The organism is Ureibacillus manganicus DSM 26584, from assembly GCF_000772945.1.
GTDB classification, from domain to species: domain Bacteria; phylum Bacillota; class Bacilli; order Bacillales_A; family Planococcaceae; genus Ureibacillus; species Ureibacillus manganicus.
In genome coordinates this window covers 115,343-163,859 of record NZ_JPVN01000009.1, presented here as the reverse complement: position 1 = coordinate 163,859, position 48,517 = coordinate 115,343, and the positions used below count along the sequence as shown (strand labels likewise).

Below are 48,517 nucleotides of genomic sequence, written 5' to 3'. Positions count from 1 at the left end.
GCAAACAATGCAGCGAAAAGTAACATAGAAGGCTTCTATGTGCCCAAAGTGAGCAAACGATGCAGAGAAAAGTAACATAGAAGGCTTCTATGTGCCCAAAGAGAGCAAACGATGCAGCGAAAAGTAACATAGAAGGTTTCTATGTGCTCAAAGAGTGCAAACAATGCAGCGAAAAGTAACATAGAAGGCTACTATGTGCCCATAGAGAGCAAAAGTAATAGCGAAAAGTAACATAGAAGGCCTCTATGTGCCCAAAGAGAGCAAACGATGCAGCGAAAAGTAACATAGAAGGCCTCTATGTGCCCAAAGAGAGCAAACGATGCAGCGAAAAGTAACATAGAAGGCCTCTATGTGCCCAAAGAGAGCGAACGATTCAGTTAAAAGTAACATAGACGACCTCTATGTGCCCAAAGAGAGCAAACGATGCAGCGAAAAGTAACATAGACGACCTCTATGTGCCCAGAGAGAGCAAACGATGCAGCGAAAAGTAACATAGAAGGCCTCTATGTGCCCAAAGAGAGCAAACGTTTCAGGGAAAGGTAACATAGAAAGCCTCTATGTGCCCAAAGAGAGCAAAATCTAAAGCAAAAAGTCACATAGAGATACTCTACGTGACCGGAAATGAATAATATAATCGTATTAACTTTAAGAAACGACTTCTTTTTCTTCAACATTCAACGTACTTTTCTTCGCAGGCTTAAACACAGTAAATACAATTCCCGCAAAAATTAAGATTATACCAAGCGATTGCAATAAAGTTGGTCTAAAATCTAGTAAAATTGTATCTAATAATATGGCAACTACAGGGTCAACGAAAACTAAAACAGATATAATAAGGGTAGGAAGACTTCGAATACTGTCAAAGAACAGATAGTAAACAAACCCGGTATGTATAATCCCTGTTCCTAAAATAAATAACCAGTTCGTAGTGGTTAAATCCATAAAGACTTCAAAATTACTAAACGGAAGTAACATTACGATACCTACGATTGTTTGTAAAAATGTCGTTGCATAAGGTGATAAACCATGAATTGTTTTACTAGTAAACATCGTTAAAGCATAACAAATTGCTGATAGTATTGCCCATAGAAATCCTGAATTTAATAACTGATCAACTGATTGGAAATTTTCTATCCCAACTATAAAAATACTTCCTATAAAACAAATGACTGTAGCTAATACACCTGAAACGGTCATTTTCTCTCTTAAAAATAAAGTCCCTAAAATTAGTACGAATATGGGTGCTAAATTATAGATGGAGATCGCAATTGAAATCGACATTTCTTCAAAGGCTTTAAATAGAAACACCCAATTGAGAACTAGAAAGATCCCACAGAGAAATGTCCTTAATATTTCGTTTTTGTTCCATTTTTCTATCTTGTGTCCCCCGGTAAGATACCACATTCCACTTAAAAAAAGAGTAGCACAAATGCATCTCACAAAAACAAGTTCTACAGCTGGCACACCAGTATTAATAGTGAAAAAGCCAATTGAGCCAAATATGGCCATTGAAATGGTTAATTTTATCATCGCAGAAATATTCATAGGCTCGTCCTTCCTTTAAATCAAAAACTTTAATCTATAAAGTTATTAACTATTCTAACAATATATTTACACTCAATTATTGAGCATTAATGGCAATTTAGCAATATGAACCTTCCATTGTGGAAAATTTTAAAATAAAAAAACAACAAAAGGTACTTGTTCTATTTGTGAGATTAATGTAATCTAATTTTGAGATAGATTTAAATACATGGAAGCGGTTACTTTACCGTTCCTCGAAAAAAGGTGACATATATGGTGACAATCAGTGAATTTCGTATTGAAAAGGATTTTTTAGGAGAAAAGGAAATTCCAGTAAATGCTTATTACGGAGTTCAAACAGTTCGTGCAACAGAAAATTTCCCGATTACTGGTTATAGAATCCATCCTGAGCTAATTAAAGCATTAGGAATTGTGAAAAAAGCTGCTGCGTTAGCGAATATGGAAGTAGATTTACTAGACCAAGAGATTGGTAAATATATCGTTAAAGCTTCTGAAGAAGTGATTTCAGGAAAATGGAACGATCAATTTATCGTCGACCCAATCCAAGGTGGAGCAGGTACCTCAGTTAACATGAATGCAAACGAAGTTATTGCAAACCGCGCATTGGAATTAATGGGCCAAGAAAAAGGGAATTACAGTATTATTAGCCCGAACACTCATGTGAACATGTCTCAATCGACAAATGACGCGTTTCCAACTGCTACACATATTGCCGTTCTAAATCTATTAAATCAATTAATTGATTCTACAAGATATATGCAAAATGTATTTGTCGAAAAATCAAAACAATTTGCGGGCATTATTAAAATGGGACGTACACATCTTCAAGATGCTGTTCCAATCCTACTCGGCCAAGAATTCGAAGCATATAGTCGAGTAATTGCACGTGATATCGAACGAATCTCATTCTCAAGACAACATATGTATGATATTAATATGGGAGCAACAGCTGTTGGTACTGGATTAAACGCAAAACCAGAATATATTGAAGCAGTTACTAGAATCCTAGCTGAACTAAGTGAATTACCACTTAAAGGTGCAGAACATTTAGTAGATGCTACACAAAATACAGATTGCTATACAGAAGTATCTTCAACATTAAAAGTTTGTATGTTGAATATGTCTAAAATTGCGAATGACCTTCGTTTAATGGCATCAGGACCTCGTACAGGTTTAGGTGAAATTGTACTTCCTGCAAGACAGCCTGGTTCATCAATTATGCCAGGTAAAGTGAACCCTGTTATGCCAGAAGTTATGAACCAAGTTGCGTTCCAAGTAATGGGTAATGATTTAACAGTTTCTGCTGCTTCTGAAGCTGGACAATTTGAGTTAAATGTAATGGAACCAGTATTATTCTTCAACCTAATTCAATCGATTTCAATAATGAGTAATGTGTTCAAAACATTCACTGATAATTGCTTAAAAGGAATTCAAGCAAACGAAGAACGTATGAAGAAATATGTAGAGAAAAGTGTTGGAATCATAACAGCAATTAATCCACACGTTGGTTATGAAACTGCATCGAAACTTGCTCGTGAAGCATATACATCAAATCTGTCAATTCGTGAACTTTGTATCAAATATGATGTCCTATCAGAAGAACAACTAGATAAAATCTTAGATCCATATGCAATGACTCGCCCAGGAATTGCAGGATTCTAAAAAATTATAAGACAATAAAACCTCGCATTCTTTATATTGAATGCGAGGTTTAAATTTTATGCTTAAAAAACAACTTCACTTAAAAATTCATCACGTTGTTCAGCTGATTGTTGTTCATCGTCTAAAAGTAATACATTGCGTTCATAACCTGTTTGATTATTTTCAACGACAAATTGTAAATTTACTTTTTTCAACTCATTATTTTGAGGGCATGACCCTTTAAATTCAACAACGTGTTGTTCTTTTTGCGTTTTGAAATAAATCCATTTCTCATCTTCACAATATTGAGCAAAAGCTTCACCATAAGATTTGCTTGATTCATAAAGTTTTTGTTCTTTGATAAAAGTTATGTATTCATTATCCGTGATTTCTTCTTTTGGACCATAAACGAACCAAAAAATCACTAAAATTAATATCGGTACGATCCAAAGAAACGTCCTTTTTGAAACATTTTGCATAGCCAATTCCCCCTAAAAACTACTAAAATTATTATATCAATAGATGTCGAAATTCGCTAGAAAAGATTGATAATATCTGTATATTTACATAAAAATATAATTGTCTATAAAATTCACACTACTGAAATAGTTATTTTAAATAGCAATAACAACTCAAAAATGATCTATCTTATTTTTACTTTTCCCTATAAAACAATTTATACTAGAGTATAGAAAGAGAGGATGACATGAAGAAAGCATTATTAATCGCTGAAAAGCCATCGCTCATGCGTGACATACAAAAAGTATATAAAACGATGCATTTACCTTATGAAATAGAATTCGCTTCATTCGTTGGCCATGTTGTTGAACTGAAAGAACCACATGAATATAAATCAGAATGGAAAAAATGGGATATTAGTCTACTACCTATGATTCCTGATCGGTATGAATTTCGAATAAAAAAATCAGCCTATAAAGTGTATAAAGATATCGAACAATTACTAAAATCCAATCATTATGATTTTCTTATTAATGCATGCGATGCTGGAATGGAAGGGGAGAACATTTTTTATTCTTTTTATAAAAAGATGGGCTGTAAGCTTCCGGTTAAACGCTTTTGGACCTCACAAACGACAGACGGAGCAATTCGTAAAGCTCTTACTGAATTAATTGATGAAAATGATGGGTTAATTAGAAATTTACGTAATGCAGCGATGTATAGATCTGTGTTTGATTGGTTAATTGGGCTAAATTTAACAAGAGCGGCAACAGTAAAAGGTGGACGTATTATTAAAATTGGACGTGTCATGACACCAACACTCGCTATAGTTGTAAAGAGGGAATTAGAAATTCAAAACTTTAAGCCAGAGCCTTATTTTCAAATAGAAATAGATTTTGGATCTTTTAAAGCGTTATGGTTTGATGCTAAATCTAATGATAATAAAATCAAATCAAAACAATTGGCAGAGGAAGTTCTATCCCAAGTAAATACTCATGCAACCGTTCGAGATATTAAAACAGAGAGAAAAACGATATTTGCACCACCTTTACATTCTTTATTAGAGTTGCAGAAAGAAGCAAATAAGTTTTATGGGTTTACATCTTCTGAAACGTTGAAAATAGCCCAAAGTTTATATGAGAAAAAGTTAATTACATATCCGAGAACAGAGTCAAAACATTTACCAACAAACTTTGCTAAAACTATTGATGAAAACATCCAACATCTAAAAAACTTAGAAGATTACAAAGATATAGTTCCAGCACTACTTCAAAATAAAAAGCAGTTTGAAGATGTTATTCGTTCCAAAAAATACGTTGATGACAAAAAATTAACCGACCATCATGCTATTACGTTAACGGAAGTTCCATTAGGAAAGAAAAACTTATCACCGAGTGAACTGAAAATTTATCATCTAATTGCAAAAAGACTAGTATCTATTTTTATGCCTCCATATGTAATTGACAAAACGATTGCAATCTTAGAATCGAATAATCACTTATTTAAAGCAAATGGGAATATGGTTGTCCAAAAAGGCTATACAGTATTGTATGAAAATTTTCGAAAGAAGCAGGAGCAGCCACTACCTACTCTTTCGTTAAATATGGATTTAGATATACAAAACAAAAAGATCCTATCAAAACAAACTGAACCACCTAGTCGTTATACCGATAGTACGCTTCTTGATGCAATGTTTCATGCTGGAAGATTTGTAGAAGATAAGGAGCTACAAAGAGTTTTAAAGGATGCAGAAGGAATTGGTACTTCTGCAACTAGAGCAGAGATTATTGAAAAGCTTATTACAATTGGGATGGTTGCAAGGGATGGGAAAACATTTCTAGCCACTCAATTTGGAATCGATGTCATTTCAAGTCTTGGTAATCACGATATTGTTTCACCTGTGTTAACAGCCATATGGAGTAAAAAATTAAAAGATATCGTCGATGGTCAATTGAATTCAAGCTTATTCTACAAAGAAATGCTGCAATATGTACGAGAGACGACATCTCGGTTTAACAATTTATCGATGGATGTGGAAGAAAAACAAGTAAAAGTAGTTGGTAAATGTGTAAATTGTCAAAGCTCTGTTATCGAAGGGTTTAAGACGTATCATTGTACAAATAAAGAATGTAAATTTTCCATTAGTAAAACAATTATGAAAGGTAGAATATCGATCGTTGATGCAAAGAAGTTATTAAGTGGAAAAGAAACACGTGAAATTCTTTTCACTTGGAAAAGTGGAAAAAAAGGTAAAGCAAAACTAAAGCTGCTACATGGCAAATTAGAGTTTATTTTTGCCACATCTAATTCAAAAAACTAACAATCACGTGTGTCTTTGTCTCTTTTTAGATAAGAATCTATGAATATATTGGATTAATCTTATTTGAAAGGAGGCAATATTAATGCTATTTGATCACGAAAAGGAATACAAAAAAGAACACAAAAAAGGACACAAAAAAGAACACAAACGTAAAAAGGAGCACAAAAAATTCCAACATCATGACAATAAGTGTGATAATTGTAGTGGGATGTTTAATCACGATTTTGTCAAGATTGTCAAAGTTGTAAAAAAAAGTGACTGTAAATGTCATCATATTCATCACCACTATGTGGAACACAAGTGTAAATGTCACAAGGAGCACCACCATGATGACTGCAAAAAAATGAAGCCCGACTGTAAATGTCAACATGATTGCAAATGCCACCATAAACATCACGGTGATGACATGCATGAAATGAAGCATGAATGTAAATGTCATCATAAGCATCATCATGACCATGATAAGCATGAACACCATGAATGTAAATGCCATCATAAACATCACGATGATGACATGCATGAAATGAAGCATGACTGTAAATGTCATCATAAGCATCATCATGACCATGATAAGCATGAACACCATGAATGTAAATGCCATCATAAACATCACGATGATGACATGTATGAAATGAAGCAAGACTGTAAATGTCATCATAAGCATGATCATGAAAAGCATGAACACCATGAATGTAAATGCCATCATAATCACCATGATGATGACAAGTGCCATCATAAACATCACGATGATTGGCATGACTTATATCGGAAATGTAGATGCTACGATCACAATTTCCACGATGATGACAATTACGACATGAACCATCATTGTAAATGTAAACATCAGTACCACAATGATGATAGTTGGGACCACTCGCATCATCATTGTAAGTGTCATGATGAACATCACCATGATGATTGTCACGATTACCATAATCATTGTAGATGCCAACAACATCACCATCAGGACGAAGATAGGTATGATATGATTCCTAAATGTAGATGTCATAAACAACCTCATCACGAAGATTGTCATTTCAAACACCATTGCTGCTGCCGATGTCGTTACAAGCACCATGATTGTAAATGTCATAAACAAACGCATCGCTATGAGTGTGATGACTGGTTTAATATAAATTTTAATGGCTTAAGAAACGATTTTAATACTAAACTATTAAATAACCGAAATGTACCGCTTGAAATGGTTACAACAGGTGGATCTCGAATTCCAGGTAAAACACATCAAATCGGGATTGATTATGTAGATGTTAAAAGTAGTAAGGACACTATTGTAACAGTACTAAGAGATAAAATTGACCACGTTCGTTGGTACAAATAATTAATAGATAATTGTTAAGACAGGCTATTATCCATCATCATCATGTCAAATTCTAATCTTTTGAATAGGATAGGACTAAAATGATGAAAGGATAATAGCCATAATTTTTTTAAAAAGAATATTATTTATATTTTTATTTACTCTCATATTTTTTGTTTTTGACATACAAACAGCTTGGAGTCATGCCTATGTTGTAGAACAAACTCCATTGCCAAATAGTCAACATGAAATTTCTCCAACACAGATTAAAATTACGTTCAACAGTGAAGTCGAGACTAATTTTTCAATAAAAGTTATCGATGAGGAGAATCAAGTTGTAGAAAGTGAATCCCCTAGCATAAGTGATGATCGTAAGGAAATTTCGATTCAACTCCCTACATTACTAGATGGGGTTTATAAAATAGAATACTATATTATCTCATCAAATGACGGGCACACAATCCAAGGTAGTTACAATATATTAGTAGGAAAAAACAATGAACCACTATTGAATCAAGGCAGCGGAAATTCACTGTCTAACGATACTTGGGGTAGCTCCAATGTATTAGAAATCATCATTTATGTCTTAAAGGCTCTTTATTATATTGGATTAGTTTTAGTCATTGGATGGGTTTTTTGGTGGCAAACGATTAAAAACTATTCTATTGATATTAGAAGGAAGTACCTGTTATGGGGAATCGTTCTTCAAATGGTTCATCTAGTTGGTTTAATCTCTATCATTTTAATTCAAGTTGATATTTTTACTAGCAAGGGCTTATTTTTCACACCTGGTTTCCCTTTTGATACAGGCTTTGGATTATTCTGGCTAATTTCTTTAGTACTTTCATTAATTGGATTTTTATGTTTATTTAAAAATCGTTGGATAGATTTGATATGGATTTCCATTCTGTTTATATGCAAAAGCATTAATGGTCATGCGAGTGCATTTTCATTCACTGAACTTTCGATAATATTAAATAGTATTCATTTAATTGCTGCAGCAATTTGGGCAGCTGGTTTATCATTTATTGTTATATTTTGGCGGAAGCACACACTTTATGTGAAAGAATTTTTACCCTCATTTTCGAGTAATGCACTTATTAGCTTTATCCTACTTGTGATTTCTGGAAGTATCCTGACAATTATTTACTCACCACGGTTTCCATTTATATTAGGTAGTTGGGGAATCATTTTGATTGCAAAGATATGTTTAGTGGCAATTGTTGTTCTAATAGCAAATGTGATACGGACAAGAATAAAAGGCTCCCATCTTACAATAGGTACATGGATCAGAATAGACTTTTTATTTATAATTGTTATTTTAGTAATTGTATCTGTTTTAACTTATTTGAGTCCAACACAATAACTATGAACGGACAGAAAAACACAATAATGCAAAAGATGCATAAACAAGAACTGTACAAAATGCAACAAGAGGAAGATCCGCGGCCATTCCAATCATGGGTCCCATAAGTCCGGACATTATTCCACTTGATATACCGGAAAGTAATGTTTGGTAATCTACTAAAGCACCAAACACTACACCTATAAATATTGCTACAATCGTTGAAACAATAGTGATTAGAGTATAATGACCAGGAAATCCATAGACCAAAATAGTTCCAACGGCTATCCCCATAATCCCACTACTCGTCATGGCCACATTCATTCCTAAATGGTAGCTAATCTGATACCTAATTTTTCTTAAGAACAAGTAAGAAACGGCACAAACTAAAAAGTAACTCAATAAGATAAGAATGATAAAAACACTCAAGAGAATTCACTCCTTCTAAAGTATTGTATGAATAGATTGCTAGCCTAAATCACCTTAGAAAAGGAGGTAATGTGAAATGAGTGAAATGTTTGAAAAGAATTATCCTGAATTACAGAAAGATGGAAGATTTACATCCCCTCCAAGTGGTCTACCAATGTATGAACTAAAAATGTTACAAGAATATATTCATAGCGCTAATTTACAAAATCTTGGAACTGTTCTTCCAAACTCGAAACAGCAAATGGTATTACTAAAGTTCTTTAAATCGAAAAAGAACCAATTAGTCGAAATTCATTCGTCAATTGGTGATGACATTATACACACCATTGGAAAAGTAGCAGCAATTGGTCGAAACTTTGTCATGTTAAAAACATTGTTTGTGCGATATTGGATTCCGTACCCAACAATTAAGTCAGCAAAATCACCTTTCGGAATTCCTGATGTTTCTGGTACACATCAACATGTTGCTTATGATCAAGAACTTAGAAATAAATTATTAACGAATTTTGGATCGATTGTTGCAGAAAAGGAAGTGCTGAGACAGCAATTTTATGAGGAGTTATTTGAGACGAATTTAAAAACTTGGAAAGGCACAAAAGTAACCATTTACACGAAAAAAAATACAATTGGAAAAATTATAGATGTACGTAACGGAAAAGTGCTATTAAATAATGGAAATGAAATTAGTATTTCAAAGATAAATTATATTAAACAATCTCGAATTAATTCTTTTTGGCAACGTCTTTTTTCAAAGTGGTTTACTAAAAAATCAAACAAACGCACTGCAAAATAGATACACAGTTTCGTTACCATTTTAGCTGCTTGTTTTAATAAATGTCTTTTTGTGTTATTTCCTAGTAAATTGTGCTTTCGCTTAACCCATATCTTTATTTTTTTATAGAATATGGTAAATCATTGGAAATGACGGAGGTGAATTTAAATGAAAGAGCCCATCCTTGAAGAAAATAAAGTTTTTGAGCTACTTGTAGGCGATACTATTTTATTAGTAACTGAAAGTAAACAATTAAGTATCTTAGGTCAAACGTTCCGTCCGATATTTGCAGGTGAAGTTGCCGAAGTTACAAATGGTTTCATTACTTTATTTCCTGTCATAATAAAAATGCATAATGCACCATTTTATAAATTTCCTACGCCATTAAGTTTTCCAATTGAAAAGATCGCTGTATTTACTCCTTTTGATCCGAACCGTAAAATTCCGCTAATCTAAAGTCAATTATTATTGAAAATCTATAAAAGAAAGGATGAAAAAAGTGAATAATGGACTAGAGAATATTGTAATTAATGGATTTGGAAGTCCAGATATTAATGCAGTCAGGGAGTTTGTAGTAACTCGTGAGTTTAGAGACCGTATCGATAGCAAAGCTTTACTACTTATTTCCCAGTTCCCATTTTTAATCATTGGAGAAATCCAAAATGTAATAGGGGATTATTTAATAATTAAAGCAGATGTAACTAACGTAAATGAACTCGATGATGAGATATTCCGTGTGCATGTAGATACGATTGAAGTATTTTATATTGAAACAGAAGGTAAACCACCAATTCCTGATATTCGCTACAGGAATGATCATCATGATTAGGAAATTTCATATTGTAGCTATTCCCATTCGCATCGTAGTAAACAGATTCGGTGACCATGATCCTGATGGTATGATGTATGTGTTAAAAGAGAACGAAAGTCTTGTAAAAAAACAAGTAGAGAAAAATCCTTATACACCTGTCGATTTAGTTGAACCTTTAGTCATTAGAGCGTGTGTAGGCGATGAAATTGAAGTATTGTTTGAAAACCAACTTCCTTTCAATACTGGAATGCATATTCAAAGAGCCGATTACGAAGTAATGACTGCAGATGGTGCTTTTGTTGGTTTAAATCGAGACACAACCGTTAGGAAAGGTGAAAAAATACTTTATAAATGGAAAGTATTTGAGGAAGGCATTGACTTCTTTTCCGATTTAGGAAATCCATTATCAAGTGAACTAGGTAGTAACGTTCATGGATTATTTGGGGCATTATTTGTAGAGCCAAGAGGTTCTTGGTGGACACATCCTGAAACAGGAAAACCAATCAATAGTGGTAATTTTGCTGATGTGCATAATCCACTTTTACCATCGTTTAGGGAGTTTGGGTGGTTCTTCCACGATGAGCAGGAAATTGATGACTTAACAGGTCAGGCTCCAATTAGCCCACATACATTACAACCTGAAGCAACTCATCTTATTAACTATCGTGCCGAGCCGATGCGAAATCGAGCGCGGCTTATTCAAGAAGGAGTCGTATGTCCAGATTGTGAAGGTGAGGAAGTACACCATGATTCATGGGTATTTGGAGACCCAGATACACCAATATTACGTGCATATGTTGGAGATCCTATTAAAATCAGACTTGTTCACGCTGGAGCACAGGAAACACACTCCTTCCACTATCATGTACACCAATGGTTATTTGAACACACTGATGTAGATTCTGAAATTGTAGACGTTCAGGCAGTTTCACCTCAAGCTCATTATACAGTAACTCCAATGTATGGTGCTGGAAGCTTACATGGTGCAATTGGAGATGCAATTATTCACTGTCACCTGTACCCGCATTTTGGTGAAGGAATGTGGGGGATGCAACGAAACTTTGATACGTTACAAGATGGAAGTATGTGCTACCCGAACGGTGTTCAAATTAAGGCTCTCCAGCCACTTCCAGACCGTCCGTATCCTCCAAAACCAACACCAGATAAGCCAGGATTCCCCAACTTTATCCCTGGAATACCTGGATTTAAAGCACCACGACCACCACTTGGTATTAAATATGGTAGACAGCCAACAAAAATTGAGGAAAATCACTTTGCCGAAAGACCGATTCCAGGAGCAGCTTTTGTGAATCCCGCACCACCAGATGCACCTACACGTCATTATGACATCGTTATTATGCAAGCACCTCTTGTTTATAATCGTGAAGGCTGGCATGATCCAGAAGGTAGATTTTATGTATTAAAAGAAGATTATGAAGACGTAAAGGCTGGGAGGAAGATACCTGAGCCATTGGTAATTAGAGCAAATGCGGGAGACCTTATTACATTTACCTATACGAATAAACTGCCAGAAACCATTGGGGGGAATGCATTCCAACTAGTGAATCGAACATATGAAGTAGGTATGCATGTCCACTTTGTAAAATTTGACGTTTTATGTTCTGATGGAGCGAATGTTGGATGGAACTATAACTCAGGTATAACACCAAACGAAACGATTCAATATGCTTGGTATGCGGATGTTGAATTGAAATGTGTATTCTTCCACGACCATTTATTTGCTAATGAACATCAACAACATGGTGTTTTTGCTGCAATAAATATTGAGCCAAGGGGTTCTAAATATTTCAGTCCATATTCGTATGAAATTATTAAGTCTGGAACACAGGCCAGAATTGAGCATCCAATAATTCCGGATTTCCGTGAAATTAACTTATTTGTTCACGATTTTTCATTATTATTCGACAAAGATGGAAATCCATTAAATCCTCCACCATTCCCAGGTTCACCCGATGATCCAGGAGTAATGGCGATAAATTATCGGTGTGAACCACTACAATTCCGGTTAAAAGAACCAGATTGTGATCCAGCATATGTCTTCAGTTCATGGGTACATGGAGACCCATGTACACCATTACTAGAATCGTATAACGGAGACACGGTTCGTGTCCGATTAATACAAGGTTCACATGAGGAATCTCATAGTTTTAATTTACATCGCCAACGTTGGAATATGGAACGGGGTGATTTAGATTCAAATCTTGTTCAGCAACAACACATCGCAATTGCTGATACCTTCACGTTGGAATTTAATATGGAAGGTGAAGGAGACTTCGATATGCTTTATCATTTTGGTTCTGTAGATGATATTTGGTTAGGAAATTGGGGAATATTCCGCACTTATGAAAAGAAAGTACCACATCTAATCCCATTAAGAGATAATTATTGGAATCCATTACGAGATAGAGAGAAGCCATTACCAAAACGAACAGGTAAAAAGCCTCCACGAGTTCGTGATGGTGAATATTCATATCCGAAAGATGCAATCGTTAGAAAATATGATGTCTATGCATTAAATGCGTGTATCGAATATCACAAGAATGGTGATCATGACCCGTTTGGTATCGTCTATGCTTTAAAAGAAGATGTAGATGAAATATTGTCTAGAAAGAAAAATCCTAAACCACTAATCATTCGAGGGAACGTTGGAGAATATGTAGAAGTTACACTAACCAATTTGTTAAGATGTAAAGATCATCATGAAGGACAACATGGTTATCCAGAAGTTCCTGTCGAAGCCTTTTTCCCAACATCTGATCGAATATCCATGCATGCTCAGCTAGTTGAATATGATGTTCGAAATTCTGATGGTGCTACAGTTGGATTCAACTATGACCAGACGATTGGACCAGGGGAATGTATCACCTATAGCTGGTATATCGACCAAGACATCGGTTCAGTCAATCTTACAGATATGGCTGATGTTCGAAATCATAGACACCACGGAGCGTTTGGCATGCTTATAGCGGAGCCTAGAGGATCTAAATTCTTAGATTCTAAAACGAGAGAGCACACTGATACAGGTGAGCAAGTAATCATTTCAAATCCTATGTTACCTGAATTTAGAGAATATGCATTAATAATGCACGATGGTGTAAGGCTTCTAGATAAGAAGGGTAAATTAATCATTGACCCTAAACCACTAATATTTAAAGATGTTGAAGTAGAACTTGAAGAAGAAGTACCAGACTTTGAAGATCAAGGTTCTAGAGGATTTAACTACCGTTATGAACCATTTAGAAGTCGTGTAAAGAAATTTAGAGATATTCATAAAGTATTCAGTTCAAAGGTGTTTGGAGATCCATGTACACCAGTCTTATTAGCGTATCCCGGTGATCCAATTACCATTCGGTTAACGCATCCTGCAGATAGACCTAGAACACGAACATTTGTTATACATGGTCATAAATTCTTAAGAAGTGAAGATGATCTTAATTCCACAATCATTTCTGAAAGGCCACAACTAACAGTCGGTTCAAGTGATGATTTGCATTTGTTTTACGGTGCTGGTGGCCTTTTAAGCAAACCAGGAGATTATATGTATCGTTCAGGAAATATTCGTTGGGATATTGAGTTAGGAATGTGGGGGATTCTACGCGTATTAAATAGAAGAACTAGATCTCTAGCACCATTAAAGAAAACAAGTGGAAAAGTAAAACTATTAAAAGAAAATCATTCAGCTAAGTTTGTTGAAACCGATGAAAAAAGACTTGGTTTGTTATTACTGGAGTCTTCTAATCGGAATCAGGGTGAAGGTGGTCTATTATGATTAAATGTAATCTATGCTATCAGTACCAATGTTTCTGTAATCAGACTGTTCCAGTTAATCCAGTTGACTTATTTGGTTCACCATTTGATTGTAGAAAACAACTGAGAACAAAGAGATTTACTTCACCAAATAGTCCATTACCTCAAGATCAATTAGATGAGTTACAAGCTTGTATTGAAGCAATTAACCATATACTCAGGTCCTTAGGTACTGAAAGTGTTCCAAATAATACGAGGCAACTCCAACTACATTTTCTTGATTTAAAAGGGATTAGTGTAAAAGCTAATATTTTATGTGATTTTGGAATTGCAGAAGATGAAGCCTCTCTAGTTAACGCCGAATTAATTGACATTGAGGACATCACCGAAGCGGATGATGTAGAGTTGGAAATAATGATGGCAGCGAAAATAAAGAAAACAAGAAATAGGAAAAAAGGAAACGAAGATCACTCGAAAGTGAATTCACCCAAGATACTTTTGAAAAAAGGTAAACTTGCAACTGCTGGGCGTGATTTTGTTCAAATTAATCCTGTAGGTAGTGCGCTGTTTATACTGTATAGTCGCCTTCATTCTATTACAAGACACGAATGTGATGAAGAAGAACGAGACCCTAAATTTATAAATTCTGACCAGGAAACAAGACGAGAACTTGCGTTTAACTTTGGCGAATATGTATCGAAAAACTCAGATATTGAGAATCTATTCTTCGGGATTCCTTTATACAAAGCTTTAAATAAATATGTTGGTAAAGAAGTAAAGATACTAACAATAGACGAGTTTTTTTCAGGAACGTTAATTGATGTAAATGAAGGAAGAATTCATATTCAAAATAAAAAGACAAAAAGTGAAATCGACATTGCGTCCATTTGTTATTTAAAAGTACTCAATTTAAAATAAAATTGAACTTGATTAGTAATATTTTCAATCTAGTAATTTGCTAAAAAAATTATATAATGAATTAGGAAATCCTATTAGTTTGTAAGGAATAACTTAAAAATCGTGTACATATGTGTATTGGTGTACACGGTTTTCTTTTGACAGGCGAACGTGGATGGGCAATTATGCAACCAGGTTGTGCAAACCTACATATTATATAATGACTTGTAACGATAACACTAAGTATGATAAGATTTTAATTATTTTTTATTTGTACTATTGACGTAAGAATATAAAGTTTGTACACTGTGATAAGTCAAATGTTTTTTCAGAAAATACAATTTAGAAAAGTAAGGATCTGGTGAAATGATAGTATGTAAATTTGGTGGTACTTCGGTTGCGAGTGCCGAACAAATCAAAAAAGTAGCAAACATTGTGAAGTCTAATCCTGAAAGAAAAATTATTGTAGTGTCTGCACCTGGCAAACGCTATGGTGATGACATAAAAGTAACAGATCTTTTAATCGATTTAGCAAATGCTGCACTTAAAAATGGCGATGTAGAAGGAAAACTTCAAAATGTTGTAAACAGATATAAGACAATTGCGGATGATCTTGGGTTAGATCAATCCATTTCAAATATCATTACACAAGATTTACGTGAACGTGTCGATTCAGACAAATCGAATGTTGATTTATTTGTTGATAGCTTAAAAGCAAGTGGAGAAGATAATAATGCAAAATTAATTGCTGCTTACTTTAATTCAATCGGACTATCTGCGAAATACGTAAGCCCACAAGAAGGATTAGTGGTAAACAATCCACCAGAACGTACGGTTGCTCTACCTGAAGCATTTGAAAATTTAAATAAAATGAAGAATAATGAAGAAATCATTGTCTTCCCTGGATTCTTCGGCTATACAAAAGAAGGTACTTTGAGAACTTTCGACCGCGGAGGCTCAGATATTACTGGTTCAATATTAGCAGCAGCAGTAAAAGCTGATCTATATGAAAACTTTACAGATGTTGACTGTGTATTTACGGCAAATCCTAAAGTTGTTAAAGACCCAGTTGGTATTGAGGAAATTACTTATCGAGAAATGCGGGAACTTTCTTATTCAGGTTTTTCTGTCTTCCATGATGAAGCCCTAATGCCTGTATTTAAACTAGGTATTCCGGTAAACATTAAAAATACGAATAATCCATCAGCACCAGGAACAAAAATATTACCAGCAAGAACAACTTCATCTAGTCGCCCTGTAACTGGTATTTCTGCTGATAGTGGTTTTTCAACACTATATGTTTCTAAATATTTAATGAACCGTGAGATTGGTTTTGGACGAAAATTACTCCATATTATTGAAGATGAGCATATTTCTTATGATCATACTCCATCAGGTGTAGATGATATTTCTGTAATTATTCGTTCAAATCAAATTACGCCGGAAGCTGAAGAAAGAATTGTTAAACGTATAAAAGAAGAATTACACGCAGATGATGTATACTTCCGTCATGGGTTTTCTATGATTGTTATCGTAGGTGAAGGTATGCGCAATAACACTGGACTTGCTGCTAGAGCTGCTTCTGCTATTTCGAAAACAGGATCCAATATTGAAATGATTAATCAAGGGTCTTCAGAAGTAAGTTTAGTATTTGGCGTATTATCAGATGTTGAGAACGAAGTATTAACTGCTTTGTATGGTGAATTTTTTACGCCCATAACAGTTTATTAAAATAAATTTTCCAAAACTCTGTATGTGATATTAACTCATACAGAGTTTTATTTTTATGCCAAATAATATTAGTTATTTGCGTGGAAGTTAGCAGGGTGGTATGGTTTAGACCGTTATGTATTGCAAAAACTAGGTACACCTTGGGGGAACTTAGAAAAGGAATAGTTTAAAATAGTATGTTTAAAATTAACAAATAATTGTAATAGTAGGTGAAGATATGAATGTAGTATTTGTATTAACTAAAACTAGTGAAGAAGTTTTAGAAATGGTTTCGAATGATGTAGCCGGTCTACTTGCTGCAGTTCAGGGAGAAAATGTGACTTTTCCCTTTGGAAGTTATAAATATGATTTTCATACGTTGGACCATTATTTAGAAAATGAGGTCTTTCGCCAAGAACTTGTCATTTACTTAAAAGAAGAATAATATAAACACGTTGTGTGGAAAGATGACACAACGTGTTTATTTAAACTCTAAATGAAAGCTAAGAATTGAGGTGTATTTTTGGTACATTTATTACTAATTGGAATCATACTATACATTGCCTTTTATATACTTGCAAAATTAAGAGTCTCTACAAGAATCACCAAAACAATGCCTATTATCAATTCAATTTTATTAATACTTTTAATTATCGTCGTACTTATTAAATCAGGACTTATAAGGGTGTTGGCAATGTTTGTTGGCACTGTGATTGCATTAATAACAGAATTCTTAGGTTCATATTTTTAACGAAATAATTTATTGAAAACAATTAAAAGATGGTGGCATTTTATTGTTTCAATAATTTCTTAATGTCAATTATTGTTTGCAAATGCATACCTTCATGGAAAATTGTACGAATTAAAACTTGTTCAATTGTAAACATGCCCATTTCGGTAGTAGGGAATTCTTCTTCAAGTCTGTGACCATATAATTCTTTTATTTGATCTGGTTGGGATTTCAGTAATTTCTTTAGTTCTTCTAAAGATGGTGTTTCTTTCGTAAAATTAAGTGGCGATGTTCCATAGCCAAACCAAGTTCGAAATTCATCAGGAACTTGGGTTTTTTCTTTAGTTAAAAACTCAATCCATAAAAATTGATCTAAATAAATATGTCCTGCATTCCAACGAACATTGTTATTAAAACCTATAGGTATAATATCTGCAGATGATTCCGAAATATCTTCTAGTAAAAATAATACATACTCACGATAACTTTTTAATTGGTTAAATAGAATGTCATGTCGTTTTTCCATTACTCTTAAACTCCTTAAAAACTTGATAGTATAATAATTAGTTATATAATTGAATTTTCCTTTAAAGAATTTTAAATTTTATTTATTTTTTCAAGTTTACATCCATTCAAAATCCTATTTTTGTACAACATTGAGAAACATTGATATAATTTTTATGCTAATAACAATGAAAGAGGTAGATAATATGAACGCTTACGATGAATACATGAAGGGTATTGTTCAACCAATGCGTCAGGAGTTAGTGAATGTTGGTTTCACTGAATTAACAACTCCGGAAGATGTAAATGAATTTATGGCTACAGCTAATGGAGTTTCTTTAGTGGTAATTAACTCAGTATGTGGTTGTGCTGCTGGATTAGCTAGACCTGCTGTTCGTGAGGCTATAGAAGAAGTGAAACCGGATCATTTAGTAACGGTATTTGCTGGACAAGATCGTGAAGCAACTGAAGCAATGCGCGGTTTCTTTGAAGAAGTGCCACCCAGCTCACCATCAATAGCTATTTTAAAAGATGGTCAATTAGAATACTTTATCCCACGTGACCAAATTGAAAATCACCCTGTTGAACAAATTCGAGACCATCTTGCTGGTGTATTAAAACAAACATGCACGAAGTAACAGTTGTCACAACAGCGGGAAGACCAGATGACGAATCACTTAGACTTGCACAATTTGCATGTGAGGAACTTGAACTTCCTTTTGTGCAAAGAAAAAAGCGTTCAGTAGCAAAAATTAGTGAGCTACTGAACGCTAATATTATTGTTGCAGGTAAAAACCGATATGAATATTATCCTGTTGGCGCCAAAAATGCGTTCTTTTTTCACCCGAATTCTGCTGCTTTCCGACTTAAACGTATTGCAAGAGGAGAATCCGATCCTTTTTTAGAAGCTTGTAAACTATTACCAGGCGATTCATATTTAGATTGTACGTTAGGCCTTGGCTCTGATGCCATCGTTGCAGCTTATGTCGTTGGAAAAAAGGGAAAAGTAATTGGTCTTGAGGCAAATCAAAATGTTGCGTTTATCGTAAAACAAGGAATGCAAAGCTATGATTTTTCAGAACTTCCTTTAACATCGAGTATGAGAGATATTGAAGTAATCTGTGCAGAAGCTGTAGATTTCTTAAGTAAGCTTTCGAATGAGTCAATTGATATAGTCTATATGGATCCTATGTTTGAAGAAATAATAGAAGAATCAAATAATTTTGAACCACTCCGCGATGCAGGGAGTCACTATCTGTTGACAAGACAATGGGTCGAAGAAGCGGTAAGAGTTGCTAGGAAAAGGGTCGTATTAAAAGCTCATTACAAATCATCTTATTTCGATCAATTTAGCTTTAAACGAGATATTCGTCTTACTTCAAAATTCCATTATGGCATTATAGAAAAATATTAAATCCACGAATTATTTTCTTTTCTTATTAGGCTCTAGTATTGCGGATTTTTTTACTACCTTTTCTAATTGAATATGAACGTGGACATGTTTTTCATTAATTCGATCTACTTTGACTACAGTTCCTTTTCTTCCTTTTATCTGAATATTTTCGTTCTCTGAAGGAACTGTTGTTGTTAACTTACTCATAATTAAAGCTTTGTTTTCATAAAAAGTAACATTATACATTCTATTATTCTCCTTTATCATGTAGTGTGGATTATGATAAATTTTATGATTTGGAATGAAATATATAACCATTGAAAATAGAATTCGATAGATTTTTTTATAAAAGCATGTTACAGTAAGTAGGTGCTATTTTTGAGTAGCAATAAATAAATTTGGCGTTTCGCTAATGTTTTTGAAGACACTTATTCATACTGGAGCAAGTAAAGGCTTGCAAGGATGCAAAAGTAGGTTGGGTTTGCATTGCTTAAGTTAGAGAGCGTTTTAGTGGGATTTTACCGCGGTAAAGACTTTTCATATAAAATTCCCCTGATGATAGGGTTGAGACTTAATTTATTTATAAGAAATACTCAGGAATACTAAAGGGGTGCTCGAATATTCGGGCACCCCTTGTCTAATTGCTTTAAAAAAATAATTTATGAGTTCAATAATTAGCTATTAGATGTAAAGCATAATGAAGTTAAGTAAGCAATTAATAAAACAAAACCAAAACCTGCTGCTATTTCATACATTTCCATAGAAGTGGACCTCCCTTTAAAAAAACAATTGTATTTACAACTATTATTTTACAATGAAATACTGAAAGATGAAACCTTTTAATGCTATAATCGTAATAATAAGTAGAATTTTTGAAATTTTTAAGACTCGAGGTAATGTATATGAAGAAATGGTTACAAAAGATTATCGTCATTTTCGTTGCATTCATTACTTTTGGTATTATATCACCAAGTCATGAAATCTGGGAACTCTTAGATCACGATCAATCTGCTGATTCGAAAAGTGAAATTCCTAATAATTCAGTTAACGATCATAGTATTGTCGAACATGATAATTATCATTCAGATTCCAACGATGAATCTTATATTGAAACAATCGTTAGTCAAGCGAAAGAGAAATCATATGTTAAATTTGGCTCAAGAATAGCTCCAGTCATTGGAAATGAGTTTGAAAGTTATATTTTCCCGAAAATTGAGGAAGTAATTGAAGGGAAACTTGCATCTGTAGATTCTGAATCTCTGAAATACATAAAAATAACAGAACAACCGAGCGGCAATTATAGTGAAAAAATTTTTAATCTTTCAGATGGAATATCTGGAAAAGATTTAATTCGATTTCATGTGAGAACTGAGAAAAGACCGCAAGAAGGGTACTATTATAATTTCCATTACCACACAAATGATGATCAATTTGTAGCCCATCACAATGTTGGAGATATATATTGGTCAAAAAATACACCACCAAAATGGTTGTCATAAAATATTTAAGCTACAACTCCCACAAAAATTTATTTGGGATTGTAGCTTTTTTATTTTGTCCTTATTCTCTGCGTTTATGTACAGTATAGTTCTTTTGTACCATGTTGTTTGAAGTCCAATATTCCTTGTAATCTAATACGAAGGAGTGAATAATTTACTATAAAATAGTAAAAAAGTGTTTATTTTCTTTGTTACTTATTGTAAAGTTAAGATAGTTAGATTAGGAGTTTTATAATGTTATATGTATGAAAACAAAATATTATGATGGCTATAGGGAAATGAGGTAAGTTAAGGTGAGTGATTTTCTTGATGAAAAAAGTTTAACGAAGCTTGAAATCCTAAAGCATAATATACAAAAAATCAGTTTAATTAGCAAAGTTTCTACCATTATCATAGTGTTTTTATTAGTTACTATGTCATTCATTTCAAAAGAAACGATGCTTATAAATATTTGGACGTTTTCCTTCCAAATGATTGTATATACTCTTTTGATACTATTCAATATTTTTGTTTACTTTATAACAGATATTAAAAAAATTAGGATTTCAGAGCAAAATACAAAAAGAGTAGATCTTTTTATTAGTTTTTATGTTGTCACACTTACATTTCTAGGATCACTAATTACAATTAGTGATCATGGATTTTATAATCAGCTAATGATTTATACATTAACCCTTTGTATTACATGTTCAGTAATTGTGTTACGCGTTCACCAGCTGATTATTTCTATGCTAATTTCAAGTTTTACAATTTTATTGGGACTTTATATTCAAAATTATGATACTGAATTATTCAAGCAACAAGTAGTGTACATTCTTTCACTAATTCCTATTACTTTTTTTATCTCGCGTTCGTTTTATTATTCCTTTCATCGCTCATTGAACTTTCAATCAGAACTTATTAAAGAAGCTCATATTACTCGTGATTTAACTAGGAAGTTAAGGGAAGCAAATCGGAAATTAGAGTTACAAGCGAATTTAGATCCTTTAACCAATTTGTTTAATCGGAGAGCTTTTGACCAGTATGTTTTACACTTAGAAAAAAAAGCGAATCATGAGTCTTTTTTATTTACAGCAATTATGGTAGATGTAGACTGTTTTAAGTTGTATAATGATACGTATGGACATACAGAAGGTGATAATGTCTTAGCTAGAATAGGACATCAATTGTATGATCTCTCTTACAAATATGGCTGCTTTGCCTCAAGATGGGGTGGAGAAGAGTTTACACTATTACTCATAAACCATTCAGAAGAATGCGCCAACCAAATTTGCCAAGAGATTATTAATAATGTAAAAGACCTAAAAATAGATCATAGTTCTTCCCATATTGAACCATATGTAACAGTTAGTGTGGGAGCATGTACGACAGTCATACAAAATTCATTTGAAATTAAAACTAGCATTCGAAAAGCAGACGATTTGCTCTATATTGTAAAAGAAAATGGACGTAATTGTTTTGTACATCGTCAATTAGTAGAAGCGTGATTGCTCATCTTATGTACATAGATGAGCATTTATTTTTTCATTCTATAAAATTAGAATATATATAAAAGTAGAAAATTTTACTAGGAGTGATATTATGACTCATCCCGAAATGGCATATTTGAATTTACTAACGCACATTTTAGACAATGGAGTTAAAAAAGAAGATCGAACTGGAACTGGTACAATTAGTGTTTTTGGCTATCAAATGCGATTTGACTTAAACAAAGGATTTCCTTTACTAACAACAAAACGTGTTCCTTTTAAATTATTAGTAGCTAGTGAATTGCTATGGTTTATAAAAGGGGATACAAACATTCGTTATCTATTACAAAATAATAATCACATTTGGGATGAATGGGCCTTTGATAAATGGATAAAATCTGATGAATACGATGGTCCAGATATGACGAATTTTGGTTTGCGTGCAGCAAGTGATGAGGAGTTTGCAAAAACCTTAGATGAACAAATGAAAGTATTTACAGAAAAAGTATTAACAGATGATGAGTTTGCTGCAAAATTTGGTAATTTAGGACCTGTATACGGGAAACAATGGCGTTCTTGGCCTTCCGAAAAGGGAGAAACCGTTGATCAATTAAAAAAAGTCATTGATATGATAAAAACGAATCCTGATTCAAGAAGACTAATAGTCTCTGCGTGGAATCCTGCTGAAGTAGATGACATGGCTTTACCACCTTGCCATACACTTTTCCAATTCTATGTAACAGATGGCAAACTATCTTGCCAGCTATACCAACGCAGTGCAGATGTTTTTCTTGGCGTTCCATTTAATATTGCTTCCTATGCGCTGTTAACTCATTTAATTGCACATGAATGCGGTTTAGAAGTTGGTGATTTCGTTCACAGCTTTGGTGATGCTCATATTTATTTAAATCATTTAGATCAAGTGAATGAACAACTGTCACGGGAACCACGCGAATTGCCGAAGCTTGTTATTAACCCAGAAAAGAAATCAATTTTTGATATAGAATTAAGTGACTTAACAATGGAAGGATACAATCCACATCCAACAATTAAAGCACCTGTTGCTGTATAAAAAATAAAGTGACTTTCAATAAAAGTCACTTTTTTTAATGCAATATTTATTTCCAAACGGATTTGACACACGACATATTCACAATTATGTGCAATAGCGCTTAATTTTAAATATGTCGTGTGTTTAAATACGCTTTATCTATGCTTGTGATCAAAAACGGATACAAAGTTTAAAATATATTGAAATAAATTCAGTGTTTCAAATCTTTCAGTCTGTAGAAACATTGTTCTTATTTAGATCCCTCATAATATCCTGTACATCTTTGACAAGGTGTATATTTTTTAGTGGATGATTTTTTAAAGCTTGAAGTGCACCTTCACCACCTAAATAAAATTTTGTATTTGGATGAATTGATGCAAATCGATCAAGCTCTTTAATCATCTTGAAATTATCTTTAAAAGGATTTGTCGTTATCGCCGATAATAATACTATTTTAGGACTTTTCAGTTCAACTGTCGATTGAATAGCAGTAGGTGCTGGGGATGGCCCTAACATAATCGGACTATAACCAAGTAATAAAAACTGTAACAATAAGATGTGGACTGGAATTTCATGACGTTCATTAGGCAAACAACTACCAAGTATAATCGGAGCATTTTCTTTAACTTGATAGTCACGTCTTAAACTTGCTAAAAAGTCCCGTACCGTTTGACTTGAAATCGCTTCTTGGTATTCACTCCATTCCCCAGAAGACCAACGATCACCAATTTCTTTCAGAAAAGGTACGATACAATCCTCAATGAGTTCGTTCATGCTCAGAGAATGATGTGCGGTTTTTAAAAGTGTTAGAACATTTGCTTCGTTCCCTTTTGAGCCTTCTTCTAACAGTTGGTTAATTAAATGTTTTGTATAAGGATTCGTCTTCTGATCGCCTTGGTCTTCAAAAAAGAGTTGTACATTTTTTTGACTCGTTCCTTCACTCAAAATTGAAATGGCTTGTTTAATGGTCATCCCTTCATTGGTTAATTCTTTCATCCTTTGTAACAATTCCACTTCTTCATAGGAATAAACACGATACCCGTTGTCTAATCTTTCAGGTTGGATAAGTCCATATCTTTCTTCCCACTTCCGTATAACTTGTTTTGACAATCCAGTTAACTCAGCTACTTGCTGAATTGTATACTGTATTTTTGCGTTCTGTTTAAACATTCGATCAACCTCGATTTGTTTTCGATATTCAACTTAGCTAATTATAACAATACATTATACATGCCTTTGACAAAAAGTTATACAGTTTATTTAGTATTTTCCCCAAATTTAAGGAATTCCAACAATTATTTTGTTTAATTTGGAAATTTTAGTTGCTTTTCAATTAACGGAACGTATAATGTTTGTATAAGGTATGTATAATCTTTTAAAAGGTTTACTGGGGGGAAAAAATGATGAAAAATAAAAAAATTGTAGTAATTGGAGCGGGACCAGGGGGATTGGCAGCTGCTATGCTGCTTTCATCAAAAGGGTACCAAGTTCAAGTGTATGAGAAACAAAGTTATGTTGGTGGAAGAACAAGTTCAATCCATCTTGGTGAATATACTTTTGATATGGGACCGACATTTTTGCAAATGCTCTATATTATAGAAGAAGTTTTTGAAGCATCATGGCGTAATATTTATGATTATGTTGAAGTGACTGATCTTGATCCGATGTATCAACTTGTATTTGATAACAAAAAAATGGTTATGACTCACGATAGAAACAAAATGGTAAAACAAATAAGAGAACTATTTCCTGGAAATGAAGATGGATACGATCAATACCTTCATAAAACAGGGAAGAAATTAGAAAAATTAGGACCTGTTTTGCAGTCAGACATGAATAAGTTTACAGATTTATTGCAAACGAAAGTTTTAAAAGCATTACCAGAGTTAGAATTTGGACGGTCATTAATGGAAACATTATCTAAATTCTTTAATGAGGAAGAACTAAAACTTGCATTTACATTTCAAGCGAAATATTTAGGAATGTCCCCTTGGGAGAGCCCAGGAGCATTTTCAATTCTTTCTTACATTGAACATGCTTATGGAGTTCAATATATAAAAGGCGGACTAAATCAGTTGACAAAAGCAATGGCAAAAATCATTGAGGAAAATGGTGGTAGAATTTTCTTAAACAGTGGCGTAAGGAAGCTTTGGTTAGATAAAAAGAAAGTAAAAGGTGTTATTTTAGAATCTGGAGAACATGTTGAAGCTGACGATACAATCATTAACGCGGATTTTGCAAATGCCATGACAAAACTTGTTGAACCAGGTGTATTAAAAAAATATTCGCCTGAAAAGTTAGAAAAGAAACCTTATTCTTGTTCAGCAATGGTTATTTACCTAGGTTTAAACCGAACTTTCGATTTACCACATCACAATATTATATTTTCCTCCGATTATCGTAAAAATGTAGAAGAAATATCAAATTCAAAAATATTATCCGAAGATCCGTCCATCTATGTTTTGAATGCAAAAGCAACAGACCCAACAGTCGCGCCAGAAGGGAAGTCAACCCTTTACATTATGGCTCCAGTTCCAAATAATTTTAGTGAAATCGATTGGAATAAGGAAGAAAAGAACTTCCGTAATTTAATGTTAAACATTGTACAAGAAAGATTAGGAATTGAAGACATTGAAGGTTATATTGAAGTCGAAAAAATAATTTCGCCAAAAAGTTGGGAAGAAGATATTCATGTATATAAAGGGGCTTTATTTAATCTCGGTCATCAACTAACCCAAATGCTCTATTTCCGCCCACACAATAAGTTTCAAGAATTACAAAATTGTTGGTTAGTTGGTGGGGGAACCCATCCTGGTAGCGGACTACCAATTATAATTGAATCAGCACGTATAACATCTAACGGGATTTTAGAAAAGTATGGTCGTACAAGAATCGCTTCGAAACCATTACCAACCCCTTACTATGAAAATGAATACAAAAATCGTGGATTCAGAGAAAATACTTATCATCCTGGTATGATGAATCATTAAAACTATTAATCTATAGCTAGCAAAATAACAAGATGTACGTATTAACACTTTCTTTTTAAAATGCTCAATCGTTTCAATGCTTTGAATTTCTTCTTATAATTTGTATTATTAATATACAGCCAAAAATGTTAGGAGAAGAAAAATGATATCACTTATCGTAGCTCATGATATAAACCGAGTTATTGGTTACCAGAACCAAATGCCTTGGCATCTCCCAGGAGAATTAAAATATTTCAAAGAAACAACAATGGGAAAACCAATGATAATGGGCAGAAAGACATTTGAATCCATTGGTCGACCATTACCAGGAAGAAAAAATATTATTGTAACGAGAAATAATGCATACCAACAAGATGGTGTTGAAGTTGCCACAAGCTTAAACGAAGCGTTAGAGAAAGCTTGCGAAGCTGAGGAAATTATGATTATCGGTGGTGAGGAAATTTTTAAATTAGCTTTACCAATAGCCGATCGACTCTACATCACACATATTGAACATGAATTTAATGGTGACACATTTTTCCCGCAGTACGGCGATGATTGGACACTTACTTCATGTAGCGAACCTATTGAAACCAATCAAGGTTATACTTATAAATATTGTATATATGATAAGAAATAAAACGAAGATAAGGAAATGCGTCTTACTGGTTCGAACAGTAAGACGTATTTTTTATTTAAAAGAATTTTTAAAATATTGAAACTTATTGTAACCAGTTTCCGTATATATGGTAACAACTGCTAATACTGGTTTGGAGGTGGTGAAACTGATCTTCGGTATAGAAATACAAACAGTGTATTTAACTACTTTAATTGTAGCGGGATGTATTACTGTTCTTTATATTCTTTTCTCCGATGCTTTAGACGGAGTAGTAGATGGGATTTTATTCTTTAATCCTTCAGTGATTTTGGCATTTATAACAATTACTTCTGCAAGTGGTTATTTATTAGAACAGTTTAGTCCAATGTCGAGTCTCCTTGTTTTAATCATTTCAAGTACGCTATCTGCAATTCTTAGTAGTTTGCTCTATTTCTTCATCCTTGTTCCTCTAAAATCTGCCGAGGTCTCACTAGCTTATACGGAGCAATCGTTAGAAGGCCAAATTGGGAAAGTAATTGTACCGATTCCGAAAGATGGATTTGGTGAAGTAGTGATTGAAACGGCAGCCGGTATTATTTCGAAGCGTGCAACTGGATTTGATAACGAAGCCATCGATTACAATGATGAAATACTGATTATTGAGGTTAAAGATGGCACGCTTCATGTGAAAAAGTACCAATCGCCATTCAAATAAACCGTAAAGGGGAAATTTTATGCAAATGGAAATGTTAGTTATTATTGGGATTGTTGCGTTTGTAATCTTAGCAATTATTGGGATTTATATTGCAAGATATAAAACAGTCGGTCCAGATGAAGCACTTATTGTAACAGGTAGTTTCCTAGGTTCTAAAAATGTTCATAAAGACGAATCGGGAAATCGCGTAAAAATTATTCGTGGTGGAGGTACTTTTGTATTTCCAGTATTCCAACAAGCTGAATACTTAAGTCTATTATCTAGTAAACTAGAAGTAACAACACCAGAAGTATACACAGAACAAGGTGTTCCAGTGATGGCAGATGGGACTGCAATTATTAAAATCGGTGGTTCAATCTCAGAAATTGCTACTGCTGCAGAGCAATTTTTAGGAAAGAAAGTATCAGACCGTGAAAACGAAGCAAAAGAAGTATTAGAAGGTCATTTGCGTTCGATCCTAGGTTCAATGACTGTAGAAGAAATTTATAAAAACCGTGACAAATTCTCTCAAGAAGTACAACGAGTCGCATCTCATGATTTAGCGAAAATGGGACTACTAATCGTTTCATTTACAATAAAAGATGTTCGCGATAAAAATGGTTATTTAGATTCATTAGGAAAACCGAGAATTGCTCAAGTGAAACGTGATGCTGATATTGCTACAGCTGAGGCTGAAAAAGAAACACGTATTAAAAAAGCCGAAGCGGAAAAAGAAGCTCAAAAAGCTGAATTACAACGTGCGACTGAAATAGCCGAAGCGGAAAAAGAAAATCAATTAAAAGTAGCAGAATTTCGTCGTGAACAAGATATTGCAAAAGCTCGTGCCGACCAAGCCTATGAATTAGAAACGGCAAGAGCAAAACAAGAAGTAACAGAACAAGAAATGCAAGTGCAAATTATTGAACGTCAAAAGCAGATTGAGTTAGAAGAAAAAGAAATTTTACGTCGTGAGAAGCAATATGATTCAGAAGTTAAGAAAAAAGCAGATGCTGATCGTTATGCAATCGAACAAAATGCTGCTGCCCAGAAAATGAAAGAATTAGCACAAGCAGATGCAGAAAAATACCGTATCGAAGCTCGAGCAAAGGCAGAAGCTGAAAAAATTCGTTTAGACGGTCTTGCAAAAGCTGATGCTGAACGTGCACAAGGGGAAACAGAGGCAGAAATTATTCGCTTAAAAGGTCTAGCTGAAGCGGAAGCAAAACGCAAAATTGCTGAAGCATTTGAACAATACGGTCAAGCAGCTGTCCTTGATATGTTAGTTAGAATGCTTCCTCAATATGCGAAAGAAGTTGCAAGTCCTCTTGCAAACATCGATAAAATCACTGTTGTCGACACTGGTAATGGTGAAGGAGGCGGCGCAAATCGCGTAACTTCTTATGCAACGAACTTAATGTCAACTTTACAAGAGACATTAAAAGCATCATCAGGGATCGATGTGAAAGAACTTATTGAAAACTTTGCTGGAAAACGATCAATCGCTAATACGATTGAACTAAAGCAAGAGGAAAAAGAAGTAGAACAAGAAGAAAAAGAAAAAGTTGAAGTATAAACTTAAATCTTAATTTGGCTAACAAGAACGTAGCCATATCTATAATAAAGGAGTCACGAAAGAATTGTTTCGTGACTCCTTTAATCATTTTAAATTAAGTAGACTATGACGCAAGTGACCATACACCCGCAACCAGCAATAACGAATAAATGCCATATTGCATGATTGAACGGTAGTTTTCTCCACATATAAAAAATAGCTCCAAAAGTAAACAATAAGCCTCCAGCTAATAACACAGTAAACCCGTCAAACTGTAAAAATTCATATAAAGGTTTAATAGCAAAAATAATAAGCCAACCCATCATTATATATAATATCAATGAAAAGGTTTCGAATTTATGAATAAATAAACATTTAAAAATAATACCAAAAATTGCGATACCCCAAACAATGCTAAGTAGTACAATTCCTAGCGTTCCTCCAATTGCTATTAATAAAAAAGGTGTATAGGTTCCGGCAATTAATACGTAAATGGAAGAATGATCTAAGATAGAAAACAATTTTTTATATTTTTCAGGCATACTATGTAAAAGAGTCGACATTAAAAATAGCAATACAAGAGATGCTCCAAAAATGCTATTTGATACAACTTGAACAGGGTCACCTGTATGAGCGCTAAGTATAATTAGAACAACACATGTAGGGATACTGATAAGGAGACCTAATCCGTGTGTGATTGCATTCCAAAGTTCTTCTTTAAAATTTTTATAGTCAAATGCATTAGTTTTATTCATGAAAATCCCTCCGATAATGTTACTATACTGAAATATTAAAGGGATCAATACTATCATTTGTCACATATTGCTTGTTAATATTGTCATGAATCATCCAATTTTCACTGTGGATATGTGCATTTTTAACAAATCTAATTACATTTGTCATATTTACAGTGATTATTAAAAATAATTATAATAAAGTATGCTATTAAAGGATGTGTAATATTGGGACGAATTCATATTGTTACTGACTCTACTTGTGATTTATCGAAAGAGGAATTACTAGAATCAAATATTCATGTGGTACCACTTTCGATTCAAATTGGTGATCGAAATTATATAGATGGTGTCGATGTCGAACCAGTATCTTTTTTACAATTGATGAAAGAATCGAAAACGCTTCCAAAAAGCTCGCAACCAGCTCCAGGACAATTTAAAGAGCTTTACGATGAACTTGGAAAAAATGGTGATCAGATTATATCTATTCATATGACTGGATCGATGAGTGGTACTGTGGAATCAGCTAGACAGGCTGCAAGTATGACTAATTCAGATGTGACAGTAGTTGACTCTCGTTATATTGCCATTGCGTTAGCGATACAAATTCGTGAAGCTATTCGTTTGCGTGACGAAGGTGCAACTGTTGAACAAATTGTTAGTAGATTAGAAGAAGTTCGAAAAAATTCAAGGTTATTTGTAGTTGTTGATACGTTAGAGAATCTAATAAAAGGTGGGCGTATTGGTAAAGGTACAGGTATGATTGGTTCGTTATTAAACATTAAACCAATTGCAACCTTAGACGACGGAGCCTACACACCTGTCGCGAAAGCAAGAAGTCACAAACAAGTTGTAAAACATTTGTACGAGCAGTTTTTAGAAGATACAAAAGGTAAGACAGTAAAATCAGTAGGAATCTCTCACGCTGACGGCTTAGAGACGATGGGTAATGCTCTAATCGAAAAAATTAAAACTTCTGGTTTTGAAAACATAGAAGTGAAATTTACTTCGCCAATTATTAGTACCCATACAGGCCCCGGTGCATTAGGGTTCATTTATTTTGCAGAATAAAAATATTAAAAGTGCCATAGTCTATCAAAAAGAGATTGGCACTTTTTTGTTTGCAATGATACACAACCGCTCTATATACCCTGCGAATTGAAAGTACACATTTTTATTGAATTAATAATATATTGTCTATCAATTTGTAAAACTATCAGAAATAGATGGAGGGGAAAAATGGATCGAAAAAATTTAAGGAATATGAGATTGAAGCAAACTGCTGTTTTGAATGGACTTTTATTATTTGTAATGATTCTCTATTTTTTAATTACTAATTTTTTTATAATATCTTTTTCACAATTTTTCTTAGTTCTAGGGATTTTGGTGCTAATTCAAGGAGTTTTTGGGCTGGTAAAGGGTGACTCCACGAAATCAATTTTTCCTATTTTAGAAAAAGTGGCAATATATGAAAAACAAAAAATGGGAAAAGAATGGTACAAACAAAGAAAAGTAAGTTATATTTGGAGTCTAGTTTTAAGCTGTATTCTTTTTCTACAATCATTCACCAATAGGGGATATACAGGTAATGTTGTACAACTAGATTTTAAGTTAATGATTATTATGACATTTGTATTTCTAACAATGTTAAATATTAGTTTAATGATTCACAATCGTAAAGTGGATCGTTCAGTCTCAGAGTTGGATATGAAAGGTTATACTTGGAAATCAAATATAATTGCTGTTGCTATAGGAATTGTGTTCGCCTTTGTAATGATCTTTTTCACAATTTTTTATATTATGAGTGGAATTTAATATAAGTCGTACATTAGCGTGGATCCAATTTAAGGATTTGCGCTTTTTTGCATAATTGTATCCAGTTTAATTTTGGAATGATAGGAATGGAATATAGAAACTTGGGAATACTAAGAGATTAGTTGAGAGTTTTATACATATAATTATAATATTAGTAGTCAATGTTATATTCTAGAAATCATTACAGATTTAAATGACGTAAACAAAGCTTATTTGTTGTAAAAAATATGGGAGTGAATTAGGATGAATAAATGGAAAGTCGCCTTCTTTGTGCTAGCAGGTGCAATCATTGCAGGTATTACTACCATTCTAATATTGGCGACTTCACCGAAAAATGATGTACCACTTCCACCTGTAACAGATGCAAAAGGTAGTGTACTTTTAGTTGAAACGACAACCAAAGATTTTGAAGCGCTAGCATTAAAATATTTGCGTGAAGCCTTAAATACTGAAACATTACCAATCGCTATATCTATGAATGACCAAATACAAATTTTCAGTGAAGTAATTGCTCTTGGTATAGTTTTTCCAGTCCAAATTGACTTTGAACCGATTGTGAATGATGATGGTAATTTGCATTTAAAATATTCCAAAATATATGTAGGAAAGTTAGATATTAAGCCATCAATGGTTTTAACTATTTTAGCAGAGACGATTGAATTTCCGAAATGGGTTATAGTTCGGCCAAGTGAACAAGAAATATTCGTAGATTTATCTCAATTAACTGTCGCGGATGGATCAAAAGTACGCGCTAAGGAAATAGATTTACGAAATGACCGAATTATTTTAGAAATCATTGTACCAAACAAATAGGGGGGAGCACATTTGACTAAAGATATTGCAACATTTGCCGGTGGTTGTTTTTGGTGTATGGTAAAGCCTTTTGACCAAACAGAAGGAATTGAGTCCGTTGTATCTGGTTACACAGGTGGACATATTGAAAACCCGACCTATGAACAAGTTTGTTCTGAAACAACGGGACATTTAGAAGCTGTGCAAATTACGTTTAATCCTGAAATTTATTCTTATGAAAAATTAGTTGAATTATATTGGACGCTTATTGATCCTACTGATCCTGGTGGACAATTCTACGATCGTGGGGAATCTTATACAACTGCTATCTTTTATCATAATGATGTGCAAAAAAGAATCGCCGAGGAATCAAAAGACAGATTAGAAAAGTCAGGTAAATTTAAAAAGCCGATTGCTGTAAAAATACTTCCAGCAAAAACCTTCTATCCAGCAGAAGACTATCATCAACAATATTATCAAAAAAATCCTTTGCACTACGAACGATACCATATTGGTTCAGGGAGAGCAGCATTTATTGAACAGCATTGGGGGAAGAAACATGAATAAAGAAGAGCGATTAAAGCAATTAACACAAATGCAATATTACGTAACTCAACAAAACGGTACAGAGCCACCTTATCAAAATGAATATGACCAACATTTTGAAGAAGGAATTTATGTGGACATCGTTTCTGGGAAACCATTATTTAGTTCACAAGACAAGTTTGATGCAGGATGCGGCTGGCCAAGTTTCGCAAAACCGATTGTAAAAGAAGAAATTGAGGAAAAATTCGATACTTCCCATGGCATGAGAAGAGTTGAAGTAAGAAGTAAATCTGCAGACTCCCATTTAGGGCATGTATTTCCTGATGGACCTCGTGAATTAGGTGGCTTACGTTACTGTATTAATTCAGCTTCTTTACGATTTATTCCTAAAGATAAATTGGTAGATGAAGGGTATGGAGAATATTTATCAATTTTCAACAAATAAAATTAAACTTTAAGGTATGTCATCTACATAGTTGATATACCTTTTTATTTATCCTCTTGCTCATCTTATGAAAGTTTTGTAAAATTACCGATTATAATCCGTGTAGCTAGAAGGAGATACTAGTATGAGAAAAAGTTTTTATCATTTTGTACTGACTTATAGAGGGGGCGATTGGTCAGATCAAAAATCGAGATTTGCAGAGAGTGCTTTTGATGACCATGGCTTTCCAAAAACAAGTACTTCCTTTGAGGAAATATCAAGCTATATCGAAACAAAAGCTGATGATATGTTATCTACCTCTGCATTCGATGAACTTTGGGATATTTATCGTCTAAAATACGAAAATTAAAAGATCATTGCACCTTAAAAAAGTAAGTATTATATTAATTAGGGGCTTTGCATTGCACAATGACTTAAAAAAAAGTATATTGGAAAATGAGAGAAAATCTTTCATTTGAGAAAACAATTAGAATTAACACATTAAATGAATGTCAACAAAAGAAAATTCCAAAAGAAAGAGGGACATAATGAGTATTCATATTAGTGCTAAACAAGGTGAAATTGCAGATATTATTTTATTACCAGGAGATCCATTACGTGCAAAATATATTGCTGAAACATTTTTAGAAGATGTAACTATTTATAATGAAGTTCGTAACATGTTCGGATATACAGGTACTTACAAAGGAAGACGCGTATCTGTACAAGGAACAGGAATGGGTGTACCTTCAATATCTATTTATATAACAGAGTTAATGCAGGAATATGGTGTACAAAAGCTAATTCGTGTTGGAACATGTGGTGCTATTCAAAAGGACGTTAAAGTGAGAGACGTTATTTTAGCGCAAGGTGCTACAACTGACTCAAAAATGAACGAGATTATTTTTAATGGATTAGATTATGCACCAATTGCAGATTTTGACTTATTGTTAAAAGCTTATAATGCAGGTGTAGCTGCTGGTCTTAATTTAAAAGTCGGTAACGTTATGACAGCAGATATGTTCTATTCAGACGAAAATCAAAACGAAAAATTAGCTCAATATGGTGTTCTAGCTGTAGAAATGGAATCTGCTGCACTTTATACACTTGCTGCGAAATTTGGACGTCAGGCATTATCTGTATTAACAGTTTCAGATCACATTATTACAGGCGAAGTAACGACATCTGAAGAAAGACAAACAACTTTCAATGATATGATTGTCGTAGCACTTGAAGCTGCTATTCAAGAGTAAATAGTTGTTTTAAAGTATAAGTTCTATATTGATTCTTAAAGTGAAGTGCTAACACTACCTGAGTAGTCTAGGTGAAAGACTGTCTATTATTTGGCAGTCTTTTCTTTTCGTATTGATGTGAAACTGTTAATATGGAGATACGTCTTTCTAGTTAAGTGTAAATGAGAGTGGTGAATAAAACATGGATGAACAAAACCAAAAAGAACAAAATCATTTAGAGAATGATAGAGAGAAAGAAGAACAACAAAACAAACCAGCAAAAAACTATATTCAAATAAAACCGTTCACACTCATAATGGTAATGTTTATAACGATTTTATTGACAGCTGGCTTAACAATTTTTGCATTAACTTTTGGTGATAAAAAAGTTGTTGAAGTGGTTGAAACAGTTAAGCAGGTTGACAGAGAAGAATTTAAGCAGTTATATGAAGCTTACGATGAACTAAAAGAAAAGTATTATATTGAAGTCGATGATGACACAATCATCCATGGTGCGATTAATGGAATGTTCGACGCACTTGGTGATCCTTATTCAGATTATATGAATAAAGAAGAAGCAGCCCAATTTAATTCAGACTTATCTTCAAGTTTTGAAGGGATTGGTGCAGAAATCCAAGAAAGAAACGGAAATATCGTAGTTGTTTCCCCAATTAAAAATTCACCAGCTGAAAAAGCGGGAATACTTCCAGAAGATGTTATTTTATTAGTTGATGGTGAAAGTATTCAAGGGATGAGTGCAACAGAAGCTGTGTTGTTAATTCGTGGGGAAAAAAATACTCCTGTAACATTAACAATCCAACGTGGTGAAAGTGACAATCTACAAGAAATTACAATTATTCGCGATGAAATTCCGATTGAAACCGTATATGGCGAAATGGGAGAAGACAAAATTGCTCATATTCAATTGACATCGTTTAGTGAAAAAACGTTTGCTGATATGAAAGCTTTACTAGAGCAATTCGAAAAAGAAGGCATGGAGAGTATTATTCTTGACCTACGCCAAAATCCAGGTGGTTACTTAACATCCGCTCTTGATATTGCAAATTTATTTATTGAAAAAGGTAAGCCTGTTGTACAAGTACAAGGGCGTGATGAGAAAACTGAACAAATACTTGCAGAAGGTGGAAAAAAATATGACCTTCCAATGGTAGTCTTAATCGATAACGGAAGTGCATCATCTTCTGAAATATTAGCAGGTGCTTTAAGTGAATCTGGAAAAGCAAAGCTTGTTGGTTTAAAAACTTTTGGTAAAGGGACAGTACAAACTGTGAGCTATCAACCAGATGGTTCAAATTTAAAATATACTACTGGTAAATGGTTGACACCTAATGGAAATTGGGTAAATGAAAAAGGTATCACACCTGATTTTGAAGTACAATATCCTGAATATGCAAAACTTACATTTATAGACCCTAATTCTGAGTTGAAAGAAGGCACTATGTCAACGACGGTGAATAATGCTGAGAAAATGTTAGAAGTTTTAGGCTATAATGTAGGGACAGTAGATAATGAATTTGATGAGTCTACAACAACTGCTGTTGAACAATTCCAAGCAGATCATAATTTGGAGCAAACAGGCACAATTGTTGGAGATACAACATATGCAATCATGGACGCATTAAGACAGAAAATTAAAGATGAAGATCCGCATATTTTAAAAGCACTAGAACTATTGGCGGAAGAAACTGCAAACGAAAATGAATAATTTTTTATAACACACAAAGAGCTGCATTGTTCCTTTAGAACATGAACAGCTCTTTCTTTATAGAAACGAAATGGAGTGGAAAATTATGAAAGATGTTTATTTATTTAGTGGTTTTTTAGGTAGTGGAAAAACCTCTATGTTAACTGATGTAATTAGACAATTGAAAGAAAAAGGACTTAAACCAGCAGTAATTATGAATGAATTTGGTCAATTGAATTTTGACTCACAATCTGTTGAGGAAGATATTCCGTTAAAAGAAATGCTAGAAGGATGTATTTGTTGTTCAGGTAGTGAAAAAACCGAAGCTCAGATCCAAACTTTGCTAGCTAACGAACAATTTGATGTTTTACTCATTGAAACTACAGGTGCGGCTCATCCTGTAGAAGCATTAGATGCGGTATATTCACCTTTGTTTGCGGAACAGCTAAATATAAAAGGAATTGTAACTGTAGCAGATAGTAAGCTTTGGTTAGACAGAGATAAGTTATCACCCCAAGTTAAAAGCTTATTTTTAGAACAAATTCGACATGCACATCTATTGTTAGCAAATAAAATAGATTTGTTAACTGAATCAGAGCAAGCAAAAGTAGTATTTGAAATTCAAAATGTAAATTCGAATGCATTTATCTTACAAACTACGAATGGCCGTGTACCTTTACATTTACTAGAAAAATTGCATTCTACAGTAACAAATAATAAAAACGACATTCACTCGGCTAAAATTGGTGTTCATTTGCATTTAACTTCACGCTTAGTTGAATTTCAAAAGAGCTTTACCCAAGATCAATTTGAAGAATGGATTCGTACACTACCAAGTACAGTTTATCGAATGAAGGGGTATGTACCCATTGAAGGGATGAAAAATCCTATGCTATTCCAATATGCTTATGGATTAGTTCAATGGTTACCTGAATATATAAGAATGCAGCCGAAAATTGTTATGATTGGAGAAAATTTAGATCAAATTCAAATATTTGGACAAGATTCGCAGTAATCTTAATGTAATTTTGTAATAGTTAAAGAATCTAATTGTAATCTACCAAACTGTCAATAGCTTTTACTTAGAAATAATCAGATTTAATGGAAACATTTTCATTCATTTATACGAAAAAACCCTTGAAATCAATTATATATTGTTAAATTGTAACTTCCTCCAAATATTGGACCAATTATGACAAAAATTCTGGTTTATGATTGGTATATGAAAGGAGGAGTACAAAATGAAAAAAATATTTATCCCATTTTGTGCATTAGCATTATTTGCAACACAAATCCCTACTGCAAACGCCGCTTCGGCAACTAATAATTTGGCTATAAACGAATCCTTTTTATTTAATGCCCAAGCGGTGAATTTAGATCAATATGAAGAATTTATAGTAAATTCTATTGAAAACTTATCGGCTAGTGAAGGCAACCAATATGAAAGTTTTAATAAAAAATTAACGATGACTAAAAACACGTTAGAGCGACTGTTAAATATAGAACTAGAGCAGGTTGTGAATCTAGCATTACATAAAATTGAGGTAACGAGTATTGTTTCAAAATACCAATCTACCAACGAGAATTCGAATGTTATAGAAAAAGAAAAAGCTGAAGTTAAAACTTCAGCAGCACCGAAAACAGAAGCTAAACCTAATGTAACGCCTAAGCAAACAGAAACAGCTAAGACTGATGTAACACCTAAACAAAACACAACAACTAAAGCACCCGTACAACAAAACGAACAACCAAAACAAAATAATTCAAATTACTATCAAACACCATCAAATAACCAACAAACAAATACAAAGCAAGAACAAGTATCAAAACCAACCGAGCCAACAAGTGAAAGTGCGGCTGTGTCCAACTTTGAGCGACAAGTAGTAGAGTTAACAAACGTTGAACGTTCCAAAGCAGGTCTAGCACCTTTAGAAATTCATTCACCATTAATGAATGTGGCAGAGGCAAAATCAGTTGATATGTCAAATAATAATTACTTCTCACATACAAGTCCAACTTATGGTAGTCCATTTGACCAAATAAAAGCAGCAGGTATTTCATATCGTGCAGCGGGTGAAAACATTGCTCAAGGGCAAAGAACACCACAACAAGTTGTTCAAGCTTGGATGGCATCACCTGGTCACCGACAAAACATTTTGAATCCTAGTTACACTCATATTGGTGTAGGATTCGTAGAGAGTGGATATTACTGGACACAACAATTTATTCAATTATAAGGTTCTTACTTGCCCTCAAGTTCCTGACTTGTTGGGCTTTTCTTATGTACTTTGAAATCTTGCCCTATTTATACATACCATATATATGTTAAAATCTGATTGATAGTTGCATCATTTACGGAATGTTCGTTGCATAGATAACAATAATGAAAATTAATAAATCAACATCTGTTTTTATCCTTGTGATATCGTCAAGTTTTACTTAGATAGGAGAATAACTGTGAAACAAAAATCAATTATATTAACTGGTGGCGGAACAGCCGGTCATGTTTCGTTAAATCAAGCCATCATCCCCTCATTGCTTAAAGAGGGTTATAATGTACACTATATAGGGTCACAAGATGGAATTGAAAAAGAACTAATTACTGGGAGTTTTCCTGAAATTCCATACCACGGTATATCAAGTGGAAAACTTCGTAGATATTTTTCAATGAAGAATTTTACAGATCCCTTTAAAGTAATGGCAGGAATTATGCAAGCTTCGTCTATTATTCGGAAAATTAAGCCAACGATAATTTTTTCAAAAGGGGGATTTGTATCTGTCCCAGTCGTAATTGCAGCAAAAATGGCGAAAATCCCAGTAGTTATTCATGAATCGGATGTAACTCCTGGGTTAGCAAATAAAATTGCACTACCATTCGCTTCGCATATATTTACAATTTTTGAAGATACACTAAAATATTTACCTAGTGAAAAAGCAACTTGTACAGGGTCAATTGTTAGGCAAGAATTGTTTAGAGGTAAAAAAAGTACTGCACTTCGAATTTGTGGATTTGATAACGATAAACCAGTTCTCCTAGTCATGGGGGGGAGTTTAGGATCGGTAGTCGTTAATGAAGCTCTACGAAGCAATCTACCAGAATTACTTGTTGAATTTAACATTATTCACTTATGTGGTAAAGGAAATGTTGATCAAACACTAAGTAGTTTAAAAGGCTACAAACAATTTGATTATGTAACAAATGAACTTCCTGATTTACTACAATTGTCTGATTTTATTGTTTCTCGTGCAGGATCTAATTCGATTTTCGAATTTTTAGCTTTAAAAAAGCCAATGTTGCTCATACCATTATCTGCAACTAAAAGTCGTGGTGACCAAATATTAAATGCAAAAATCTTTGAAAAACAAGGCTTCGCTTTAGTTTTAGAAGAAGAAGAATTAACAAAAAATACTTTTCTAAAGTCCATTAAAAGACTTGTAGAGCAAAAACCAAAAATGATTCAATCTATGACAGTCGCAGAAAGTCCAAAAACACCTGACGAAATGGTTAAGTTAATAGTAAAGTTCGAAAAATAAGTATTTAAAAGGGGTGTATTGAAAGTTAAACTTTCAGTACACCCCTTTTATTATTTATTCTACATTGCTTGTTCTTCTTCTTCGTTCATTTCATGGGCTGTTACTAAGTAGAATAGATCTTTTGGAATTCTAAATAAATCAAATTTTACCTCACCGGCATTAATCTCATTGTAAAGTGCTTGATGAGTTTCACTTGCGTCTATAATATACGGCAATTTCAAGGAGGCGCGTTTTGATTTTTCGTTTCCTTTTCTAATTCTTAAAAATACCGTGTGAATATTATGTTGAAAGAAAAGTTCAGTTAAGAACTCTTTCTTTGCAGTTTGGTTATAACCCATACCTTGAAATGGAATACCAATCCACGTTCCTAAAAATCCAGCTCCATCTTCAATATCATATAAGTTTATTGTTCCAATCGGTTGACCATAATTGTCTATGATTGTTCGGGAAATCGTCAAACCTAATTGTTCTTCTTCAATTAGTTGTTTCGTCATAAACAAATACTCCTCAGCTGAAGTAGCCTTCTGACGAACATATGGAAAAACTGAAGGATGACTCATTAATTGATATAGTTCGTTTGTTTCTGAAAGATCACGGTGTTTTAACATTCTTACGCCTCCTTTTAGGATTGTTGCTAATAATCTTTGGGCAACAGTCAATAAAAATAACCTAAAAAAAACTAGGCGTTAAACTATGGCAGAATCATCCTCCATCGTTTCCCTAGAGTTTCTATCTTCATTTACATGTTTCATTTCAATCCATAATTGGAGAAATGAAGTCCTTATTTTGCTTACCTAATAACTAATTATTAATAAGCTAAAATAAGTGATTTGTAGAAGTATCATATAATAAAAAAATATTCTATTGCAATAGGAATTTAGCTAAAAAAATGTGAAATCTTTGTTAACGGATGTAAACTATGTTAAGAACAAATTTTTATAAAAAATAAGTTGATTCTGTAATTTTCTAACATTATGATAGAAGAATCTTATTTTGAGGAGTGTGTTGTATGGAAAGAACGTTTTTTAAAGTGCATGGTTCTGGAAATACTTTTTATTTATATGAAACAGATAATGAAATGGAATTTGATTGGGCAAGTTTAACAAAATGGCTATGCAATGAGGGAAATGAAGGTGGAGCAGACGGATTATTGCTCGTTTTACCTTCTAAAAAAGCAGATGCAAAAATGAGAGTGATAAATGCTGATGGTTCTGAAGCATCAATGTGTGGAAATGGTTTACGTTGTGTTGCAAGACATGTTTGTGAAAAAACAGGAAAAGATGAAGCAATCATCGAGACTATGAAAGCGAATTTAAAAGTTAAAAAAGAAGAACCTATTTTTGGTACAATTCCCACATATGCAGTAGAAATTTCACCCGTGTCTTTTAGATTAACTAGTCTACCTATGATTTATAAAGATGAAACTGAAATTCAACATCAGATTATTGAAGAATTTTCACCCGATATAAAATTTACAGCTGTTTCAGTACCTAATCCGCATTTAATAGGAATAGTCGACGAGTCACATATTGCAAGTAATACTCACCAATCAATATTAGCCAGATCCTTAAATGGACCAAATGACTATTGTGCTGATGGCATAAACGTAAGTTATGCATTTCCTATGAAAAGTGACACAATTTTTGTCCGAACTTTTGAACGTGGAGTTGGATTTACAAACGCTTGTGGTACAGCTATGACAGCATCTGCTTTAGTAGCAAAAATGAATCATATAGTAGAAGGCGATACGATTACTGTTTTTAATCCTGGCGGTTTTGTGAAATGTAGAGTATTCGAAAATAATGGCGATTATGAGTTAACTTTAATTGGGAATGCGACAATTATTGCTAGTTATGTTTTCGAAATAAAAGAAGATCAGTACAAACTGAAAAGTAAAGAGTATACTCATGAGCAATTACTTTATGAAGATTGTATCAATGAGGTTAGAAAAGTAACGGCATCTTTCCTTTCTTAACTCAAGAGTTCAAAATGTAAAAGAGTCACATTTTAAGTTAAACTTAAAAATGTGGCTCATTCTATTATATGTAGGTAGAAATCCTTATCTAGATGGAAGGTGAATACTTTGACTAGAAAAATACTTGTAGTGGAGGATGAAAAAACAATCTCCCGTTTTATAGAACTTGAATTGCGACATGAACAGTTTGATGTAACAGTTGCATTTGAAGGTAGAGATGGGTTGGACAAGGCGTTGACGGATAAATATGATTGCATACTACTAGATGTCATGTTACCAAAACTTAATGGTATCGAGGTATGTAGAAGAGTTCGAGCCATGTCAGATGTACCAATTATTTTACTAACTGCTCGTGATGAAGTAATGGATAGAGTTGCTGGTTTAGATGCAGGAGCAGATGATTATATTGTAAAACCATTTGCAATAGAAGAGTTACTTGCTAGAATTCGTTCAATCTTACGACGAGTGAAAACAAATGATGATAATGAACATATAATCCAAGTGCGTGAAGTTCTTATTAAACCTAGTTCATATGAAGTGTATTTTAGGAATAACAAGCTTGAATTAACCAAAACTGAGTATGATTTACTGAAATTATTATGTGAAAATAAAAACAGAGTTTGTACTAGGGAGATGATTTTACAATCTGTCTGGGGATATGAATCTGAAGTAGAAACGAATGTAGTAGATGTCTATATTCGACACCTTCGTTCAAAATTAAAAACTGATGAAGAACAAATTATTGAAACGGTGCGCGGTGTTGGTTATGTGGTGAGGGAATGAAATTTATAAAGTACTTTATGAACCTTTCATTAAAAAAGAAATGGACATTATTAACAGCTCTAGTCTTATTCATTAGCTACGCAGCAATTTGTACAGTGATCTATTTTGCCTTGCACACGTGGTTATATAATAATGAACAAACAAATGCAATTCGTACAGTAGATGATTTATCGACTTTTTTTGATACACAAAGTAATTCGATGAGTTTAAGGGAATTACAAAATAATACAGGTTTAATGAAGTCAATTATTAACCAAAATCAGACTGTACGCATCTTTAATATGGATGGCTATGAAGTATTAAGGATTAATGATCAGTCGCCAGCAGCCAAAGTTCAGCTTACATTAGAGGAATTATTAAATACTGCTGTATCAAACGAAACTGTGAACGGAGAAAGTGTGATTGTCGTTAGCCGTGTTGTTCAGATCGGTGTATTCCATGGATATATGCAATTAGTTCACCCACTGGCCACTTTTAATTCAATGATGAAATATATGCTAACAGTGATGTTAATAGCGGGTATTGGTGCAATTTTTATTGCAGGATTAATAAGTTCTTATTTGTCAAATTTATTGATGAGGCCGTTAGAAGATCTACGCGACTCGATGATTACTGTAAAGGAAAAGGGTTTTGATGAACCCATTCAATTTAACTATAAAGCAGATGATGAGATTGGTGATCTACTAAAGATATATCTTTCAATGATGGAAGAATTACAACAATCTTTTGATAAACAACAACAATTTGTTTCTGATGCATCACACGAATTACGTACGCCAATTCAAGCAATAGAAGGTCACTTATCCTTAATTAAGAGGTGGGGGAAGGAAGACCCAGATGTGTTAGAAGAGTCTTTGACAACATCCATTTTAGAAGTGCAAAGAATGAAAAAAATGATAGAAGAACTGCTTGATTTAGCTCGAAGGGGAAAACGAGATGAATATGCACTTGCAAATGTGGAAAGAGTTTTGAGCTCAGTAAAAACTGAACTTCAAGTAATTCACGAAGGTGCTGAAATTTTAATTCAATCTATTGGTGAAGAAAAACCTGCACCAATAACTGATAATGCACTTGCACAAATTGTTCGCAATGTAATGGAAAATGGCATACGATATAACGTTAAAAAACCACTTATAGAAGTGAAAGTACATTATTTATCTGAAAATATTTTTATTACCATTAAAGATAATGGAATAGGTATCGAACAGGAAAATATCCATAGAATATTCGATCGATTTTATCGTGTTGACGATTCTCGAGAATATACTGGAGGTGGGACTGGATTAGGGTTAAGTATAACGAAAATGCTAGCTGAAAAATATAACATAGAAATAGAGGTTTCAAGTAAAATAGAGGTGGGAACAATATTTACATTACGTATTCCTCTCTAATTTTAGAATCTTCTTAATTAACATGTACCTTTTTCTTGGAATAATTAAATAATATTGCCTTTTTATTTAAAAAGAGTTGTATTTTTTGTGTAGAGTAGTAAGATTGAATTGAAAAATAACGTTCATCATGTTAAACAATTCCTTTTGGATATCAAATTGATTGAAAAAATCGATTGGTGAAACATGGTGAAATTTGTTATAACTAAAATGAAACAAGGAACTGCCATGTGGCAAATTTGGAGGTTATTCTCATGTCGAACAATGTTTTAGCTGTTGGTTCTCCTTGGTCAGCATTCTCAGGTCCAAACTTAGGTTATGTAATGGAACAATATGATTTGTACCTACAATCACCTGAAGAAGTTGATCCAGAATTAATAGCATTATTCCAACAATTTGGTGCTCCTATTGTGGAAGAAGAAGGTTATGTTGCTACAGAGGGTGTTAGCGCTCAACCTGGTAACATGACAAAGGTATTTGCAGCTGTACAATTAGCAGATGCAATTCGTTCTTATGGTCATTTAGCTGCTGATTTATATCCATTAAAGGATCGTAAATTAGATACTACTAAAATAGATTTGAATTACTATGGTCTAACTGATGCAGATTTAAGCGCAATGCCTGCTTCACTTTTCTTTACGATTACGCCTGTAAACGTTTCCAATGGGAAACAAGCAATTGAATTTTTACGTTCAATTTATACTGATAAAATCGGTTTCGAATATTCTCACGTTGATGATAAAAACGAACGCGACTGGATTCAATCAAAAATTGAATCAGGTTCATTAAAACAAAACTTAACAACTGAAGAAAAAAAGGCAATTTTAGAAAGATTAACAAGAATTGAAGACTTTGAAAAATTCATTCATAAAACATTTGTCGGTCAAAAGCGATTTTCAATTGAAGGACTAGATACATTAGTCATTTTATTTGATGAGTTAGTGAAATTAGCTGATGAAGAAAAAATGAATCAACTTCAAATCGGTATGGCACACCGTGGACGTTTAAATGTACTAACACACGTTGTAAACAAACCTTATGACATGATGTTTGCGGACTTTGCCCATGTACCAAATGATTATTTCTTACCGGAAGATGGTTCTTTAGAAATTACTAAAGGTTGGACGGGTGACGTGAAGTACCATATGGGTGCTACACATACAAAAAAATCTGGCTTAAAAGTAAAACTAGCTTATAACCCTTCACACTTAGAAGTTGTAAGCCCTGTTGTGACAGGTTCTACTCGTGCAGCACAAGAAGATACATCAAAACCTGGATATCCTACTTATGATCCGAAGAAAGCTCTTGCTGTTCTAGTTCATGGTGATGCTGCGTTTGCTGGTGAAGGTATCGTTCAAGAAACTTTCAACTATGCAAATACGAAAGGATTCAGTACAGGTGGATCTGTTCATATTATTTCAAACAATATGATTGGATTTACAACTGAACACTATGATTCTCGTTCAACACGATATTCTTCTGACGTAGCTAAAGGATATGGAATACCAGTTGTTCACGTAAATGCTGATGATCCAGAAGCAGTAACAAATGTAGCAAGATTTGCATTTGAATATCGCCAAATTTTTGGAAAAGATATTCTAATTGATTTAATCGGCTATCGTCGTTTTGGTCATAATGAAACGGATGATCCAACTGTTACGAATCCATTAACATACCTAATCGTTTCTAAACATCCAACTGTTCGTGCTCTATACGGTGAAAAATTAACAAATGAAGGTATCGTTACAGCTGAGGATGTAGCAAAACTAGATCAAGAAATCTATGGTGTAATGCAAGCTTCTTATGACCACGTGAAACAAGTTGGCGAAGAAAAAGGTCATCATTTAGATATCGAAATGCCAGATGCAGTGAAAAACAGCATTCCTGCATTTAATACATCGGTACCAAAAGAAGATTTACTTCAAATAAATAATGAATTATTAGGTTGGCCAGAAAACTTTGAACCACAAAGTAAACTAGCTAAAATTTTAAATAAACGAGTAGAAGCAGTTGAAACTGGTAAAATTGATTGGGGTCATGCTGAAACGTTAGCATTTGCAGCAACTTTACGTGACGGAAACCCAATTCGAATTACTGGTCAAGATGCAGAGCGTGGAACATTCTCACAACGCCATTTAGTATTGCACGATAAAAACAGTGGTGCTGAGTTTGTACCATTACACAACATTTCAGGTTCAAAAGCTACATTTGCAGTGCATAATTCACCATTAACAGAAACTGCAATTGTTGGATTTGAATATGGTTATAATTTAGAACATAACAAGTCTTTAACACTTTGGGAAGGTCAATTCGGTGACTTTGCAAATATGGCACAAGTTATGTTTGATAATTTCATCTCTGCTGCGCGTTCTAAATGGGGACAAAAAACAGGATTAGTAATTCTGTTACCAACTGGTATGGAAGGTCAAGGTCCTGAACACTCTTCAGCACGTATCGAACGTTATTTACAATCATCTGCTGAAAACAACTGGATTGTTGCAAACTGTTCAAATGCAGGGAACTACTTCCACTTATTACGTCGACAAGCAAAAATGTTAGAAACGGATGCAATTCGTCCTTTAGTTGTTGGTACACCAAAATCATTACTTCGCCATCCTTTAGCAGCGGCATCTATTGAAGATCTATCTGAAGGTGCATTCCAAGAAGTAATTGAGCAACCAGGATTAGGTAAAAACGCTAAAAAGGTTGAGCGTATTTTAATTGGTTCAGGGCGTGTAACAATCGACTTGGCTGAACATGTAAAAGACGGGGAAGGCTTTGAAAATACTCACATCTTACGTGTGGAACAATTATATCCATTCCCTTCAGAAAAATTATCTGAAATTATTTCTAGATACCCGAATGCAAAAGAAATTCGTTGGGTACAAGAAGAACCTAAAAACCAAGGTCCTTGGAAGTATGCATTAGAATATTTATTAGATTTAGCGGAAGGCAAAAAAGTTAAATATGTAGGTCGTCCAGAAATGTCATCAACATCTGAAGGTGACGCAGATTCACATAAAATAGCTCAAGCTAAAGTAATTGAAGACGCTTTCGCGTAAGTAAATGATATAAAAGATAGTTTTACTGCTATTATTAGTAGTGAAGCATGTATGTTTTAGTTGAACATACATGAAATTAAAGGAGGATATGAAAGTGGCTGAAATTAAAGTCCCTGAATTAGCAGAATCGATTACAGAAGGAACAATTGCCCAATGGGTAAAAAAAGTTGGAGATCGCGTTGAAAAAGGCGAGTTCATCGTTGAATTAGAAACAGATAAAGTAAATGCTGAAATAATCTCTGAAGAAGCAGGTATTTTAACTCAAGTTCTTGCTGAAGAAGGCGATACAGTTTTAGTAGGGCAAGTAATTGCAGTTGTTGAAGCAGGTGAGGGAGCTGCACCAGCTCCACAAGCTGTAGCTCAACCTGCAGAAGCACCAGCACCAGTTATTGCTGCACAACCTGCTACACCTGTAGCTGCACCTGTAGTTGAAGAAACTTCTAATGACCGTGTAGTAGCTTCACCAGCAGCACGTAAATTAGCTCGTGAAAAAGGCATTGACTTAAATGCAATTTCACCAGTTGACCCACAAGGTCGCGTAAGAGTTCAAGACGTTGCAGCTCACGGAACAGCACCAGTAGCTGCACAAGTTGCAGCTCCTGTAGCTACAACAAATGGTCCAGTAGTGTTTACACCAGCAGCTCAATCTGATCGTGTAACAATCGAAAAAATGAGTCGTCGTCAAACGATTGCAAAACGTTTATTAGAAGTTAAGCAATCTACGGCAATGTTAACTACATTTAACGAAATTGACATGACAAATATTATGGCATTACGTAAACGTAAACAAGAAGAATTCGTAAAATCAAACGATATTAAATTAGGTTTCATGTCATTCTTCACGAAAGCTGTAGTAGCAGCACTTAAAAAATATCCATACGTTAACGCACAAATCGTTGGCGATGAAATTCATTTAAATAACTTCTTTGATATCGGTATTGCAGTATCAACAGAAGAAGGTTTAGTAGTACCTGTTGTTCGTGATGCTAATAGCAAAAACTTTGCTGAAATTGAAAAAGATATCGCAAACTTAGCTAAAAAAGCTCGCGACAA

48 protein-coding genes (1 of these 48 only partly in view) are annotated in these 48,517 nt (G+C 33.8%); 38 read left to right on the top strand and 10 right to left on the bottom strand.

All coding sequences use genetic code 11. The annotated features are described in order from the left end of the window. Nucleotides 1-645: 645 nt before the first annotated feature. The gene (locus CD29_RS09260) at nt 646-1,476 is read right to left on the bottom strand and encodes a DMT family transporter (RefSeq protein WP_235801813.1); all 831 of its coding nucleotides are present in this window, start codon (nt 1,474-1,476) and stop codon (nt 646-648) included. Between CD29_RS09260 and CD29_RS20785 the strand changes: the two genes are divergently transcribed. Further along, the gene (locus tag CD29_RS20785) at nt 1,430-1,564 is read left to right on the top strand and encodes a hypothetical protein (protein ID WP_268870982.1); all 135 of its coding nucleotides are present in this window, start codon (nt 1,430-1,432) and stop codon (nt 1,562-1,564) included. The genes CD29_RS09260 and CD29_RS20785 overlap by 47 nt on opposite strands. A 242-nt stretch (nt 1,565-1,806) precedes the next feature. Further along, entirely contained in the window at nt 1,807-3,207 is a 1,401-nt protein-coding gene (gene aspA, locus CD29_RS09255) for an aspartate ammonia-lyase (protein WP_235801812.1), read from the top strand. 62 nt (nt 3,208-3,269) lie between these two features. Here aspA and CD29_RS09250 read toward each other — a convergent pair whose 3' ends face one another. Beyond that, nucleotides 3,270-3,665, bottom strand: a complete 396-nt coding sequence (locus CD29_RS09250; RefSeq protein WP_036185714.1) for a hypothetical protein — start codon at nt 3,663-3,665, stop codon at nt 3,270-3,272. Between the two features lie 227 nt (nt 3,666-3,892). Between CD29_RS09250 and CD29_RS09245 the strand changes: the two genes are divergently transcribed. Beyond that, complete coding sequence (locus tag CD29_RS09245) at nt 3,893-5,965, top strand: DNA topoisomerase (RefSeq protein ID WP_052124093.1); 2,073 nt, start codon at nt 3,893-3,895, stop codon at nt 5,963-5,965. Between the two features lie 85 nt (nt 5,966-6,050). Here the strand turns inward: CD29_RS09245 and CD29_RS20250 are convergent, their stop codons facing one another. Then, nucleotides 6,051-6,722, bottom strand: coding sequence for a hypothetical protein (locus tag CD29_RS20250; protein WP_140422903.1), 672 nt, complete (start codon nt 6,720-6,722; stop codon nt 6,051-6,053). Nucleotides 6,723-6,725: 3 nt separating this feature from the next. Continuing rightward, nucleotides 6,726-7,058, bottom strand: a complete 333-nt coding sequence (locus CD29_RS20245; protein WP_140422902.1) for a hypothetical protein — start codon at nt 7,056-7,058, stop codon at nt 6,726-6,728. Nucleotides 7,059-7,166: 108 nt separating this feature from the next. On the opposite strand from CD29_RS20245, the gene CD29_RS20470 reads away from it, so the two are divergent. Together CD29_RS20470 and CD29_RS09235 are read left to right on the top strand one after the other, a co-directional pair. Next, nucleotides 7,167-7,304, top strand: a complete 138-nt coding sequence (locus tag CD29_RS20470; protein WP_169716172.1) for a hypothetical protein — start codon at nt 7,167-7,169, stop codon at nt 7,302-7,304. A 91-nt stretch (nt 7,305-7,395) separates the two neighbouring features. After that, nucleotides 7,396-8,649, top strand: coding sequence for a copper resistance CopC/CopD family protein (locus CD29_RS09235; RefSeq protein WP_328286482.1), 1,254 nt, complete (start codon nt 7,396-7,398; stop codon nt 8,647-8,649). On the opposite strand, the gene CD29_RS09230 is transcribed toward CD29_RS09235, so the two are convergent. Then, the gene (locus CD29_RS09230) at nt 8,650-9,057 is read right to left on the bottom strand and encodes a hypothetical protein (protein ID WP_235801811.1); all 408 of its coding nucleotides are present in this window, start codon (nt 9,055-9,057) and stop codon (nt 8,650-8,652) included. Between the two features lie 76 nt (nt 9,058-9,133). Here CD29_RS09230 and CD29_RS09225 point away from each other — a divergent pair, with 76 nt between their 5' ends. The 8 genes from CD29_RS09225 (at nt 9,134) to CD29_RS09190 (ending at nt 17,766) form a co-directional block, all read left to right on the top strand. Next, complete coding sequence (locus tag CD29_RS09225) at nt 9,134-9,850, top strand: hypothetical protein (protein WP_052124090.1); 717 nt, start codon at nt 9,134-9,136, stop codon at nt 9,848-9,850. A gap of 147 nt (nt 9,851-9,997) precedes the next feature. Further along, a complete protein-coding gene (locus CD29_RS09220) occupies nt 9,998-10,285 on the top strand; it encodes a hypothetical protein (RefSeq protein ID WP_036185709.1) in 288 nt (95 codons plus the stop codon). A gap of 43 nt (nt 10,286-10,328) precedes the next feature. Continuing rightward, the gene (locus CD29_RS09215; protein ID WP_235801810.1) at nt 10,329-10,658 is read left to right on the top strand and encodes a hypothetical protein; all 330 of its coding nucleotides are present in this window, start codon (nt 10,329-10,331) and stop codon (nt 10,656-10,658) included. Continuing rightward, on the top strand, nt 10,651-14,430 hold the full coding sequence (locus CD29_RS09210) for a cupredoxin domain-containing protein (RefSeq protein WP_235801809.1): 3,780 nt from the start codon (nt 10,651-10,653) through the stop codon (nt 14,428-14,430). The genes CD29_RS09215 and CD29_RS09210 overlap by 8 nt, the downstream gene beginning before the upstream one ends. Beyond that, the gene (locus CD29_RS09205) at nt 14,427-15,326 is read left to right on the top strand and encodes a hypothetical protein (RefSeq protein WP_036185706.1); all 900 of its coding nucleotides are present in this window, start codon (nt 14,427-14,429) and stop codon (nt 15,324-15,326) included. Before CD29_RS09210 ends, CD29_RS09205 begins: the two co-directional genes overlap by 4 nt. Nucleotides 15,327-15,671: 345 nt before the next feature. Further along, nucleotides 15,672-17,036: an aspartate kinase gene (locus CD29_RS09200; protein ID WP_036185704.1), complete on the top strand. Its 1,365-nt coding sequence runs from the start codon at nt 15,672-15,674 to the stop codon at nt 17,034-17,036. Between the two features lie 217 nt (nt 17,037-17,253). After that, complete coding sequence (locus CD29_RS09195) at nt 17,254-17,460, top strand: hypothetical protein (RefSeq protein WP_036185702.1); 207 nt, start codon at nt 17,254-17,256, stop codon at nt 17,458-17,460. Between the two features lie 78 nt (nt 17,461-17,538). Continuing rightward, nucleotides 17,539-17,766 carry a hypothetical protein gene (locus tag CD29_RS09190; protein ID WP_036185699.1) on the top strand — a complete coding sequence of 76 codons (228 nt, stop codon included), beginning with the start codon at nt 17,539-17,541 and terminating at the stop codon, nt 17,764-17,766. A gap of 40 nt (nt 17,767-17,806) precedes the next feature. On the opposite strand, the gene CD29_RS09185 is transcribed toward CD29_RS09190, so the two are convergent. After that, on the bottom strand, nt 17,807-18,271 hold the full coding sequence (locus CD29_RS09185) for a DinB family protein (RefSeq protein WP_036185696.1): 465 nt from the start codon (nt 18,269-18,271) through the stop codon (nt 17,807-17,809). A 184-nt stretch (nt 18,272-18,455) separates the two neighbouring features. Between CD29_RS09185 and CD29_RS09180 the strand changes: the two genes are divergently transcribed. After that, a complete protein-coding gene (locus tag CD29_RS09180; protein WP_036185693.1) occupies nt 18,456-18,887 on the top strand; it encodes a BrxA/BrxB family bacilliredoxin in 432 nt (143 codons plus the stop codon). Next, on the top strand, nt 18,875-19,663 hold the full coding sequence (locus CD29_RS09175) for a class I SAM-dependent methyltransferase (protein ID WP_036185690.1): 789 nt from the start codon (nt 18,875-18,877) through the stop codon (nt 19,661-19,663). Before CD29_RS09180 ends, CD29_RS09175 begins: the two co-directional genes overlap by 13 nt. A 9-nt stretch (nt 19,664-19,672) precedes the next feature. Here the strand turns inward: CD29_RS09175 and CD29_RS09170 are convergent, their stop codons facing one another. Beyond that, nucleotides 19,673-19,888 (bottom strand): hypothetical protein, encoded by a 216-nt coding sequence (locus CD29_RS09170; protein WP_036185688.1) that lies wholly within the window; start codon nt 19,886-19,888, stop codon nt 19,673-19,675. A 656-nt stretch (nt 19,889-20,544) separates the two neighbouring features. On the opposite strand from CD29_RS09170, the gene CD29_RS09165 reads away from it, so the two are divergent. The 3 genes from CD29_RS09165 (at nt 20,545) to CD29_RS09155 (ending at nt 23,682) form a co-directional block, all read left to right on the top strand. Next, nucleotides 20,545-21,141, top strand: coding sequence for a YpjP family protein (locus tag CD29_RS09165; protein ID WP_036185685.1), 597 nt, complete (start codon nt 20,545-20,547; stop codon nt 21,139-21,141). 293 nt (nt 21,142-21,434) lie between these two features. Next, nucleotides 21,435-22,628 (top strand): GGDEF domain-containing protein, encoded by a 1,194-nt coding sequence (locus CD29_RS19675; RefSeq protein ID WP_052124088.1) that lies wholly within the window; start codon nt 21,435-21,437, stop codon nt 22,626-22,628. Between the two features lie 94 nt (nt 22,629-22,722). Next, on the top strand, nt 22,723-23,682 hold the full coding sequence (locus tag CD29_RS09155) for a thymidylate synthase (protein ID WP_036185684.1): 960 nt from the start codon (nt 22,723-22,725) through the stop codon (nt 23,680-23,682). 207 nt (nt 23,683-23,889) lie between these two features. Here the strand turns inward: CD29_RS09155 and CD29_RS09150 are convergent, their stop codons facing one another. Beyond that, on the bottom strand, nt 23,890-24,831 hold the full coding sequence (locus tag CD29_RS09150) for a MerR family transcriptional regulator (RefSeq protein ID WP_036185683.1): 942 nt from the start codon (nt 24,829-24,831) through the stop codon (nt 23,890-23,892). Nucleotides 24,832-25,064: 233 nt separating this feature from the next. Here CD29_RS09150 and CD29_RS09145 point away from each other — a divergent pair, with 233 nt between their 5' ends. The 4 genes from CD29_RS09145 to CD29_RS09130 all read left to right on the top strand — a co-directional run bounded on the left by CD29_RS09145 (nt 25,065) and on the right by CD29_RS09130 (nt 29,495). Continuing rightward, complete coding sequence (locus CD29_RS09145; RefSeq protein ID WP_408056615.1) at nt 25,065-26,651, top strand: phytoene desaturase family protein; 1,587 nt, start codon at nt 25,065-25,067, stop codon at nt 26,649-26,651. 142 nt (nt 26,652-26,793) lie between these two features. Further along, complete coding sequence (folA, locus tag CD29_RS09140; RefSeq protein WP_036185682.1) at nt 26,794-27,270, top strand: type 3 dihydrofolate reductase; 477 nt, start codon at nt 26,794-26,796, stop codon at nt 27,268-27,270. Nucleotides 27,271-27,376: 106 nt separating this feature from the next. Then, nucleotides 27,377-27,943, top strand: a complete 567-nt coding sequence (locus tag CD29_RS09135; RefSeq protein WP_197061748.1) for a hypothetical protein — start codon at nt 27,377-27,379, stop codon at nt 27,941-27,943. Between the two features lie 19 nt (nt 27,944-27,962). Then, on the top strand, nt 27,963-29,495 hold the full coding sequence (locus tag CD29_RS09130; RefSeq protein WP_036185681.1) for a flotillin family protein: 1,533 nt from the start codon (nt 27,963-27,965) through the stop codon (nt 29,493-29,495). 89 nt (nt 29,496-29,584) lie between these two features. On the opposite strand, the gene trhA is transcribed toward CD29_RS09130, so the two are convergent. Beyond that, on the bottom strand, nt 29,585-30,229 hold the full coding sequence (gene trhA, locus CD29_RS09125; RefSeq protein WP_036185679.1) for a PAQR family membrane homeostasis protein TrhA: 645 nt from the start codon (nt 30,227-30,229) through the stop codon (nt 29,585-29,587). Nucleotides 30,230-30,436: 207 nt separating this feature from the next. Between trhA and CD29_RS09120 the strand changes: the two genes are divergently transcribed. The 11 genes from CD29_RS09120 to CD29_RS09070 all read left to right on the top strand — a co-directional run bounded on the left by CD29_RS09120 (nt 30,437) and on the right by CD29_RS09070 (nt 40,256). Beyond that, nucleotides 30,437-31,279 (top strand): DegV family protein, encoded by an 843-nt coding sequence (locus CD29_RS09120; RefSeq protein ID WP_036185676.1) that lies wholly within the window; start codon nt 30,437-30,439, stop codon nt 31,277-31,279. 387 nt (nt 31,280-31,666) lie between these two features. After that, nucleotides 31,667-32,023, top strand: a complete 357-nt coding sequence (locus CD29_RS20595; protein ID WP_211277454.1) for a hypothetical protein — start codon at nt 31,667-31,669, stop codon at nt 32,021-32,023. 243 nt (nt 32,024-32,266) lie between these two features. Beyond that, entirely contained in the window at nt 32,267-32,836 is a 570-nt protein-coding gene (locus CD29_RS09110; RefSeq protein WP_036185670.1) for a YpmS family protein, read from the top strand. A gap of 12 nt (nt 32,837-32,848) precedes the next feature. Further along, the gene (gene msrA / locus CD29_RS09105; RefSeq protein ID WP_036185667.1) at nt 32,849-33,382 is read left to right on the top strand and encodes a peptide-methionine (S)-S-oxide reductase MsrA; all 534 of its coding nucleotides are present in this window, start codon (nt 32,849-32,851) and stop codon (nt 33,380-33,382) included. Then, a complete protein-coding gene (msrB, locus tag CD29_RS09100; RefSeq protein ID WP_036185664.1) occupies nt 33,375-33,806 on the top strand; it encodes a peptide-methionine (R)-S-oxide reductase MsrB in 432 nt (143 codons plus the stop codon). Before msrA ends, msrB begins: the two co-directional genes overlap by 8 nt. Nucleotides 33,807-33,930: 124 nt before the next feature. After that, the gene (locus CD29_RS09095; protein ID WP_036185662.1) at nt 33,931-34,155 is read left to right on the top strand and encodes a YozE family protein; all 225 of its coding nucleotides are present in this window, start codon (nt 33,931-33,933) and stop codon (nt 34,153-34,155) included. Between the two features lie 178 nt (nt 34,156-34,333). Next, the gene (gene deoD, locus CD29_RS09090) at nt 34,334-35,038 is read left to right on the top strand and encodes a purine-nucleoside phosphorylase (RefSeq protein WP_036185660.1); all 705 of its coding nucleotides are present in this window, start codon (nt 34,334-34,336) and stop codon (nt 35,036-35,038) included. A 181-nt stretch (nt 35,039-35,219) separates the two neighbouring features. Beyond that, entirely contained in the window at nt 35,220-36,743 is a 1,524-nt protein-coding gene (locus CD29_RS09085) for a lmo1851 family serine protease (protein WP_036185658.1), read from the top strand. A gap of 85 nt (nt 36,744-36,828) precedes the next feature. Continuing rightward, entirely contained in the window at nt 36,829-37,737 is a 909-nt protein-coding gene (locus CD29_RS09080) for a CobW family GTP-binding protein (protein WP_036185656.1), read from the top strand. Nucleotides 37,738-37,963: 226 nt separating this feature from the next. Then, nucleotides 37,964-38,959, top strand: coding sequence for a CAP domain-containing protein (locus CD29_RS09075; RefSeq protein WP_036185650.1), 996 nt, complete (start codon nt 37,964-37,966; stop codon nt 38,957-38,959). Nucleotides 38,960-39,179: 220 nt separating this feature from the next. Further along, entirely contained in the window at nt 39,180-40,256 is a 1,077-nt protein-coding gene (locus CD29_RS09070) for an undecaprenyldiphospho-muramoylpentapeptide beta-N-acetylglucosaminyltransferase (protein ID WP_036185648.1), read from the top strand. A 59-nt stretch (nt 40,257-40,315) separates the two neighbouring features. Here the strand turns inward: CD29_RS09070 and CD29_RS09065 are convergent, their stop codons facing one another. Further along, nucleotides 40,316-40,864, bottom strand: coding sequence for a GNAT family N-acetyltransferase (locus CD29_RS09065; RefSeq protein WP_036185643.1), 549 nt, complete (start codon nt 40,862-40,864; stop codon nt 40,316-40,318). A 401-nt stretch (nt 40,865-41,265) separates the two neighbouring features. Between CD29_RS09065 and dapF the strand changes: the two genes are divergently transcribed. The 5 genes from dapF to odhB form a co-directional block, all read left to right on the top strand. Continuing rightward, complete coding sequence (gene dapF / locus CD29_RS09060) at nt 41,266-42,231, top strand: diaminopimelate epimerase (protein ID WP_036185629.1); 966 nt, start codon at nt 41,266-41,268, stop codon at nt 42,229-42,231. Nucleotides 42,232-42,339: 108 nt separating this feature from the next. Then, entirely contained in the window at nt 42,340-43,014 is a 675-nt protein-coding gene (locus CD29_RS09055; RefSeq protein WP_036185627.1) for a response regulator transcription factor, read from the top strand. Further along, complete coding sequence (locus CD29_RS09050) at nt 43,011-44,405, top strand: HAMP domain-containing sensor histidine kinase (protein WP_036185625.1); 1,395 nt, start codon at nt 43,011-43,013, stop codon at nt 44,403-44,405. The genes CD29_RS09055 and CD29_RS09050 overlap by 4 nt, the downstream gene beginning before the upstream one ends. 251 nt (nt 44,406-44,656) lie before the next feature. Beyond that, nucleotides 44,657-47,464: a 2-oxoglutarate dehydrogenase E1 component gene (locus CD29_RS09045; protein WP_036185622.1), complete on the top strand. Its 2,808-nt coding sequence runs from the start codon at nt 44,657-44,659 to the stop codon at nt 47,462-47,464. 94 nt (nt 47,465-47,558) lie between these two features. Further along, nucleotides 47,559-48,517 carry the 5' portion of a 2-oxoglutarate dehydrogenase complex dihydrolipoyllysine-residue succinyltransferase gene (gene odhB / locus CD29_RS09040; protein ID WP_036185620.1) on the top strand. Its footprint extends 292 nt past the window's final position, so only the first 959 of its 1,251 coding nucleotides appear in the window; it begins with the start codon at nt 47,559-47,561; its stop codon lies beyond the right edge, outside the window.

What these genes read in the sequence shown, in the direction of transcription:
- CD29_RS09110 (WP_036185670.1), top strand. Translation starts at nt 32,267, where the DNA reads ATGAATAAATGGAAAGTCGCCTTCTTTGTGCTAGCAGGTGCAATCATT.
- CD29_RS09175 (WP_036185690.1), top strand. Translation starts at nt 18,875, where the DNA reads ATGCACGAAGTAACAGTTGTCACAACAGCGGGAAGACCAGATGACGAA.
- CD29_RS09165 (WP_036185685.1), top strand. Translation starts at nt 20,545, where the DNA reads ATGAAGAAATGGTTACAAAAGATTATCGTCATTTTCGTTGCATTCATT.
- CD29_RS09080 (WP_036185656.1), top strand. Translation starts at nt 36,829, where the DNA reads ATGAAAGATGTTTATTTATTTAGTGGTTTTTTAGGTAGTGGAAAAACC.
- msrB (WP_036185664.1), top strand. Translation starts at nt 33,375, where the DNA reads ATGAATAAAGAAGAGCGATTAAAGCAATTAACACAAATGCAATATTAC.
- CD29_RS09095 (WP_036185662.1), top strand. Translation starts at nt 33,931, where the DNA reads ATGAGAAAAAGTTTTTATCATTTTGTACTGACTTATAGAGGGGGCGAT.
- CD29_RS09130 (WP_036185681.1), top strand. Translation starts at nt 27,963, where the DNA reads ATGCAAATGGAAATGTTAGTTATTATTGGGATTGTTGCGTTTGTAATC.
- CD29_RS20250 (WP_140422903.1), bottom strand. Translation starts at nt 6,722, where the DNA reads ATGCCAATCATCGTGATGTTTATGATGGCACTTGTCATCATCATGGTG.
- deoD (WP_036185660.1), top strand. Translation starts at nt 34,334, where the DNA reads ATGAGTATTCATATTAGTGCTAAACAAGGTGAAATTGCAGATATTATT.
- CD29_RS09180 (WP_036185693.1), top strand. Translation starts at nt 18,456, where the DNA reads ATGAACGCTTACGATGAATACATGAAGGGTATTGTTCAACCAATGCGT.
- CD29_RS09225 (WP_052124090.1), top strand. Translation starts at nt 9,134, where the DNA reads ATGAGTGAAATGTTTGAAAAGAATTATCCTGAATTACAGAAAGATGGA.
- CD29_RS09085 (WP_036185658.1), top strand. Translation starts at nt 35,220, where the DNA reads ATGGATGAACAAAACCAAAAAGAACAAAATCATTTAGAGAATGATAGA.
- CD29_RS09150 (WP_036185683.1), bottom strand. Translation starts at nt 24,831, where the DNA reads ATGTTTAAACAGAACGCAAAAATACAGTATACAATTCAGCAAGTAGCT.
- CD29_RS09195 (WP_036185702.1), top strand. Translation starts at nt 17,254, where the DNA reads ATGAATGTAGTATTTGTATTAACTAAAACTAGTGAAGAAGTTTTAGAA.
- CD29_RS09200 (WP_036185704.1), top strand. Translation starts at nt 15,672, where the DNA reads ATGATAGTATGTAAATTTGGTGGTACTTCGGTTGCGAGTGCCGAACAA.
- CD29_RS09205 (WP_036185706.1), top strand. Translation starts at nt 14,427, where the DNA reads ATGATTAAATGTAATCTATGCTATCAGTACCAATGTTTCTGTAATCAG.
- CD29_RS09065 (WP_036185643.1), bottom strand. Translation starts at nt 40,864, where the DNA reads ATGTTAAAACACCGTGATCTTTCAGAAACAAACGAACTATATCAATTA.
- CD29_RS20470 (WP_169716172.1), top strand. Translation starts at nt 7,167, where the DNA reads ATGGTTACAACAGGTGGATCTCGAATTCCAGGTAAAACACATCAAATC.
- CD29_RS09220 (WP_036185709.1), top strand. Translation starts at nt 9,998, where the DNA reads ATGAAAGAGCCCATCCTTGAAGAAAATAAAGTTTTTGAGCTACTTGTA.
- CD29_RS20245 (WP_140422902.1), bottom strand. Translation starts at nt 7,058, where the DNA reads ATGACATTTACAATCATGGTGCTTGTAACGACATCGGCAGCAGCAATG.
- CD29_RS20785 (WP_268870982.1), top strand. Translation starts at nt 1,430, where the DNA reads ATGCATCTCACAAAAACAAGTTCTACAGCTGGCACACCAGTATTAATA.
- CD29_RS09155 (WP_036185684.1), top strand. Translation starts at nt 22,723, where the DNA reads ATGACTCATCCCGAAATGGCATATTTGAATTTACTAACGCACATTTTA.
- dapF (WP_036185629.1), top strand. Translation starts at nt 41,266, where the DNA reads ATGGAAAGAACGTTTTTTAAAGTGCATGGTTCTGGAAATACTTTTTAT.
- CD29_RS09245 (WP_052124093.1), top strand. Translation starts at nt 3,893, where the DNA reads ATGAAGAAAGCATTATTAATCGCTGAAAAGCCATCGCTCATGCGTGAC.
- CD29_RS09185 (WP_036185696.1), bottom strand. Translation starts at nt 18,271, where the DNA reads ATGGAAAAACGACATGACATTCTATTTAACCAATTAAAAAGTTATCGT.
- CD29_RS09135 (WP_197061748.1), top strand. Translation starts at nt 27,377, where the DNA reads ATGGTAACAACTGCTAATACTGGTTTGGAGGTGGTGAAACTGATCTTC.
- trhA (WP_036185679.1), bottom strand. Translation starts at nt 30,229, where the DNA reads ATGAATAAAACTAATGCATTTGACTATAAAAATTTTAAAGAAGAACTT.
- CD29_RS09145 (WP_408056615.1), top strand. Translation starts at nt 25,065, where the DNA reads ATGAAAAATAAAAAAATTGTAGTAATTGGAGCGGGACCAGGGGGATTG.
- CD29_RS09170 (WP_036185688.1), bottom strand. Translation starts at nt 19,888, where the DNA reads ATGTATAATGTTACTTTTTATGAAAACAAAGCTTTAATTATGAGTAAG.
- folA (WP_036185682.1), top strand. Translation starts at nt 26,794, where the DNA reads ATGATATCACTTATCGTAGCTCATGATATAAACCGAGTTATTGGTTAC.
- CD29_RS09045 (WP_036185622.1), top strand. Translation starts at nt 44,657, where the DNA reads ATGTCGAACAATGTTTTAGCTGTTGGTTCTCCTTGGTCAGCATTCTCA.
- CD29_RS09250 (WP_036185714.1), bottom strand. Translation starts at nt 3,665, where the DNA reads ATGCAAAATGTTTCAAAAAGGACGTTTCTTTGGATCGTACCGATATTA.
- CD29_RS09210 (WP_235801809.1), top strand. Translation starts at nt 10,651, where the DNA reads ATGATTAGGAAATTTCATATTGTAGCTATTCCCATTCGCATCGTAGTA.
- CD29_RS09075 (WP_036185650.1), top strand. Translation starts at nt 37,964, where the DNA reads ATGAAAAAAATATTTATCCCATTTTGTGCATTAGCATTATTTGCAACA.
- CD29_RS09050 (WP_036185625.1), top strand. Translation starts at nt 43,011, where the DNA reads ATGAAATTTATAAAGTACTTTATGAACCTTTCATTAAAAAAGAAATGG.